The sequence below is a fragment of the Paenibacillus catalpae genome, from assembly GCF_900112695.1.
Classification (GTDB): Bacteria; Bacillota; Bacilli; order Paenibacillales; family Paenibacillaceae; genus Pristimantibacillus; species Pristimantibacillus catalpae.
This window is the reverse complement of sequence record NZ_FOMT01000006.1, coordinates 1-57,671: the sequence shown is the minus strand read 5'-3', so window position 1 is coordinate 57,671 and position 57,671 is coordinate 1. Positions and strand designations below refer to the sequence as shown.

Genomic DNA, 57,671 nt, shown 5'->3' with positions numbered 1-57,671 from the left:
TTGTCTAAGATGGGAGATATGCCAAATATGTCAGCCACCTCTTCAACTCTTCGTTCCAATTCCTTAATTTTCGTCTTGGCAAGTGCTAAAGGAAGCAGGATGTTTTCCCTCACGGTTAATGTATCTAATAAGTTATAATCCTGAAAAATAAACCCCAGCTTCTCGCGGCGAAAGACGGAAAGCTGTTCTTCGTTCATATGGACAATGCTTGTTCCGTCAATTACAACATCTCCGGATGTGGGCTGATCAATGGTAGCCAGAATATTCAGCAACGTCGACTTTCCTGCCCCTGAAGGCCCCATAATACCTATATACTGTCCTTCCTGAACGGTAAGGTCTATACCCTCAATTGCTGTATAAACATTTCCCTTTGTACCATATACTTTTTTTATATTTTTAGCATCGACGATTACTTTCATTGCTCCCATTCCTCCCATTCACATATTTACTCTTTGTTAGGTTCAATTGTATACGAAGAAAACCGAATTCAAACTTACGGTTTATGCTAACATCCTTACAGTTTTGTCACAATTTGATCCTGCTAGTTAGATTAAAATAATACTAATGAATTACATCGGGAGGAAATATCATGAAAATTATGATTATTGAAGATGAGCCAACCATTCGAGAATTGCTGGGAAAAACCGTGGAGAGATGGGGCTATACTGTATCAAAACCAGATCATTTTAACCAGCTTGTGGAGGATTTTTTGAAAGAAGAACCACACCTGATACTATTGGATATTAATTTGCCTACCTTCGACGGCTTTTACTGGTGTCAAAAGATCAGGGAAATTTCCCAAGTGCCTATCCTTTTCATATCTAGCCGCGATACCCCTATGGATATGATTATGGCCATGAATATGGGCGGGGACGACTTTATTCAGAAGCCCTTCGATTCAGACGTGCTGATGGCGAAGATCAATGCGCTCTTGCGGCGGTCCTATGCATACATGGATACCCAATCCAACGTACTTGAGCATAATGGTGTACTATTGAATCTCAAGGATTGGGAAGTGCACGGAGGGGATGAGACGGTCTCGCTTACAAAGACGGAATTTGTGATTCTAAAGCTTCTCTTGCAGCAAAAAGGAACCATCATAAGCCGCCATAAGATCATGCGCAGTCTTTGGAAGGACGAAAGCTTCGTAGATGATAACACCTTAACCGTGAATATTAATCGACTTCGAAAAAAATTGACCGATATTGGCAAGGGGGACTTGATTACAACCAAAAAAGGGGAGGGTTATATTATCCAATGAGCTTATACGGGTACATCAAGGATAAACGCTTTTTTGTCATCTTTTATTTACTCATCATCACCTTTGTATCCATAATCCTGTATACGAATATCGATCAACATGCTTGGAGTGTCATATTATACACTTACATTAGCTGTCTAGTGTTTGCATGTATGTACATAGCCGTCGGCTACTATTACCGTAAAAAGTTTTATCAGTCATTAAGAGAACTTACAGAACATCCCCATGACGTCCTTGTTTCCTTACTCCCTGAGTCTCAAAATGAAAACCAAAGACTTTTTGTAAATGTCATCAAGAATATAGTCCAAGATCATACCCATCAGCTTCAAAAACTGCAAGAGGAAAAGAAGGAGCATCAAGAATATATCCTGTCATGGATTCACGAAATTAAGCTCCCTATCGCTGCAAGCAAATTGCTCCTCGAACATAGCGAAGACAAATCGAAGGAGTGGCTTGACGATCATCTTGAAGATGAACTCGGGAAGATCGAAGATTATGTAGAGCAAGCCCTCTACTATTCGCGGATAGATACCTTCAATAAGGACTATTTCATCACCGAGGTTCATGTCGGACAGATCGTCAAAAATACGGTAAAAAAATATGCCAAGCTGTTCATAAACAAAGGAATTCATTTTCATATGGAGAATTCAGAATTAACAGTCCAGAGTGATAAGAAGTGGCTGGGGTTCGTCCTCGATCAACTTATGGCGAATGCTTTGAAATATACCGACGTAGGCGGCAACATTTCTGTTTCTTTTGAAGAAGACAGCAATGAAAAGAGAGTGCGTCTCCACGATGACGGGATCGGAATCAAATCAGAGGATATCGATCGTGTTTTCGACAGAGGATTTACCGGAACAACCGGTAGGAACCATACCAAGTCCACAGGCATGGGACTTTATCTTGCCAAGAAATTAGCTAACAAGCTAGAGTATGAGCTCACGATCGAATCCGAGGAAGGCGTCTATACAACAGCAGTGATACACGTTCCAAAAGTACGTAACTACTATCGATTGTAGAACATAACGTTATATGAGAGCAGGCCTCTCTCTTCGATTCATCAAATAATTCGCCTCACTTGTGGTACGGTTCTCCGCGGTTAATCTTTACCGCGCGGTAGATCTGCTCGATCAGCACCAGCCGCATCAGCTGGTGCGGGAGCGTCATGCGCCCGAAGCTGAGCTTCTGCTGGGCGCGCTGCAAGACCGAAGGAGCTAGACCCGTGCTCCCTCCAATGACAAACGCCACGTGGCTCTTTCCATACGTGGCGAGCTTATCGAGCTGGTCCGCGAGATCCTCGCTGGACCAGAGCTCGCCGCCGATCGCGAGCGCCACCACATGGGCGTCCGGCTTCAGCTGAGCCAGAAGCCGTTCTCCCTCCCTCTCGCGCACCTGCGCTTCCTCCGCCGGACTCATCGTCTCCGGCGCCTTCTCATCGGGCACTTCCGTGAGCGTAAGCTTCACGTACGGTCCAAGCCGCTTGGCATACTCTGCGATGCCTTGTACCAAATATTTTTCCTTAAGCTTGCCTACCGACGCAATTTGTATATGCATGAATGTTCATCCCTTATGTACGTAGAATTTTCCCTAATTCTCTTAGCATATCAAAACTCGCCCGAAACTGGAAAGTTTTCAAGCCTACCTGCTGTCGTGCGTAAGAATACGAGCCCACTCTCTCTGTGACGCCTGTTCCCTTGCATCCAGCCTACTTCGCCCCTGCCTGCATCAGAACCCTCTCTATCTCTTTAAAACCTTTTGAACGGGCATGCTTTAGCGGCGTAACGCCATCGCCGTCGGCCAGATTAACATCGGCCCCATGTTCGATCAGTAATTGCACAGTCTCAACCTGTCTCTTGTTCCCGTTATTTAGAATAATAGCCTCGAGCAAAGCCGTCCAACCCAGGTTATTAACGTGATTGACATCAATCTCCGTCCGCTCAAGCAGCTCCCGGACAACCTCCACATAACCGTGCTCCGAAGCCGGAATGAGCGCTACGCCCCCATAACGGTTGGTAATCTTCGGATCTGCACCGGCGTCGATTGTAAGCTTCAGAATATCCAAATATCCTTCCGCGCCGGCATACAGGAAAGGCGAGTTCAGCCTATTATCCCGTATATTCACGTCCGCTCCCGCTTCAATGAGCGCCTTCGCCGTCTTGAAGTCCTTGTTATAAGTCGCAATCATAACCGGTGTACGTCCCCTCGCATCCTGGACGTTGAGGCTCGCTCCATCCTTAAGCAATTGCCTGACCTTCTCGACTTGCCCACTCTCCGCAGCTTGAAGCAACTGGACATTTATCGTTTCCATGACATAAACACGCTCCTCTTGGCCTCAATCTCTCTGTTTCTTTCTTTAGTTTAGCAGACAAAGGAACAGCCCCCAACTTAATGACAAGTTGGGGGCTGTACGTTGCAGGTGCTACACCACCAGGAACTCGGCGGCTGCCTCCCCGCACAGGTCGCAGCTGCGCGGCGGATCCCAGTCCGCAAATTCCGTTTCTTTCAAATCAACAATATCCGGCGCATCCTCATACTCGTCTACAAATTTATCAATCGCGAGCTCTACATGCTGCTTGCATACACAATACATTCGAATTTCGCTTCCTCTTCATTGTTGTTATATAACGTTAGCATAGCAAACAAGCCTGCCAATGTGAAGCATTCCGTCCGATTCTCCCTATCATTTCCTTCTGCATACGATCTCGCTATAATAAAAACAACTGATTATAAAAGGAGTCCATCCCTTGTTTATCGCTATCGTCTTGTTCCTGATCGCAGGCCTTGCCGAGATCGGCGGAGGTTATTTTGTCTGGCTTTGGCTGCGCGAAGCGAAGCCGCTCTGGTACGGCATTATCGGCGGCGTTATTCTTATCGCTTACGGTATTATTCCCACCCTACAAAATTTCCCCTCTTTTGGCCGTGTCTATGCTGCTTACGGAGGAGTCTTTATTATTCTGGCCGTTCTGTGGGGTTGGCTCATCGACAAAAAAGCACCCGATTTTTACGACTGGCTAGGTGCCGCTGTCTGTCTCGCCGGCGTAGCGATCATGCTGTATGCCCCGCGGAGCGGTTAATCCCCAATAAAAAAAAGCCGTACGGGCTGCCCGTGCGGCTTCATCTTATTTACGGCTGGCTGATCCGAATACTGCCGCTGTCTGTGCGAACCTTGATCACTTCGTTCGAAGTTCCTTTTTGCTCAGGTTTATGAATCGAGCCGGAATCCGAATCCAGATCATACATGCCGCCGTACGAAGCCGGCAAATCAATCTTGACGCTGCCCGAATCACTGTTTACATCTGCACCTGCCGTATCTTCCTTCATGATGCGGATGGAGCCGGAATCCGATTTAACGACGGACTTGCCGTTCAGACGATCAATGGTGATACTGCCTGAATCGGAGGAGGCTCTCAGCTCCGCAACAACCGTCCCTGCATGGATGCTGCCGGATTCCGAACTGAGCGCCAAGCTGCTGCCTGTAAAGCTGTCCAGCTTGATGCTTCCGGAGTCTGACTTCAGTGACAGTTTGTCACCCTCGAAGCTGCCTAGCCTGATGCTGCCGGATTCTGTTGCCACCGAGCTGTTAACCGCTTTGGCTCCATTAACCCTTACCGATCCGGAATCACTGTCCAGCTTGAACGACTCCAGGGAACTCATCGCTTCGTCTGTCAGCGATACCGTTACAAGCTGCTTGTCGTTCCAGCCGGAGAAGTCGAAGAAATTCATACGCCATTTCTCCTTCATTCGAAGATCAAGCTTCCCGTTCTCGACTCTTGCGTTCTTAATCTGATCAATAACCTCTGGCTTTGCTTTGCCTTCGACATGGATCGAGTTGCTTCCGTCCGTACTTGGAACAAAGTTAACCTCAAGCCCGAGGCTGTCGGATTCGATACTCAGCTCCTGCATGTTATCATCCAGCTTCAGCGTGTGAGTGTATTCCTTGCTTTTCACGCCGCCGAATTGATATTGGAATATGGCGATTATCCCGATTGCCACAAGGATCACTCCTATCGTGTTTCTTGCCCAGCGTCTATTCATGGTTGATTTCTCTCCCTCTCCACTCTCTGCTCCCTTGCTTCTTGAATATAGTGTACGCCATTAGAAAATTGCCAAAAACCTTCCAGAGGATGGTTCAAAGGTTAGACTTTAGTCGGGGAAAACACAAAAAAAGACTGTGCCCGCAGTCTCCTGTCAGCACAGCCATTACGATCTATTCATCCTTTGTCTTCTCCGCCAGCTTGAACGACGTTGTCTTCAGCTTGCCGTCGCGGTAGAAGGTCACTTTAATCTCATCGCCAATATGCTTTTGTTCGTACAAATATTGACGGAGCTCCATCGTACTGCTGATGCTCTTCTCATCCAGCTTCACGATGACATCATTCAGCCTAATGTCTGCATCCTTGGCCGGTCCAACCGCTTCAATCACGATGACGCCATTAAACACTTCATCCGGAAGATTCAGTTCAGGCAATTCTGATTCCTCAGTGCCCGCGGCCGCACCTGAATCGGCCTTCCCGCTATCCTCCGCCGCCTGATCCTCCATCTGCTGCTGGGCGAAGTACTGCTCCAGATCGACGGTGTACACGCCAAGATAAGGGCGGGATACATATCCCTTCTCCATCAGGCTGTCAATAATCGGCATCGCATTGTCGATCGGAATAGCAAAGCCTAAGCCTTCCACGCCAACCTCAGCAATCTTCATACTGTTAATCCCAACAACCTTGCCATCCATATCAATGAGCGGTCCGCCGCTGTTGCCTTCATTAATCGATACATTTACCTGAATGACTTCCTGCTGCCAGTCATATACGCCGTCCTCATTCAAGGATACCGGTACGATTCGGTGCGTCTTGCTCACAATCCCCATGGCCAGCGAATCGCCAAGCCCTAACGGATTACCGATCGCAAGCACGAATTCAGCCGGCTGCAGCTTTGACGATTTGCCGATTTCGGCAACCGTCTTAATATCCTTGCCGTCCATCTCGAGCACCGCCAAATCGGTAATCTGGTCGCTGCCGACAATCTTCGCTTCCCGCTTCTCGCCATTGACGAGCAGCACCTTCACCGTTTCCGCATTCGCAATAACATGATGATTTGTTATAATGTATGCTTTGCCGTTCGCCAGCTTGAAGATAACACCTGAGCCGACGCCAACCTCCTGCTTCGAGCCTGGAAGCTGCTCTTCTTCTCCGCTGCCTGTGGTACCCTCGCTGCCATCCGTACCCGGCATAAGTCCATAAGGAACCGTCTGCTCGTTAATGACGCTGACAACCGCCGGACGAACCTTCGCCGAAGCCTGAATTGTTCTTTGCTCAAGCGAAGTGCTGCCGGAAGCCGATACGCTGGCCGAATGCGAGCCCGGACCAAAACCTCCGCCGCCAAAGACAAGCACAAACAACAGCACTGCCGCCACCGCACTGGTGAAGGAAGCAACGAATGCGATTCGGACATTCGACCAGTTCCGCATGCCCTTGTTATTAGAGAAGGCAAAATCATCCTTCGAAGAAGTGGAACGAGCACGTCTTGACACCTTTGTCGAATAGAAATCGTCATCAAATAATCCCATCGTTACCGCTCCTTTCGATGCCTATGCTTGCCTTTGAAAATATAACAAGACTATTTTTCTTATCTAAGAATGTTTTCGGAAGATTAGACTACAATAATAATAGATTTACTTTTGCACTCCTCCATCATAGCGAAAAAGGAGCGAACCGTATCTATGAAAACAAAACCATTCTCCCCTTGGGAGCAAGTAGAGCTTGCGGCCAAATTAGCGGACCTGAAGGAAGACCACTACCGCACCGTCCTGACCCTCAGCGCCATGCTTGAACTGCTGGTGGACAAGGGTCTTATCACCCGGGAAGAACTGAATGCCAAAGCCGATGAGCTGGACAATCAGCTGGAGTCGTTTATTTCCGCCTCACTTCATCCCATGCCGTAGGCCTGTCGTGATAGGTTGCGCGCAGCGGATTCTCATCCTGCTTGAAGAAGATTCCGTTATCCTCCATAACGTTTCTCACCGTCAGCATCGCCAGATCCATCAGGTTATGATCCAGACTGAGATGGGCCAGGTACACCCTCTTCGTCCGGTCCGTCAGAAGCTCGCATAATGCCTCCCCGGCGGCAACATTCGACAAGTGACCGACATCGCTCAGGATCCGGCGCTTAATGTTCCACGGATAACGGCCCATGCGGAGCATCTCGGTATCATGATTTGACTCGAGTACCAATACGTCTGAATCAATAATCGCCTTTCTTACTTTATCGCTCATATAACCAAGGTCAGTAGCGAGGCTCAGCTTCTCCCCGTTATCGATAAACGTATAGCCGACCGGTTCGGCCGCATCATGCGAGATCGGATAAGAGCATACCTCCATTGAGCCCAGCCGCAGCATCTCGCCTGTCTCCATTACAACCCGCTTCTCGGGATCAATCGTACCGACATGACGCTCCATGCCGCCCCATGTTCCCTCATTCGCAAAGATTGGAAGCTGATACTTGCGAGCGAAGGCTCCCAGCCCTTTAATATGATCGGAATGCTCATGCGTGACGAACAGCGCATCCAGCTGATGGCCAGCTACGCCCTGCTCACGCAAAAGCTCGTCCAATCTTTTCATGCTAAGGCCGGCATCCACCAGCACCATTTTATCCCCGTTGCTTACTATCGTTGCATTGCCCGTAGATCCGCTTCCCAGCACCGTAAACGTAATTCCCATCGCATTAATTCGATCCTTTCCCCTGCTCCCATGAACAAAAGCCACTATATCTTTCCGCTCAACCGCCTGTCCCGCTAGTAGCTAACGGACGCGGTCCAGCGGCACTTCTTCCTTCACCTGTGCGACTTCCCCGTTAATCGCATGGATGTAATACTCGTTCCCGTCCTCCAGCAGAACCCGGTAATAAGGCGCCGATACTTGCGTCTCCGTATCGAACATCTGGCCGTGGTAGCCAAGCTGAATGTCGGTTATGACCGCGCCGTCCGGCAGGTTCCGCTCAATGAACGGCGCCATGGCTTTGGAGGCCGGCAGAACCGTCTGTACCTTGGCTTCGCCTGGCCCCATCAGATCTACCCTGACCTGGCGGAAGCCGGTTATTTTCTGATTGCTGTAATACAGCTCCAGCTTGACGTCGAACATCGGACGGCTATCGGCCATGCGATAGAGCACATATACCCCGTCTCTTGTCATCGCCGGGTCAAACTTATATTTATCAAGGTCAACAATCTGGCTGCCCAGCGTCTTGTCGAGGTCCTTCTCGGAGAAAATAATCCGGCTGTCGACCGGCGTCTCCAGCTTCGTCTCCGGCAGTTCCTCGAGCGTGCCGCTGCGCAGCATATACGTCAAATCCCGCAGCTTCGGAGTCTCGACCGGCAGATTGGCGGACAGCTCAATCCCCTTCTGCTTCATGAAGGCATAGGTCTCGCTTGGAAGCTCTGCTGTATTCTTATTGGCATTGAGCTGCTCGCCAACGTTCGACCATACCTGATAGCCGAGCAATACGTTAAGCAGCAGAAACGAAATAATAAGCACGCTTTTGGCCCTGCCCCAATCCACCTGATCTTTCGCCTCCGTTCCTGACGGCTTATTCCTTGCTTTCCTTATCCGGTGCTATTGCATTTTGCAGCTGATCCGAGTCTCTGAACAAGCTGTTGCTATCCTTGGATGTTTCATCTGTATCTGTACCCGCGTCTGTACCCGCGTCTGTGCCCGCTTCCGGATTATGTTCAAAGTTCGAAGCATCCTTCACTTCCTGCGGCACAAAGCCAGCCGGGTATGCTTCGGTCAGAGACTCCTGCGTCCCATCCTCAAGCTGTACCGCCCAGACCGGAATAAATCTTAATTCATTGTTTGCGAGCGGCGCCGCTTTCAGGGCCGGGAACAGCCGAACAACCTCGGAACGGCGGTCATAATGATCCAGCGCGCTTCGCAGCTGGGTCCCGCCCGGCAGCCATCTTGCTTCCCTTGTCTTCGACCTGTCCGCAAGCGTAATCAAGGAACGGCTGTATTCCGTCACCACACCTTGCTGCAGCGTCAGCCGCATACTGCCATATTCGAAATTTTTCGTTTCAATAATGGGATAGTTATCTACGTACTGCTGGAACTCTGCATACTTGCCTGCCTTGCTTTCCACGTTTATCCCCGGATTGATGAAACGGTATACCCCGTCCCATCCGCCGTGCTGATTAATGAACTCAATGGATGCAAACACATTCTCGCTGAGCGGATTTTCCTCGCTCTGCGAGGCGGCCGGGTTCGTATAAATCATCCACATGCCCTTCTGCTCGATCTGCAGACCCCGCTTGCCGTCTGTATAAATCTGCGAGCCGCTCCGGTCGTAGAGCGCCTTCGTAGTGGCCGGATCAAAGAACAGGTTCTGCTGCATCAGCTCCGAAGAGTAGGTTTCATAAGGGAAGACCATCTCTACCGATTGAATCGGCTGCTTCGGCAAATAGATGCCGTCCGAGGTCATCTGGTACTTCGGCTGATATTCGCCAAAGCCCACATAATCCTGTACGTCTCGAACCGTCAGATCGGCCTGCGTAGACTCGTACACCTTTTGCCCGTCGGCGCTGAAGAAGAACGTCCGGACTTCCTCAGAATCGGTCGCCTTGAAGATCCAGATCCGGTCAATCATCTCGCCCAGGAACAGCAGGTCCCCCTGCACCTTGAGCAGCTTCTTGAGCAGCTCTACGGGAACGCCGTTCTGGAAGCGCAGCTCCACGCCGATATCATTCTTCCTTACTTCGTCCCAGTTAAGCACATTGGCCGGATTGCGCTGGAAGCCCTTGAACTCGCGTCCCTGAATCCGGTCCTTCAAGATCATATTGTAGAACGTTGTTCCCGGGTACAGCACCGTATGCTCATTGCCGCCGAAGTGGAGGACGATCTCCGCCGGGAAGATCACATTCTCCACGCTCGATTCCTTGCCGAGCGGATCGGCGTTAAATAAGTCCTGCTCTGTCTTGACCGTTGCGCCAAGACCGGGCATGCTGTACGCGAGGATATACGATTGTATCAAGCTTAGTGCAACAAGCATAACGAGCAGGAGCGTCTTCGCTTTCTCCATCATGCCGTTTCACCTTCCTCTTGCAGCGCGGGCAGCGTAAACGTCACGGTCGTGCCCTCATTCAGCTCCGACTTGAGAGAGACCGTACCGCCGTGCGCTTTAACGATTTCCCGGGCAATGGATAAGCCAAGGCCGGTTCCGCCCATGTTGCGGGAGCGAGCCTTGTCCACCCGGTAGAACCGGTCAAAAATACGGGATAAATCCTTCTTCGGAATACCGATGCCCGTATCCATTACGCTAATCGCGATCGTAGCAGCATCCGGCTTGCGGGCGCTGAGCTCAATCGAACCGCCTTCAAGCGTATATTTGATGGCATTGGATATTAAATTATCCAGCACCTGGTCAATCTGGTCACGGTCCAGCCATGCTGACTTGAGATCGCGGTCGACGATAATAGAAGCCCGAATCGACTTCTGCCGCAGCTGGAAGGAGAAGCGGTCGGTCACTTCATCCAGCATTTCATGGATATTGGTCTCCCGCCGCCGCAGCGGCGCCTGATTCGAATCCAGGCGTGACAGATGCAGCAGATCGGTAACAAGCCGGATCATCCGCTCCGTCTCATTGCGGATAACGCCTACGAAGCGCTCCGACAGCTCCCGCTCATCCAATGCGCCGTCATTGAGCGCTTCCGCATAACTCTTGATCGTGGTGAGCGGCGTGCGCAGCTCATGCGAGACATTCGCAACGAACTGGCGGCGCGACTGCTCGAGCTTCTCCTGCTCCGTGACGTCCTGAAGCACCGCAATGGTTCCCGTAATCCCCTTGTCACGGCGGTGAATCGGCGTAAACGTCACGCGGAGGATACCCTCCGCGTCATCGGCGCCGTCCTCTTCATCGTCACGCGACAAAATAACGGTCTGCTCCCGCCCCTTCTGCAGCTCCTGGTATTTCTGCTCCGGCATGCCAAGCAGCTCAGGCAGACTGCAGCCCTCACAGGTACGCACATCAAGCATCTCCTGCGAGCGCCGGTTCCAGACGATCACCTTGCCGTTCTCGTCGGCTGCGATCACGCCGTCACTCATATTCGACAGAATGGAGGCCAGCTTCTCGTTCTCCTCTTCGTTGACCGAGAGCGCCTCCTTCAGCCGGATCGTCATATCATTAAAGGCCGAGCTTAGCCGCCCGATCTCATCATCTCCAAGAACCGGCACCTGCAGATCGAACTTTCCGTCCGCTACAGCCGCTGCCTGCCGCGTCAGCCCCTGAATCGGGCTCGTAATCGTATGGGCAAGCAGGATGCCAAGAATACCGGTAAGGCTAAGTGCAATAAGCGTTCCAGAGAAAAAGATCTGGTTCACCCGGTTAACCGTATCGTACAAGCTGTCCATGGAAGCTACCATGTAGACCGCGCCAACAACCTTGTCGTTATCGTTATACGTAACGGGAAGGGCGATAATTTTTTTCCGGATGCCGTTCTCGTCAATAATCTCTTCTTCGTTATCTGAAATACCCGTTAACGCGCGGCTTACCGCAAGAGAGGTATTCTTCTTCCCGATATACGACTCCGGCACCTGCAGAGATGTCGCAACGACCCTGCCATTGCCGTCAAGCACCTGCACCTCGGTGCCGCTAATGCTGAATAGATTACGGACAACAAGACTTAAGTTCTCCGTATTTTCGGCATTTGCCTCGCTGTCGCTGTTGGGCTTAATCGATAGATTAGGCGCCGCCAGCTTCGAGAGAATATCGGCCTGCTCTTTCATGTTTGTCGTAAAGTTATCGGTCAGCGACGCCTTCACCGTACTGATGAAGTAAACGCCAATCAGCTGCATCGCGACAAGAATGAGCAGGAGATAAATAATAACCAGCTTGACTTGAATGGTGCGAAAAAACCGCCTCCCGCTCATGCGTAGCCAAGCCCTCCCGACTTCGAATTGCGCATCATATAGCCAAGACCGCGACGAGTCATAATATATTCCGGACGGCTGGGATCATCTTCAATCTTCTCGCGAAGCCGGCGAATCGTTACATCTACCGTACGTACATCGCCGAAATATTCAAAGCCCCATACCGCCTGCAGCAAATGCTCGCGTGTCATCACTTTGCCGCTGTTGCGCGCCATGTAGTATACAAGCTCGTATTCGCGGTGAGTCAGGTCAAGCGGTTCGCCGTCCTTATAGACAACATACATATCGGTATCGATAAACAGGTTGAATAATTTCAGACCCTGCTTCTCGTCCGCTGCCCCTTGGCCGCCTTCACCACCGGCATTCGAATTGTCTGCCGAAGAAGCCGTTGTTTTCTGCTGCCGGCGTAAATGCGCTTTCACCCGGGCTAGCAATTCACGCGTGCTGAACGGCTTCGTTACATAATCATCGGCGCCAAGCTCGAGGCCTAGTACCTTATCGATCTCCGTATCCTTTGCCGTCAGCATAATGATCGGCATATGCAGGCGCGTCCGCACCTCGCGGCATACGTCCATGCCGTCTTTTACGGGCAGCATCAAATCAAGCAAAATCAAATCCGGCTGTTCTTCGAATGCGAGGCGAACCGCCTCACCGCCGTCGAACGCACAAATGACCTGATGCCCTTCCTTCTCCAGGTTGAATTTCAATATATCTGCAATGGGCTGTTCGTCATCGACCACTAATATTTTTCCGTGCATCGTTACACCCGCCTGTCGCTCGTCCTATTTTCACTCTTCTATTTTAACATAGTGAGTCGTCAAGTTCCCAATTAAAGTTCGTTCAGTCCCATTCCAATAAAACTCATAAATGGGCAGGCCCACTAGCTAAGAAACTAAAAAAGGAGGCTGTCCGTTAACGGACAGTCTCCCTGGAGAAAAGTTATATTATAAGTACTTTAACGGATTTTGCAAAACACCGCTTTTCGTAATTTCAAAATGCAGATGCACGCCGGTCGATTCGCCGGTGCTGCCCATAATGCCCAGCTTGTCTCCTTTTTCGAGAATCTGGCCATTCTTCACGCTGAAGGATCTCAGATGCCCATATAACGTCTTGTAGCCGTTCTTGTGATTGATAATAACGACATTGCCGTAACCTGTCTTCTGACCGACAAATTCAACTACACCGTTATCGGCAGCCATAATGGTCTTGCCGCCTGTCATATCAATCCCTTTATGCATCCGGCCCCAACGCTTACCAAACTTGCTCGACAGCGACCAGCCGGACACCGGTGATGCAAAGTGGCCTGTGCCCTCGCCCAGAATAACCTTCGTTCCTCTAAGAACAACCTCAGCTACAGGCTTCACAACAACCTGGCTGTCTACGAGCTCTTCCGTAACCACTTTACCGTTCTGCTTCACAATCCGGTATGTAAGAGTCTTCTTGCCGCTCTTGCCTTCCGTAAGCACCCTCGATTCGCCAAGCTTCATTGCATCACTCTTGCGGATTTCTACAGGAGCCTCATAGGAGATCGTCTCTGTTGCACGCTCTTCCGTCTTTACTGTCAGCTCGGGCTGAAGTACGGTCAGATCAAGAACATCGCCCTCTTTGATCATATCCTGCTCAATCCAGCCGTTGTTATCGTAGATCACCTGTTCGGAAATGTTGAACTTGTCGGCAATGCAGCCGACGCAATCACCTTTCTGAACGGTGTACTTGGTTGGTTTGACGCTGCCTTTCACAAGCTTCAAATACAGCTCGTTGGCATCCATGATTTTAGCCGGGTCAGTCGCGACTGCGTCTGTCTTGACTTCTTCAACAAACTTGACGCCGGTCAGCTTCTTGCCGTTTGACGCTTCTGTCTTCTTCTTCTCGGCGGCTGCCTTGGAGTAGGACAAGGTTGTTACTTCCGCGGACTTCTTATTAGCTGCCAGCTGCGGAGCGTATTTGCTCTGCACCCGGTTCAGAATCGCATCGGCCGTCTCCTGATCCTTCACAATGCCGGCTACCTTGCCATCGATAACAAGTTCCACGCCTTCCGCATGTGAGGTGAGAAGCCCCTTCAGCTTGCTTAATGTTTCTTCCGTAGCCGGTTCCGCTTTAAAGCCGCTTTCACCGCTGTACGTAATCTCGCCGGCATCCAGTACCATATTCAGGTTCGGATTCGACTTCTTCACTTCTTCGGTCTGTTGCTTAATCAGCTGGTCAACTTCCGTAGGGTCGCTGACCGAGCCCACCATATTGCCATCTTTATATACGTTGTAATAATCGACTGTATTCGCTTGTACGTATCCGGTACCGCCGATACCGGCTGCTGCTAGGACTACCAGCACCCCTGCTGTAAGAATGACAGGTTTTCTCTTCCACATAGGTGTATGCGGCTTCTCTCCTGTCGATGGAGGCTGCTTCTTGCCTTTCGAGTCTTGCGGATCAGTAGGCCGAAAGTACTGGTTTACGAGGTTCCAAGTCTTCCGGAAACGATCCTTGGGGCTGAAAACGGTCATGATGGTCTCCTTTTCGCACTTTTATTGCAATAAAATACGAGTTCCGACATGAAAAAAGACGAATGTCCTGTCGGATCACTCGCCTAATACTTTAACATATGGTTAATAAACGCGGCAACCATTCCTGTCAAGAGTCGAAATTAATATTTTTTCAGAATTGCCATCATTTGTTCATATTGGTCGCGGTCCAAATACTGCGCCATCAGCTGCTGAACCTGCGTAAGCTCCTCGTCTGTCAGTCCGTTCTCCATATATCCGGAGATCGTTTGCAACGCTTCCTGCGGCAGTTTGCTCATTAATAATCCGAACAATTGATCCTTATCGGCATCACTCAACTGGCCCTTCATTTCGTTCAAATCGTCAGTCGTAATGGCTGTTTCGGACCCGTCAATCGAAGGCGCTTCATCATCATCCGTTTGGGCACTGCCTTCCGTTGTACCTTCCGTCGTCCCCGTACTCGTGCCTGATTCCCCCGACTGTCCGCTTGTGCCGCCTTCCGCCTTCGTACCTCCGCCAACGCCAATATCCGTAAGCGGCGGGTTAGACGGCTGGTCGCCAAAGGCATCCACCGCAACCTTATCATCGTCCCCGGCTTCGTCCGTTCCTGTTTTCTCGGTATCATCCTTCTGGACCGGCTCAACGCCCCACAGCTTGCCCCATACGCCGGACATGGCCATCGGCTGTACCTCCAGCGGCATATTATACTGCTTCAGCAGCGTCTCCACATAACTACTAACAATATAGCCGGTTGTCCATATGGAGAGAAAGCTGACGATGAGTCCCGCCGCTATGATTTTCGCGATCCATACGGCTGCTTTTAACCACATTTACGCTCATCCCTTTCCTTCTGCTATCTACCATTATGGTCAAAGAATAGGGAGAGCATTCCTATGAAAACGAGAAAAGAGGATAGCCCGGGCACTTCTGCCTTGGACTATCCTCATTTAAGATCATATTCTATTCGTAGATTGCGCGAACCGGATTCGTTTGCTCGCGGTTACGTCCTACCGAGAAGATCGCAATTGGAATGCCAGTCAGCTCGGATACACGGTTCAGGTAGTTCAGCGTGTTCACCGGCAGATCTTCCAGCTTCTTCGCTCCTGTAATATCTTCGCTCCAGCCCGGCATTTCTTCATAAACCGCTTCGCATTCTGCCAGCATCTTAAGGCTTGCAGGATAATGCTCGATTACTTCGCCGCGGTATTTGTAAGCTGTACAGATCTTTACCGTCTCAAGACCGCTGAGTACGTCCAGCGAGTTAAGGGACAGACCCGTAATACCGCTGACACGGCGTGCATGGCGGACAACGACGCTGTCAAACCAGCCAACGCGGCGCGGACGGCCGGTAACCGTTCCATACTCGTGGCCTTTATCACGGATCAGATCGCCGATTTCGTTAATTTGCTCAGTTGGGAACGGACCGTCGCCTACGCGGGTTGTGTAAGCCTTCGCTACACCGATAACCTGCTGGATTTTCGACGGACCTACGCCGGAACCGATACATACGCCGCCAGCCGATGGGTTGGAAGAAGTAACGAAAGGATAAGTACCTTGGTCAATATCAAGCATAACGCCTTGAGCGCCCTCGAACAGAACTTTCTTGTTCGCATCAATCGCATCGTTCAGAACAACGGAAGTATCCGTCACGTAAGGACGAAGCGTCTCGGCGTAGCCTAAGTATTCCGCGATAATGGACTCCGCATCGAGCGGCTCTCCGCCGTATACTTGCTGAATCACTTGGTTTTTCTCCACGACAAGGCGGCGGGTTTTCTCTGTGAACTCTTCTGCATCCAGAAGGTCCGCGATACGGATCCCGTTACGGGCAGCTTTGTCCATGTAGCACGGGCCAATGCCTTTACGCGTTGTACCGATTTTGTTATCGCCTTTGCGGTCCTCTTCCAGGCCGTCCAGCACGAGATGGTAAGGCATAATGACATGGGCGCGGTCACTGATTTTCAGATTGTCGCTCGAGAACCCGTTGTCATGAATATAGTTAATTTCGTCAATCAGCGCTTGCGGGTTAATAACCATCCCGTTACCGATGACGCAAGTTTTATTTTGGTTAAAAATACCCGATGGAATCATCGTCAATTTGTACTTTTTGTTGTCAATGAGAATAGTGTGTCCGGCATTGTTACCACCTTGATAGCGAGCGACGACGTCGGCTCCGTCCGCCAAGTAATCGGTAATTTTGCCTTTCCCTTCGTCTCCCCACTGCGTACCGACAACAACAACCGTAGACATAATCATACCCCCGTCCGGTGATTTTGCACACCGAAAATTACCGTCTTAGCATTAACCGGATCCGCGCTTCTTACTCAGAAATGCTACCGATTGCATAAAAGACAGCAATAACAGTGTATCAGTCCCGTATAGAGAAGTCAAACAAAAAACGAACAATTGCACAGTCGCCCATACAATCGTTCGGATATTATACAAAAGTTATGATGCCTGTGATGGGTCCTCATGGGTTCTGTCTAAACTTACGAATTTATTGAAATTTTTCAGGAAGACCAGCTCGACCGTACCGACCGGGCCGTTCCGCTGTTTGGCAAGAATGATCTCGATAATGTTCTTCTTCTCGGATTCCTTGTCGTAGTAATCATCCCGGTACAGGAAGCCTACGATGTCGGCATCCTGCTCGATCGAACCCGATTCCCGAAGGTCGGACATCATCGGACGCTTGTCCTGACGCTGCTCGACACCACGGCTAAGCTGCGACAGGGCGATAACCGGCACTTCGAGCTCACGGGCGATTTGTTTCAGAGTACGTGAAATTTCCGATACTTCCTGCTGACGGTTCTCGCCAGCTTTACCGCGGCCTTGAATAAGCTGCAAGTAATCGATCAGAATCATGCCAAGGCCTTTTTCCTTCTTCAGACGGCGGCATTTCGCCCGGATATCGGCAACTGTAATACCTGGCGTATCATCGATAAAAATGTTGGCCTCCGACAAGGCGCCAATCGCCATCGTCAGCTTCTCCCAGTCATCGCCTTCCAGCTGACCAGTACGCATCCGCGTCGCATCTACGTTCGACTCGGCGCAGACCATACGCTGAACCAGCTGTGCCGCGGACATCTCTAGCGAGAAGATCGCGACGGTCTCGCGGGCGCGGACGCCAACGTTCTGAGCAATGTTCAGCGCGAATGCCGTCTTGCCTACGGAAGGACGGGCCGCGATAATGATCAAGTCGCTTCGCTGGAAGCCTGCCGTCATTTTGTCCAGATCGACGAATCCCGATGGAATGCCGGTTGTTCCTGCACCCTTTGTGTTGTAGAGCGTCTCCACCTTCTCGAAGACTTCCATTAACACATCGCGGATGGAGATAAAGCCGCTGCTGGAACGGCGGTTCGAGATTTCAAGAATTTTTCGTTCCGCATCGCTTAGAAGGATACTAACCTCATCCGTATTGGCATAGCCGTCGGATACGATATTCGTTGCCGTCCGAATCAACCGGCGGAGCATCGACTTTTCTTCCACGATCTGTGCGTAATAATCGACGTTCGCCGCGGTTGGCACCGCACTTGCCAGCTTGGCCAAATACGATACGCCGCCGATTTCTTCAATCAGCTGCCTGTCCTGCAGGAAGGCTGTCAGCGTAATCAGATCGACGGGCTGCCCGCTCTCGCCAAGCTCAACCATCGCTTCATATATATGTTGATGAGGAACGCTATAAAAGTCTTCGCTGCGCAGCCGCTCCATCGCGGTGATCAGCGCCTCCGACTGAAGCAGAATCGCGCCAATAACGGCTTGCTCCGCCTCCAGGTTCTGCGGCGGCACCCGATCAAACATCAGCTCCGTACTACTCATGCTCATGCTTGTATGCTCCCTCCCAAGCGTAAACGGCTGCGCCTTCCTATGGAGGGCAGCATTCGTATACTTTCCTATTTTATAAAAAATTGCTAAGCCGCTAAATACCATCCGGTTCCATTACAAGCTACAACGATCAGTGTAGCAGTTGCAAGCCGCCTAAAGCTATGGTAAGTTCCAACATCGGCTTATCTGCCGACACAACAATAGCGATGCTCTCACATCGCCATTGCCTGTTTCCCTATTACGCTTGATGAGGACTCTTATTCTTCCGTTACATGTACGCTAAGCTTCGATTTTACATCAACATGCAGCTTGACCAATACTTGTGTAACCCCAAGAGTACGGATAGCATCTTCCAGCTCGATTTTTCGTTTGTCAATCTTGACGCCTGCCTGCGAAGCCAGAGCTTCTGCAATTTGCTTGCTTGTAATGGCGCCGAACAACCGGCCGCCTTCGCCTGCTTTCGCCTTAATGACAATCTTCAGCTCTTCCAGCCGCTTGCCAAGCTCAACCGCGTCCGCTTTTTCCTTTGCTTTACGTTTCTCTTCCGAAGCGTTCTGTACTTCCAGTGTCTTCAGATTGCCGTCTGATGCCGGCTTCGCAAGTCCCTGCGGCAGCAGGAAATTACGTACATAACCTTCCGACAGATCCTTTACATCGCCTTTTTTGCCTTGGCCTTTAACGTCCTTCAAGAAAATAACCTTCATTCGAATAACCCCTCTTCCGCTTCAATTTGTTCTAATACTGCCTTCAGCTTGGCCGCCACTTCCTGGACGGTGCCCTCCAGCTGAGCCGCCGCGTTCGTCAAGTGACCGCCGCCGCCCATTCGTTCCATTACAACCTGTACATTCATATGCCCGAGCGAGCGGGCGCTTATGCCGATAAGCCCGTCAGGCCTTTCCCCGATAACAAAGGAAGCATATATATCGGTCATGTTCAGCAGCGTATCGGCTGACTGCGCGATGAGGAGCTGCGCAACCTTCCGGCCCGGCTCCGTCACCGCAATCGCCACATGATCGTAGAACACTTCGGCATGCTTGATAATTTCCGCCTTGCGGACGTACTCCTCGAGATCTTCCTTCAGCATCCGCTGAATCATCGTTGAATCCGCGCCGTTGCGCCGCAGGAACGATGCCGCGTCAAACGTGCGGGCTCCGGTTCGGAGCGAGAAGTTCTTCGTATCCACCGTAATGCCTGCAAGAAGTGCCGTTGCTTCACGGACATCCAGCAGAACGCGGTCGTGAATATATTGCAGCAGCTCGGTGACAAGCTCGCAGGTCGAGGAAGCATACGGCTCCATATAGACCAGAATCGCGGTTGAGATAAACTCTTCGCCGCGGCGGTGGTGGTCAACCACTACAATTTTATTCGTTTGCGCCAAGATGCGCGGTTCCTTCACCATCGACGCTTTATGCGTATCAACTACTACAGCCAGCGTTCGGCTGTCCGTTATGCCAAGCGCCTGCTCCGGCGTAATGAACCGCTTCGCGAATTTCTCGTCCTCCCGCAGCATCTCCATCATCTTCTGAATCGCAGGATTAATGCCCTCGAGTACGATATAAGCTTCCTTGCCGAACAGCAGCGCTGCCTTCATAATACCGATCGCTGCGCCTATTGCATCCATGTCCGGCATCTTATGGCCCATAATGACCACATTGCCGCTCTCTTTAATCAAATCGCGAAGCGCATGTGCAACCACACGTGCACGGACACGGGTACGTTTCTCTACTGCGTTGCTCTTGCCGCCATAGAACGACTGACGTCCGCCTACCTTCACCGATGCCTGGTCGCCGCCGCGCCCTAGGGCGATATCCAGACTGGACTGTGCCCATTGTCCAAGCTCAACGATACTTTCCGCTCCGGCCGCGAAGCCGATGCTGAGCGTTATCGGAATTTTCTGATCGGCGGTCATCTCACGCACTTCATCCAGAATGACAAAGCGGGATTGCTCCAGCTGCCTCAGCGTCTTCTGATCGGTAATCAGAAGGAACCTGTCCGAAGTAACCCGCTTCAGATACAGCTGATACCGTTGCGCCCATTCTGTAATCTCGGTCGTAACCTTGGACTGGAGCGAGCTTCGCTGATGGTCGTCCATCCCTTGCGTAACTTCTTCCAGGCTGTCGATCATAACCACACCCATTGCAAGCTTTTCTTCATCGTAGCGCTTGCTGACCTGCCATAGCAGGGTAATGTCCTGAACGTACAGAATCCGTTCCTTCTGCTTGAAGATCAGCTGGTAGACATGTCCGTCAACCATCGCTTCAACGGTTCCTTCCTTGTCCTTCACCTGCTGCAACGCCGGGAACAGCTCCGTGAGCGGCAAGCCGATCACCGATTCCTGACCCGCAATTTGTGCAATGTATGGATTATGCCATTCGATGGTCCGATCTTCATTGTACAAAATAACGCCAAACGGAAGCTCGCCAATAACGTCATTACCGACCTTTTTGACCCGGTAGGATAACGTCCCGAGATACGACTTTAGATCTTTGCGGAAAGCCCGCTCCGCGAGCACCGTATAGACCGCTGCGGCTATTGTGAGAAGAAGCGCAATTGCTCCAAGCACCCACCAGTACCAAGTGAGCACAACGGTCATGAGAACCATTAATGCGATAGACCAGACCTGATGCATGCCATGCCATCGCGTGACAAGAAACTTCGGCATTTCCTATTCGCTCCTATAGCTTATGATGATTTCGAAAACGACTTACGGATCGGAAAAGCAGCATCAAGTACGCCAATCAGACTAAGCGGCGGGAAGATGAGAAGCGGAATGGCGATAATAACCGGAACCGTCTTGTTCCATTTTCGTTGATGCGCAATGTAGAAGAAAAATCCGATTGCCTGAATCGTGAACGCATACCGCATGAGCGGCACCAAATTCATAAGCGCTACGGAGTAGAAGGAGCTGCTGCTCGTGTCTGCGAATATCTCCAGAATATACACCACCAAATAGAAGAAGACCATGATACGCGGAAGCATCCAGTCCTTTGCTTTTGGCATGGTGGGAATATCCTCGATTGAAGATGCCAGAATTTTGCGCGCAAAATATTGCGTAATGACCGCATACACGAAAGAAATCAGAATAATCGCCTGCGGGATCGAATGGATCATAACCCGGATGAGGGATTCCGTATAGTCGCTGTCCCATTCCTTCGGAAGCACATGCTCCGTTTCAAGGTCACTCACGAGTGCGCGGACAAATTCACCAATTTGATCAATAAACGATTGGTTCAGAACTCCTTCGAATAAAAGCAGCTCCGCCAGCAGACAAAACAGGATCGTCAACGTTGTGCGCCTTAGTATATACGGAGCTGACGCCCGCTTCCGATACATCTGCCCCATCACCATGGCGGGGATCAAGAAAAATAACGCGATAATGAGAACCGAAGGTCCCAGTATAACAGCCGCTATGATCCATACCGGTACAAGATGCAGTAAAAAGGACCGCGTTGACAGCGTCGTAAACAATATGACGTAAGGCACCATCAGCAGCATAATCGTCAGCATATTAAATACCGGGACTGCTAATGACAAAATAAGAAGCAAAGACGCACCGCTCCATAAAACTGCTTTCATACTGGGCTTACCTTTCAAGCCGTTCACCTCTTGCATACATAATCAGTAAACAAACATTCACACTCCATTATATCATAAAAGAAAAATAGATCACGCACATCCTTTAGCGCTTGCCGCCCGCCTCTTCCTGTAGCATGTGTCAAAGCTGCTGTACGCCACGCCATTGCTGATTGGGCGCCGGTTTTTCAGCCTGCTCTCCAACGTGCGTCGCCGGCTGCTGTCACTTCATAACGGCTGAACGGTCGCATCTATCATTTGCTTACCCTTAATTGGGTTTGGTGTAACAATAGCACCTGTCCGCCGTATATGCCGACGTTCCAGATTAAAACAAAAAGACGGTACCGTTTGCGGGCTCCGTCTTTTTGGCGCTCATTCCTATTCATGAAGCCCCTCCTGAAGTTAAGTCCGTATATGGAAATATATTCTCCTAGAACATATGGCCGTATACGAAAACCCGAGGAGATGCTGAGTTGTCATATTCTTGTGATGCCGGGTGCTTATGCTTCCAGAGCAATCGTGGGTGATCCTGGAATAAAGGACTGGCAATAATCAATAATTTCGCTTCTGCGGACAATACCGATGAAATGACCCCGGTCATCCACGACAGGAACAAAGTTCTGCACCTTCGAAAGGTCAATTAAATCCTTCATATCTGCATCAATCCGAACCGAACGGTTCATCATGCGAAGCGGCACATCCTGCAGCTTCACCTTATGGGCGTTCTCAAAATTCACACCCGGCGTGTTCTTCATGTACCAGAGCAAATCACCTTCGGTTACGGTTCCCGCATAACCGCCTTCTTCATTAATGATCGGGACCGCGGAATAGCGGTGATGCTCCATCTTCTCGAGGGTTTGCCTGAGCGTTGCATCCTGCGTTACCGTTACAACCTCCTGCTTAGGCAGCAGAAAAAACGCAATATTCATCCGTCATTCAACTCCAATCGTTCCTTTAGATTCACTATAAATTTCGTTATGACATATAACTTTTCGGACATGAATACAATCTTCTCGAGAGAGTCGATTATAGAAAGGATGATTTCCGTTCATGTCCAGTGCTTCCTTCGAACCTGATCGTTCCTCAACAGGTATAGACCCTAAAGTGGCAGGACTGCTTGCTTATTTCCTAGGCTTTATTACCGGTATTATATTCCTGATCGTGGAAAAACAGAGCCGGTTTGTGAAATTCCACGCTCTTCAGTCCATCGCCATATCCGTCATATTCATCGTCCTCAATATCGTCCTGGGCTTTATTCCCGTCATTGGCTGGCTCCTCGGCCTGATTCTGACACCTCTTGGCTTTATTCTATGGATTGCCCTGATGCTGCTTGCCCTCCAGGGCAAGCGCTTCAAGCTGCCGTATATCGGCGACTGGGCAGAACAGCAATCATATAAGTTCTGATTACCTGGGCAGTACCGGGATGGAAGCTTCCGTTGCTGCCTTTTTATGCTACCTATGTTTAGGATCCGGTTACGGGTTCAGGAACAGGGTGGCATGGCAATACCTTTTGGCCAGCGAATGAAAGTATGACGTACGGATCGAGATAACGGCAATGAACAATATATGGCGGAGTGCCTCCGTCTGTTCTTCACTTAATTTAGGCAGGATCTGCAGAAACGGCTCTGAAGCGCTATGAAGCATCTGCTCCATTATCGCCTCTCTATCCCGTGCATCAGAGTGAGGACGGGCCATATCAAGCAGACGGTAGCCGCTGGCGGCAAGCTCTTCGTACATTGCCGTATAAGAAGCATACAGCTCGAGCGGGCCGATCAGGTCATCCGTCTCATCCTCGGGTGTGTTAAACAGCCGGTCAAACAGCTTCCGGATTGAACCGAAATCAAGACTGGATTTGAGATCATCAATAATAAACAATAAAGCCGTTTGATTCAATGAATATTTTTTGCCGATCTTCGGACTGTCGAAAAAAGCCTTGAAATCTCTTTTTACCCAGTTTTGCATCGATGTAATCGACATTTGCGAAAATTGTATCAATCCGCCTAAAGCGGATATTTCCTGCAAAGAGAATCCTTTCACAACACGTCCCTTAATCAGCTTCACGAGGACCGGCGGCAGCTCGGTCGACAGAAACGCCGGGAGGGAAGACCCGGATTCGTATGCGTCACGGTGCGACTTTTTCCAAGCCTGCTGGAGAACCTGAAGGGGTTCACAGCAGCTGTGTCCATGCAGCGCGAGCAGCAAATCCGCCATCTCTTTGCGGGTAAGCGTAAAGGCTTCCACGGCGCTTACCTCCTTACGTAAACGGATTGGCTTGGTTTACAAGCTCATCTGAACTTATCATACGCCCCTGTACAGAGCCTTGTAAAGACGAGGTATTTGCCAATATCGCAGTGATAACTCCGTATTTTTCGTCATAATGGGGGGTATCGCCCCCGTAGAGTAAAATAGCAAGTTTGCATCTGCTAGCCGAAGTTCGTTATAGTAGATCATAGGAACTTATAATATTTTATAAAGGATTGTGAAGAACCGAAATGGACAGTAGTATAGGATTTAATCTGTTTATGATTGCTGTATTAATTGTATTGACCGCCTTCTTCGTTGCTACGGAGTTTGCGATTATCCGCCTTCGTGCGAGCCGTGTGGATCAACTGGTGCTCGAGGGCAAGAAGAACGCACTTGCCGTACAACGCGTGACAAGCAATCTTGATGCTTATCTGTCGGCTTGTCAGCTCGGTATTACGATTACCGCCCTCGGACTTGGTTGGTTAGGTGAGCCAACCGTCGAACGAATTATTCATCCGTTATTCGAGAAACTGGGCGTACACAGCGATTTGAATCATATTATTTCCTTTGTTATAGCATTCGTTGCCGTTACATTCCTGCATGTAGTCATGGGTGAACTTGCTCCGAAGACATGGGCAATCCAGAAAGCCGAATTTATCAGCTTTGCCGTTGCCAAACCAATTATCTACTTCCACAGGATTATGTACCCGTTCATTTGGGTGCTGAATGGCTCTGCCACTTTCCTAATCCGGTTGTTCGGACTGAAGGCAGTGAACGAGCATGAAGAAGCGCATAGTGAAGAAGAAATTCAGATTATCCTGAATGACAGCTTCCAAAGCGGCAAAATCAATAACACCGAATACGGTTACGTGAGCCGGATCTTCGCCTTTGATGAAATGCTGGCCAAAGAAATCATGGTTCCGCGTACCGATATGATTTGCTTATATACGAATAATTCATTAATTGACAATATGGATATTATCCGCAAAGAACAATATACCCGCTTCCCTGTTGCAACCGGCAGCAAGGATAACATTGTGGGCATGATCAATACCAAGCAGCTGTTCCTGGAATTCCAGGAGAACAAAGAATTCAACTTCCAGTCGCTTGTTCATCCGGTTCTGGCTGTATCCGAGGTACTGCCGGTGAAGACATTGCTCAAGCGTATGCAGCAGGAACGCGTTCATATCGCCATTCTGATGGATGAATACGGCGGTACTTCCGGTATGATTACAATCGAGGATATTCTGGAAGAGATCGTTGGCGAGATCCGTGACGAATTTGATGAGGACGAACGGAAGGAAATCGAGAAGCTTGCTGATAATTGCTACCTGCTCGATGGTAAAGTCTCGCTTGATCATGTAGCCGAATTAACGGGGGTAACGATCGATCAAGAAGATGTCGACACCGTTGGCGGTTGGTTGTTCACTGAATTTACGGAGCCGAAGCCGGGCAAAGAACTCCAATACGAGAATCTGCGCTTTATTGTCCGCGAGGTTGGCAAGCACCGCATCAAGAAGGTTGAACTTATTATCCAGAATGAAATGGATGACAGCACTCATGAAGCCGAGGTTGAAACGGCTTAATCTTATAACCAGCAAAGGGCAGCCGCGATGGCTGCCCTTTCTTTTTACCCTATTGTCCCGTCTGTCGCTCTTTAAGTAACTGCTTTAACAATGGCGGCGTAATCAGAGTGGTTAGAATAACAACCAGCACGACCGATGTAAAATACTTCTCGAGTAACAACCCGGATTCCAACCCCGTTGCCGCAATAATAAGGGCAACTTCGCCCCGCGACACCATACCGGCTCCGATTGCGACCGATGACCGATTGTTAAAGCCGGTCAGTCTTGCCCCAACTCCCCCGCCAAGCAGCTTCGTAACCGCTGCAACAAGCGTAACAAGCACAATGAAGAGCAGTTGCTCCCCCACGCCTTCAAATGTAATATGCAATCCGATACTAACAAAAAAGACCGGGACAAATAACGTATAGGCAATTGGCTCAATCTTGGCTTCCACCTCGTGCTTGAACGGTGTTTGCGATACAGCAATACCTGCAGCAAAAGCTCCGATGATCCCCGCAATGCCCATCTCGTCTGCAAAATACGAAAAAGCAAAGCATATAATCAGACCTGCGCTCATGACCGTCTCCGTTACCCGAAGAGGCGCAAACCACTTCAGGAAACGCGGAACAAGCAACCAGCCGGCTAGACCAATGACAAGGAAGAATAACAGCTTCTTTCCGATCAAGAGACCGATGGAAATATCACTTGCCGGCACCAGGAAGCTCATCATTACTGCCAGCAGGATAACAACAAGAACATCATCGACTACGGCAGCGCCCAGGATAGTCGTCCCTTCCCTCGACTGCAGCTTATTCATTTCCTTTAACGTCTGTACGGATATGCTAACCGATGTTGCACATAGCAGCAGTCCGAGGAATAGCGCTTCATTATTGGAGAGACCAAATGCCCCCGCAATCCCATATCCCCCGATAAATGGCAGAAGGATACCTCCAAATGCTACAGCAAATGACGGCTTCCAGTTCTTCCGCAGCTGCTCCAGATCGGTCTCAAGCCCCGCTATAAACATCAGCAACAAAACGCCTATCTCGGAGAAGTGGCCGATGAAATCATCGGGCTTAACCCACCCGAGCACGGCCGGCCCTATTACAATACCGGCCAGCAGCTTGCCAAGTACTGCCGGTTGTCCCAGCCTGACCGATAATGCACCAGCCGCTTTTGTAGATACTATAATAATAGCCAGGTACAAAATGAATTCCATATTTACTCCTTCCTCCTTCTATTCAGCATAACAAAAGGAGCCCGCATCTATGCAGGCTCCTTAAAAAAGACAGAAGGAGCCCATAGTGACAGGCTCCTCCAGTTAAAACATATTTATTCCTGATACGTACAGAACAGTTGCAGGTTCCGTTTTCTTGAAAAAAAACTATTTCAAGAACGAGAACAGACCGTTCACATGAGTCAGGTAACGAACGTTACTTGCTTCTTTCATCAATGTAGCCGCTGTACCTTTCAGCTTCAGCTGGCTTGCACCGATTGTTCCGATTGCATCTTTACGGCCAAGGCTCGCGAGTACGCCGGAGTTCACGAATTCGAACGATTTAAGCGGCAGACCTTTCAACGATGCAAACAGGTTGTAACCGATGCACTCGCCCATTTGCCATGCGATTTGCGCGCTTGGCGGGTAAGGACGGCCTTCTGGACCCATTACAAACGCGTTGTCGCCAGCAAGGAAAACATCAGAGTGGGAAGTCGATTGCAGGAATTCCGTTACCGATGCACGGCCGCGGTTAACTTCGATACCACAGTTTGCTACAACAGGATTGCCTGTAACGCCGCCTGTCCAAACGAACGTATTCGTTTCGATTGAGCTGCCGTCTTTCAGCATAACTTTGTTGCCTTGAACTTCAGTAACCGCAACACCCATGATCAGGTTAACGCCGCGGTTTGTCAGGCTGGTTTTCGCACGCTCAAGAAGATCAGCCGGGAAGCCCATCAGGATTGTTGGGCCAGCTTCAATGTTGTACAGGGAGATTTCGTTACGGTCTACGCCGTGCTCCGCACACCATTTTGGAAGCATATCCACGATCTCGCCGATCAGCTCGATACCTGTCAGGCCGCCGCCGCCAACAACGATTGTTGCGTCTGCTTTGTTTTTCGATTGTGCGTATGCCGCAATGCGGTTTTGGATATGTGCGCTAACTTGCTTCGCTTCTTCAACCGATTTCAGCGTCAAGCTGTTTTCTTCCAGGCCAGGAATACCGAAGAATGCCGTTTCGCCGCCCAGAGCAACTACCAGCTGGTCATATTTCACTGTGCCGTTGCCAGCCAGCTTCACATGTTTTTTCTCTGGATCGATGTTCTCAACGGTATCGATAACCAGGTTAACCGATTTGCCTTTCAGCAGTTTCTCCAAAGGAAGCGCTACGTTTCCTTCGTTTACGCCGCTTACAGCCAGACGGTGAAGTTCAGTAATGATTTGGTGGTAAGGCGTTTTGTTGATTACTGTAATTTCCGCTTCTTCAGGCGAAATATATTTACGAGCTGTCAGTGCGCTCAGAAGACCGCCGTAACCGCCGCCCAGGATTAAAATTTGCTTAGCCATATTTACCCTCCGCTCTTGTGTGATTAAACGTTTTTACGCTCAGCCAATACGTTCAGGAACGATTGTGCAAAACGAAGCGTTGCTTGTACTTGCGGATCCTTCAGCATTTTCAGAATGCCAAAGAGACCAATTGTCGACGTATCAGCTTGTGCGCGGTCGCCAGCTTCTACAGCTGCGTTAGCGATGCCTTTAGTTGTGTCAACGATTGGTTTAACGAATTCGCCAAAGCCATGAACCATATCGTTCACAAGAACTTTGTCGTTAGCTACAGTAGTAGCAACATCATAAGCTTTGGTCATCAGAGTCACCAATTCTGCCAGTTTAGGCAGGTGGTTCACCAGTTGAGTCAGCGATTGCTGAATTTCTGGTTGCAGCAGTTGCTCAAGCACGTCCAGTTCACGTACGGAACCGGATTCCTCAGGTAATTTCGTTACGGTTTCAGACATACGAATGCATCCCTCTTTCCATCTGTAATCGATCAAATGATTTACTTGCATAAGCCGTTATTCCACAACTGTAATTTAAAGTGAAATTATTCACAATGAAGCTCTAACATCATCGCCGACTTATATGCACGAACTACATCTTATTGTATTCCTCTTCCGCCAAATGATCAATTCCTATTTTTATGAATTTGCAAGGTAAAATCGCTTAAAATTCGAAAAAAGCCCACCGAGAGGTTAGTCTCGATGGGCTTTTAACTACTTACTACTCAGTAGTGTACGGCAGCAATGCTACTGTACGAGCACGTTTAATCGCAACCGTCAGCAGACGTTGGTATTTCGCACTAGTTCCAGTTACACGACGTGGCAAGATTTTGCCGCGCTCGCTGATAAACTTTTTGAGCAGATCAGTATCTTTATAGTCAATGTGAGAAATTTTGTTCACAGTGAAGAAACATACTTTACGGCGTTTGTTGCGTCCGCCTTTGCGGCCGCCGAATTTGCGCTCTGGACGCTCTCCGTCTCCGCCTTCTCTTTGCTTGAAGCTCATTCGAACCCATCCTTTCGATTAAAATGGCAAGTCATCTTCTGATATATCGATCGGTCGACCGTCATCCGAGAACGGATCACGGCTGTTGTTGTTGCGTGGAGTACTAGGCCGGCTTCCGCCGCCGCCGTTACCGCCGCCATTAGGAGCGTTACCGCCGCCGCCGCCAAAAGATCCTCCGCCGCTGTTGTTGCTTCCGGCATAACTGCCACTCTCTTGCGGTGCTCCGCCTTCACGGTTAGATTCCAAGAAGCGAACGTTATCGGCAATAACTTCCGTCACATAGACGCGTTTACCTTCGTTGTTCTCGTAGTTACGCACCTGAATGCGTCCTTCTACCGCGGTTAAGCGACCTTTACGCAAGTAATTAGCGCATGTCTCAGCCAGCTGCCGCCAAGTTACGACCGGAATAAAATCCGCTTCGCGCTCGCCCTGACCGCTCGTAAACGGCCGGTCTACTGCTATCGTAAATTGCGTAACTGCTACACCCGCAGGTGTATAACGCAATTCGGGGTCTCTTGTTAATCTGCCAATCAGTATTACACGATTCAACATCGCCTCTGGACCTCCCAATCGAACATCTAGCGTGGATTAAGCAACGTCTCTGACGATCAAGAAACGGATAACTTCATCCGTAATTTTCATGATGCGGTCAAGCTCATTAACAACTTCGTTGTTCGCGTTGAAATGAACCAGAACGTAGTAACCATCACGAATCTTATTGATCTCATACGCAAGACGGCGTTTACCGATCACATCTTGCTTCGTGACTTCCCCGCCATTGTTAATGATGCCACTGAATTTGTCGACGATGGCTTGAACGTTTTCTTGTTCAACGTCCGGACGAATGATGTACATCACTTCATATTTGCGCATTGTGTTTCACCTCCTTTTGGACTAAGCGGCCCCCGAAAGGGCAAGGAGCGAGATTATTACTCGCATCTACACAGTATAGCAAATCGCCTACCCATTGACAAGTCATCCGCCGCTCCCGATTTCTGCCTTTCATGTCCCCGTCCTATCCGGTCAATACTAACAATCGGACAAGGAGGTGATCAAGTATGGGTGAATGGACAGTGTTTTCCCCCGGCGACCATGCGCCAAACGACGGCACCTATATTGAAACGGGCGATAATTCTTACCATATGGGCATTAACAATCCGAAGAAAGTTCAGTTGAAACGGGGAGAGAGATTCCCGGAAACATCAAACCATGAACGCAGATGGAAACGGATGGGGCACAACTAATTTTTTTTAACCGTTCCGAATAAGATCTTTAGGTCTCGGACATTATAAGTATCGACGGTGAAGAGAGGTGTGGTTCCATTGGACCTGTATAGGGGCAAGGACTACTAGAGAATTTAACTACTCATCACTTAAGAAGCGAGGCGTTGTGCTAAATACACGTTGCTGTAACACACGAGCAGTCACGATCGGATAAGCGATGAAGCATTAGTGGAATTGTGTACCGATCTGTGGGAGTTGCACCTGGTTTTCTGTTGTATGATCATGTAAAATTCATCGAAACTTACAACACCGTCGGAAGAGGGACTCGCAAGAGTCCCTCTTTTTATGTTCCCGCTATCCTTCACTGCCTTTGACCTGCAAGCAGCCTTCCGACATAGAGCCCGCTTGCCGCAGCTTGTGATAAAGAATGGGTTGTCCCCGAGCAATCACCTATTACATACAAGCCGCCCACCTTCGTCTCGAATGACCTGCTTGTCTCAATAGCGGCAGAATACAGCTTGCCGTCGATCGCATAGAGAATGGTATCCTCATCAACCCTCTCCCCCAACAGCTTTTCTAGAGCGTCCAGGAAGGCCAAGGTTGCCTCTATATAACGTTCCGGCACCTCTTCCCGCAGATCTGTAAATTCAGCCTCAAGAGTTGGCATTACGCTTCTTGTCCCTGTCCCGCTGTCTGTCCCCTTGCATTGCCCCTTTCGAAGTGCGCCAAACCTCTGGGCAGCAATCCGGTGACGATTCCGGTTAATTCGGCTAACGATATCCCGGAAGTAGGCATCGGCCTCCTCCAGTGTCGGGAAATGGTTCGCAATGAATAAAGTAAAATTAAGATTGGGACTGCCCTCTTCCTTCTCCCGGTAATTTTGCCCGTCTGGCATCGCCAGTCCTTCCTGAAGCTTCAGAACAACCCTGCCCTGCGGATTCATACAGTAGGTCGTAGCGGTATAATCCTGTCCCTTGAAGCTAAGTTTGGTTTCAAAAGACCTCTTTAATAAGGAATCCAGTTGATTCCCCCTCATCTCTATCCGAAGACCAAGATCCACTCTGGCCTCCCCCTGGTTGATTCCAAGCAATTGGCATTGTTTAGTGAGCCAATCGTTTCCGCTTCTGCCTGTTGCCATAATAACCCGGCCAGAATCAACGACCGTCCCGTCAGGCAGCTCTATCGTGAATCGGCTGTCCATTTTCTTCTCTATTCGCACCGGCTCCGCTTCGAACCGCATTGTTATTTTGGATTGTAAGTAATCGTACAACCGCTGAAGGACAACCTTTGATAATTTCGTTCCCAAATGCCGGGTTTTCGTCGTCAGCACTCCGAATCCGGCTTCTTTCGCCCGGGACGACAGCTCAGGATCATAGGTGTGATACATTTCTGCTGCGCTTCCCCCGTATTTGCATAATAGGGCATCTACGTCCTCCATCAGCTGCAATGCCGTATCATAGCCCGTTTTCCGCTCCAGTTCACCGCCAAAATCATTCGTAAAGTTGTATTTGCCTTCTGACATACCCAGACCGCCAAAACCTATGTAACTGTCGCTCCGCTCCTCCAGCTTCCTGCCTTTATCGAGCAGCAATATTTTCATTCCGCTTTCGGCTAACTCATAGGCGGCAAAGATCCCGCTGACTCCTGCTCCCACAATCGTAATATCATATCGATTCAATCCAATCACCTGCTTCCCATGGACATAAAAAAAGCCCCTACGTTTCCGTAGGAGCTTCTATTGTTATGTAACCGCCTAAGCGTTATTTACGAAAATGGCGGAGAGGGTGGGATTCGAACCCACGCACGCTTTGACACGCCTAGCTGATTTCGAGTCAGCCCCCTTGGGCCTCTTGGGTACCTCTCCGTTTGTGTCAAGCAAAAACTATAATATCACACGCCTTGTCCTAATGCAACAGTTTTCTAAAAAATAATTAGGCCTGTCCGCTTTCCCCGGAATCAGCAGCGGAGCGCAGTACTTTCTTCATATTTTTCTCGAACTTCGCTCTCGGAATCAGTACGCTATGCTTGCAGCCCACACATTTGATGCGGATATCCATTCCCATCCGGATAATCTCCATCTCATTGGAGCCGCAGGGATGCTGCTTCTTCATTTGAACGATATCGCCAAGCTCGAACTGTTTACGCTCCATTCGGATCGCCGCCCCTTTCATTGCGATGATACGTTACCATTCGCGGATACGGAATGTCAATTCCGTGACCGTCCAGCACTTTCTTGATATAAGCATTTAAAGCTCTTGCTACGATGGGCTGCGTATTCGGAAGACATTCGGCCGTTACGCGTACCTTCACCTCGGTCGAAAGCATGGTCTGAATGCCTAGCACTTCCGGAGGCTTGACCAGATTGTCATTTTCGAAACGCTCCAGTTCCCGTCGGATAATCGAGATTGCTTTTTCAGCATCCTCTTCATACCCAATCGAAACGTCAATAAAAGCAATCGAATTATGCATCGAGAAATTCGTCACTTCATTAATCATGCCGTTCGGAATAATATGAACCTCTCCCGTCCAGCTGTGGATCCGGGTTGCCCGAAGCCCGATCACCTCGACCGTCCCTTTGAAAGTACCGGTCTGAATCACATCGCCAACGGCAAATTGATCTTCAAATATAATAAAGAAGCCTGTAATGATATCTTTCACCAGACTTTGGGCTCCAAAGCCGATAGCTAGTCCGATAACGCCTGCCCCAGCAAGCAGCGGCGCAAGCTGAACACCAAATTCGCCAAGTACCAGCATGCCAATAATGAAATAGCCGGCGTAAGAGATTATATTTTTGACCAGCTTGCCTACCGTTGTCATTCTTCTTGTCTGAAGAACCAGCCGATTGGACGTCTGATTAATGACAACCCGGTCGATGGTTTTGTTCGCGATCCAAATAATAACCTGTCCGATAATAATAATAACTGCAATGCGCAAGACTGATTGTCCAAAACCTTCCCATGTTGTCTGGCTTGTAATCCATGCTGCAAAATCTTTATAGTAGGCCTGAATATCCATTCTACCGCACCATCCTTACTTCACTACAAGTTCACTTGTTCATACCCGGCTTGCACCGGTTTGAATACCCCTCTTATTTCTACGTTCTCTGTTTCAATAACATGCTTGACCGTTTCCAGTTCTTCTTCCGGAAAATGAATCGATAACGCGCAGCCAGCCGTAATCTCCTTCGGCGTAGGGCAAATATCGATTTCAACCTCTGCATATTCCAGCAGCATCTCTGCCCGCAGCGCCTGCTGCGTCGAATCAAAGGCGATTAACATTGCAATTTTCTCCTCTCCCTCACCCTATAGAGCGAAACTATTGGCTTCGCGACGTATAAAATGGTTGTCTCATCCATATACTAGTATCATATTGGCATTTACGGAGGGGATTCTATGAAACTATCATTTATGAAGGATGTACCATTGAAGGTTCCTTACACGGAAGCAAATGCTGTTGGTCAAATCGTCAGCCGGCTTTCTCTTATGATTGATGAGCTGTCTGCCGGGCGGCCGATCGTCATCGTCTGCGTTGGAACGGACCGTTCAACTGGCGACTCCCTTGGCCCATTGATCGGCACGACACTTTCCAAATATCAGAGTCCCCACTTCTCCCTTTACGGCACCTTGGAAGAGCCTGTACATGCCATGAACCTCGAAGATACCCTTCATCAAATTAACCGCACTTATCATAAACCGTTTGTCATCGGCATTGACGCCTGCCTTGGACAAGTGGCCAGTATCGGTTCCATTCAATTAGGCACAGGACCTGTAAGGCCGGGTGCAGGCGTAAACAAGGAGCTTCCTCCCGTTGGCGACATCCATATTACCGGCATTGTGAATGTTGGCGGATTCATGGAATATTTTGTCCTCCAGAACACCCGTCTACACCTGGTTATGAAAATGGCCGACATCATTGCTTCAAGCGTATTCTCCTCCATCATGAACAGCATCCACGTCTCTGCCCGTTCCAGAGAACAGGCAGCGGCCCTGGAACACCCTCATTCCAACTAATCTATTTCGCTTCGGCAATCGCCTTGCGCTCTTCTGGAGTAAGCGTATAGTTCGACTCACCTTTGTTAACTGGCTTGGCATACACATAAGTATTCTCCCGGCTATGCAGCCCAGAGATTACAAACCCGTCCTGGGATGCATTTACTACAGCAATCGAGAAGCTCAGATCACTTCCCTGATCAGCAAATGCATTGTACCGCAGAATGCCAACACGTCCTTTTTCCTGTTGTTGCACGTCCTTTACCTGCTCCAACTGCTTTTGCATCTTTTCGCTTTGCAGCTCTTGTGCTGTTATGGACTGCTTCAAATCAATAATGACTTCCTCCAGGTTCGTGATGCCGGTGTTGCCCATGACTTCCACATACTGTTTTCTAAGTTTTTTCAGTCTTCTTCCAACTACTGAAACTCTAATCAATAACACGATGACCAACAATGCCAGTACAACCGTAACCCCATTCATCGGGTTATTCGTCCACTCATCCATTTCGAACTTCCGCCCCCAGAAAATTATGCTAAGAATATTGCTTCCGTATTTCTTTCACTGCTGAAACAAGGGCATCCGCTTCTTGCTCTGTTGTGAAACAACCTACACTTGCTCGTACTGCGCCTGTTCCTGTCGTACCTGCACAGGCATGGGCTAGCGGTGTGCAATGGAAACCTGCTCTAACCGCAATCTGATAATGCTGATCTAGAATAAAGGACATTTCTGAAGGGTCAATCCCTTCCGCTACAAATGCGACGATCCCCGTTCTTTCTTCACCAAGCTTTGGCCCAAGAACTTTCACCCCGTCTACAGACAACAGCCCCTCCATAATCCGCTGGGTTAACACCCATTCCTTAGTATGGATGTTATGAACCGTCTCATGCAGGACATGCTCAACGCCCGCCTTCAGACCTGCCAGGCCGGGTGTATTTTGCGTCCCCGCCTCATACCGATCTGGACGTACGCTAGGCTGCTCAGGCGCCTCAGATTGGCTCCCTGTTCCGCCGTGCAGTTGAGGTACGAGATCGACGTTAGGATGGATATACAAGCCTCCTGTGCCCTGTGGACCAAGCAGTCCCTTATGCCCCGGGAACGCCATCATATCGATCCCCATTGCCTCGACATCAATGTCCAGAATGCCAGCACTTTGAGCCGCGTCAACAAGCAGTTTAATCCCTTTGCTTCTGGCAAGTTCGCCAATCTGAGCAACAGGTGCTATGGTTCCAAGCAGATTAGAACTATGATTAACGATTATTAATGAAGTTTGTGCAGTTATTGCTGAAGCAATCCGGTCAACGTGAACACGGCCGGCCTCATCCGCTTCTACATAGGTAACCTGAATACCAAGCGCATGTTTCAAATACTCGAGCGGCCTTCTAACGGAATTGTGCTCCACCGATGTTGCGATCACATGATCCCCGCTTTTAACCCAGCCTTTGATCGCCATGTTTAAAGCAGCCGTCGTATTAGATGCAAATGCTATATCATTCGGATTTTTAATCCGAAACAGCTTACTTAATTGCTTCCTCGTATCAAACAAAACACGGCTTGCTTTTACCGCCATCCGATGGCTTCCGCGTCCCGGATTAGCCGCTTCATGAAGCATCGCATACTGCATCGCTTCCAGCACGGCAGGCGGCTTTGGCCACGAAGTCGCTGCATGATCCAAATAGATAATCTTTTCCACCTTTATATTCTTCCTCCTTTCTCTTCTTCCCTCTCAAAACACTCTCTCAAAAATCAAAGAGTTTACAAGCTTCTTGTTTTAAATAAATTTAGATTTCTCCGGAATGAAACGTGATTTACCGCAAAAAACAACGTTAGCTACTTCACCTTGAAACAAAAGAATAGCATACCTTAGTTTAATCTTTCGAATCAAAGATTACAACTTTGGTATGCTAGAATCCAGCCTATATTATGCCATATTTTGGAGCAGCTCGAGCAGTCGCTCCAGATCCTGCTTGTTGAAGTATTGCAGCTCGATTTTCCCTTTATCTTTTTGCTGTTTGATTTTAACTGTCGTTTTGAATCGGTCTCTTAACGACTCTTCCAAACTCTCAATGTAAGGATCACGTTTCTTCGACTTCGCTTTCGCCTTGGCCGCTTCCGCCGTCTCCTTCACCTCAAGCTTCTGAATCGCTTCCTCCAAATCACGTACGCTCCATCCAAGACTAACAGTACGATTAGCCATATCCTTCTGGATCGCCGCATCCTTGATCCCGACTAAAGCTCTCGCATGCCCCATCGATATTGTTCCACGTGAAACATTATCTTTGATTTCTGCAGGCAATGCCAGAAGCCGCAGGAAGTTGGCAATATGAGAACGGGACTTGCCCACCTTCATCGACAACTCTTCCTGAGTCAGCTTGAACTTATCCATCAGCCCTTGATAGGCCATTGCTGTTTCTATCGCATTCAGGTCCTCACGTTGAAGGTTTTCGATTAGCGCAATTTCCATGACCTGTTGGTCAGAAAAAGCACGAACTACTGCTGGTACCGTTGCATTGCCGCACAACTGAGAAGCGCGGAAACGTCTTTCCCCTGCAATAATCTCATAACCTTTGAGAACCGTACGAACGATAATCGGTTGAATGACACCATGCTGTTTGATGGACTCTGCCAATTCTTTAATGGAATCGTCATCAAATGTTTTGCGTGGTTGATATGGATTCGGACGCAATTGCCCCAATTGAATTTCTATGACTTTATCGTCTTCGCTTACCGAAAGCGATGGAATAAGCGCATCAAGTCCTCTACCTAGCCGCTTGCTCATACATAATCACTTCCTTAGCAAGTTCAAGATATACTTCAGCACCTTTGGATCTTGGATCATACGTAATAATCGCTTCACCATGTGATGGAGCTTCGCTCAAGCGGACATTACGCGGAATAATCGTTTGATACACTTTTTGCTGAAAATACTTTTTCACTTCTTCAATGACCTGAATACCCAGGTTTGTCCGTGCATCGAGCATCGTTAACAATACACCTTCGATCTGAAGGGATGTGTTCAGATGTTTTTGAACAAGCCTTACTGTATTTAAGAGCTGGCTTAACCCTTCCAGCGCGTAATATTCGCATTGAATTGGAATGATAACCGAATCAGATGCTGTCAAGGAATTGATCGTCAGAAGACCAAGCGACGGCGGACAATCAATTAAAATATAGTCAAATTGATCCTTCACGAGATGGAGTGCCTTCTTTAAGCGAAGCTCTCGTGAAATTGTTGGAACCATCTCAATCTCGGCACCTGCGAGTTGGATGGTGGCCGGAATGATTTTAAGTCCTTCAATCTTCGTTTCGAACATGGCATCCTTCGGATGTACATCGTTAATAAGAACATCATAAATGCAATTATTGACGTCTGCTTTGTTGATGCCAATACCGCTTGTTGTATTACCTTGCGGGTCTATGTCAACGAGCAACACCCGTTTACCGAGTGTTGCCATGCAAGCCCCTAAGTTAACAGACGTTGTCGTTTTACCAACACCGCCCTTTTGATTGGCTATTGCTATAATTTTAGACAAACTTGTTCACCTCTGTGTCCAAACTTTTAATCCCATGATGACAATTGCACTAACGGTGAAACGTATCGGTATAAACGGTTTTGCCGCCCTCATAGAGGACGGCCCGGATTAGTACTATTACGTTCATCATCGACGACTTACGCAAAGCTAACTTTTCGGTATATGAATAGTAATCTCATAAAAATCGCCAAGGTCTTTTTCATCAGCCTTGATTTCCATTCCCGTGCTGGACACCATCTGTACAGCTTGGCGAATGGTATTAAAAGCAAGACGAGTATTCTTCGGCATAGCAAAACGTTTCGTCTGCTTCGCTTTTGGTTCTTCTTTCATGGAAGCAATACGGTTCTCCGTCTGCTTGACGTTTAATTCCTTTGTAATGATCTCTTCCAGCACCTGGTTCTGAAGCTCTTCCGTGTCCAGAGAAAGTAAAGCTCTCGCATGTCTCTCCGATATTTTACGACCAGCAAGGGCTTCTTTAACAGTGTCATTTAATCCCAGCAAACGTAATTTGTTTGCAATCGTGGATTGGCTTTTACCTAACCGTTGAGCCAGGCTTTCCTGCGTCAACTCATGGAGTTCAATCAGCTTCTGGTAAGCAACCGCTTCCTCAATAGCTGTCAAATTCTCGCGTTGAAGGTTCTCGATTAAAGCAATAGATGCCGTCTGTGAATCGTTAAATTCGCGGATAATGGCCGGAATGGTGTCATATCCAAGCTTTGTTACCGCACGCCAACGGCGTTCGCCAGCAATAATCTCGTATCTGCCATTTCTTGCGCGAACAACAATCGGTTGAATAACGCCATGCGTTTTGATCGTTTGGCACAATTCATCAATACGTTCATCATCGAAGATTGTCCGAGGCTGGAATGGACTTGTATCAATATCTTGAATAGGAATTTGCCGAACTTCTTCTTGACCACTCCGCTGATCACTTAGACCAAACAAACGGGAAAATGATTCCTTCATATTATCTTCTCTACCACCCGACCAAGAAACCATTTACCGGTGTAACGGCTGGTTTCCAAGATGTGCTGCTATGCATTAACGGTATGCTTCCCGTTACTACCATTTTATCTATATTCCTCTGTACAGACAACCTCGTTTAAGAGACTAGTGAAATCGACGGAACCATACGAATTTCGCGCTCTTCAATCGGGTCATCTTTTCTATTCCTATTATTTCGACTTCTATTTGCTTTTTTCCTGCTTGATCTTTTTAATATTTCAAATCGATCTTAAACAGTTGCGCCGTACTTTCTGGGCAGCAGCATGCGCTTCGTAAATGAGCATATTTTAGAAGTTATCTCTTTTTCTATTTGGACAAAAATAAACCTCCCTTATGTTCCACGTGAAACATAGGGAGGTTTATTTAATGTTTAGACAAGCGGCTGCTTAAGCGGTGTGCCCGCTTTACGCGGATACTTTTTCGGGGTAGAGTCAGTCTTCTCAATTAATACAATATAGCGCTCCGATTGTTCGAAAGGCAGCTTGAGTGCATGCTCTGCACGAACCTTCCCTTTCAGTTCCCGCAAACTGACGCCTGCTTCCTTCACCTCTTCTACACTTTGCGAACCTTTCATTGCTGCGAAGGATCCGTTCTTACGGGTAAACGGAAGACAAAATTCGTTCAACACATTAAGTCGGGCAACTGCTCTTGCCGTAACAAGGTCAAAGGAATCGCGGTACTCCGGCAATCTAGCAATATCCTCAGCCCGGCCATGGACGCAGCTCACATTGTCAAGCCCAAGCTCCTGAACCAGATGGTTTAGAAATTGAATCCGTTTGTTAAGCGAATCTACAATGACTACCTTCAGATGCGGGAAGCAGATTTTCAGAGGTATACTCGGAAACCCCGCTCCCGAACCAATATCGGCTATACTTTTGATCTCCTTAATATTAACGAAGAACGAGAGCGAAATCGAATCGTAGAAATGCTTCTCGAATACCGCATCGCGTTCCGTAATTCCCGTTAAGTTCATCCGCTCATTCCAGTCTACAAGCAAGCGGTGATAAGAATCAAATTGTTCAAGCTGCTTGGCATTTAACGATATTCCGTTCTCCCCCAGCAGCTTTTCAAACCATACATGCGTCTCTGTCATCATTACCCTCTCGCTGCCGTCACCCGGTTATAGTGTTCCAAATAAACAAGCAGAATGGAGATGTCTGCCGGGGTAACGCCCGCGATCCGAGAAGCCTGGCCAATCGACAAAGGACGAATGTCGGCTAACTTCTGTTTTGCTTCGGAAGCAAGACCATGCACTTCGCTATACACGATATCATCCGGAATTTTCTTCTTCTCCATTTTGCTCAGCCGCTCTACTTGATGCAATTGCTTCTCGATGTATCCGGTATATTTGATTTGAATTTCAACTTGCTCCTTCATCTCTTCCGTCAATGGAAGATCAGATGGTACAAACGGCTCAATCAACGAATAAGTAAGTTCCGGACGGCGAAGCAGCGACAACGCATCCATTGTAAAAGCGATCGGTGCTGAATTGGCAGCCTCCAGCATAGGCAGGGCCACTTCCGGTTTAATTTTCACTGTACCGAGTCGTTCAATTTCTTGAGCTACAAGCTCCTTTTTATTAAGGAAATTCTGATAACGTTCTTCCGAAATCAGACCTATCTCATACCCCGTTGGCGTCATACGGATATCTGCATTATCATGGCGGAGCAGCAGACGGTATTCCGCGCGAGACGTCAGAAGTCGGTACGGGTCATTCGTTCCTTTTGTCACCAGGTCATCGATCATAACGCCGATATAACCTTGTGAGCGGTCAATAATAACCGGCTCTTTCCCTTGTACTTTACGCGCCGCATTAATGCCGGCGATAATGCCTTGACCAGCGGCCTCTTCATAACCGGAGGTACCGTTAATTTGTCCAGCTGTGAATAACCCGTCAACCAGCTTTGTCTCCAGGGAAGGCCAAAGCTGCGTTGGTACGACTGCGTCGTACTCGATTGCATAACCGTTACGCATCATCTCAACTTTTTCCAAACCTGGAATTGATCGCAAAATTCCGAGTTGCACATCTTCCGGCATACTTGTCGAGAGTCCTTGAACATAATACTCGGAAGTATGCTTGCCCTCCGGCTCGAGGAAGATTTGGTGCTTTGGTTTATCCGCGAAGCGGACGATTTTATCTTCAATAGACGGACAGTAACGTGGCCCTGTACCTTCAATCGCTCCAGAGAACATTGGCGCACGATGCAGATTGTCGTTAATGATCTTATGAGTATCTTCCGACGTATACGTCAGCCAGCATGGCAGCTGTTCATTATCAGAGGATTGGGTTTCATACGAGAAAAACTTCGGATTATCATCACCCGGTTGAATTTCCGTTTTGCTGAAATCAATGGTGTCCTTATGCACACGCGGCGGCGTTCCCGTTTTAAAGCGAGCGAGCTTAAAGCCGAGCTCTTTCAGGCTTGCTGACAGCTTCACCGATGGCTGCTGATTATTTGGACCACTCTCATACATCAGCTCGCCCATGATGATTTTACCGCGAAGGTAAGTACCTGTCGTGATAACAACGGCCTTCGCCCGGTAGATAGCACCTGTTTTTGTTACAATACCGTTTATCTTGCCCTCTTCCACAATGAGATCTTCCGCCATACCTTGGCGAAGGGTCAGATGATCGGTCTCTTCAATCGTTTTCTTCATCGTATGCTGATAAGAGAATTTGTCAGCCTGTGCACGCAAGGCATGAACCGCTGGCCCTTTCCCTGTATTAAGCATCCTCATTTGAATAAACGTTTTATCGATATTACGGCCCATTTCCCCGCCTAATGCATCAATTTCACGCACGACATGCCCTTTCGCCGGTCCGCCGATCGACGGGTTACAAGGCATAAAGGCCACCATATCCAGGTTTATGGTCAGCAGCAGCGTTTCACAGCCCATCCGTGCAGAAGCAAGCGCCGCTTCACAGCCGGCATGACCCGCTCCAATAACGATCACGTCATATTGCCCAGCTTCATATGTCATTTGATATCCCTCCAATTCATCAACCGCAATTCCTTACGGTCGGTCGTAATAAACACGTATTTATTTACCCAAACAGAATTGCGAGAAAATCTGGTCGATCAAAGAATCGCCAACCTCATCGCCTAATATTTCGCCAAGTGATTCCCATGCGGAACGTACATCAATCTGAATCAGATCGATTGGTATGCCAATATTCGACGCTTCAATCGCATCAATAAGCGACTGCTGAGCCCGCTTCAGCAAAGAAATATGCCGAACATTGCTGACATATGTCAAATCCCCGGAATCCAGCTGCCCTTCGAAAAAGAGCTTGCTGATCGCCTTTTCCAGCCGGTCGAGTCCATCCTCTTCGAGTACTGACATACGTACAATTCGCTCTTCATCAATATGCTCTTCAATCTCGTCCATATCCAGCTTGGATTCCAAATCGGATTTATTAATAATAAGAATAAGCTGACGGTCCTTCATCTTCTCAAGGAGCGTGCGGTCATCCTCATGCATAGGCTCATTATTGTTAAGCACGAACAGGATCAAATCCGCTTCTTCCAGCGCATTATGAGACCGCTCTACGCCAATCCGCTCGACCACATCGCTCGTTTCGCGGATGCCTGCCGTATCCAGCAGTCTTAGCGGAATGTTATTAAGCGTTACATATTCCTCAATAACATCACGAGTCGTACCGGGAATATCCGTTACAATCGCTTTATTTTCCTGTGCCAGCATATTAAGCAGCGAAGACTTGCCCACATTCGGGCGCCCTACTATTGCTGTCATTATGCCCTCACGCAATATTTTACCTTCATTCGCCGTTTTTAACAGCTTGCCGATCTCCTCCAGCGCGGATCCGCTTTGTTCGCGAATATAAGCACTGGTCAAATCCTCAACATCATGCTCGGGATAGTCGATATTAACTTCAATATGCGCGAGCAGCTCGATTACCGTCTGCCGCAGCGCTTTAATACGCTTCGATAACGTTCCCTCCGCCTGCTTGCGTGCAACGGAGAACGCTCGATCAGACTTCGAACGGATAAGATCGATAACCGCCTCCGCCTGCATCAGATCGATCCGTCCGTTGAGGAATGCTCTCTTCGTGAACTCTCCTGGCTCTGCGATCCGCATCCCTTCCTGCAGGAGCACCTGGTCGAGTACCTTCTTCACGGCAACTACGCCGCCATGGGCATTAATCTCAACGACATCCTCTGCCGTAAACGAACGGGGACCACGCATGACGGTCACAATAACCTCTTCAACCTGTTCCCCGCTCTTTGGATCTATAATATGACCGTAATGAACGGTATGCGTTGCCGCATCCCGAAGATCGGTTCTTGAACGAAAAATTCGGGCAGTCCCTTCAATTGCATCGGGACCGCTGACACGAATAATCGCTATGCCGCCTTCTCCGACTGCAGTCGAAATGGCTGCTATAGTATCGTGTACCATCAGCTTTCAGCACCTCTCAAATGGAAAAACAGCAATGACCACGGGAGCCATTGCTGCGAATTGATAAACGTATGGATCTAACTTTACATCTGCTTTTCCTTTAAAGCAATAACAACTCGCCGATTTGGCTCATCGCCCTTACTGTAAGTTTTTACCCTAGGGTGATTCTGAAGCTGGGAATGAATCACTTTACGCTCATGCGACGACATCGGCTCGAGCACGACCTCTTTCTTCGTGCGGATAACTCTGCCGGCAAGCCGTTCCGATAATTCTTCCAGCGTCTTGCGGCGACGCTCGCGAAAATCTTCTGCATCAAGCACGATCCGAAGATGGCTGTCCGAATATCGATTTGCCACAATGTTAACCAAATACTGCAGCGCGTCAAGCGTTTGACCGCGCCGGCCAATCAGCATGCCAATGTCCCCTCCGCCCGAAACGGACAGATAAGTCGCTTCTTTCGTTTGTTTCCGTTCGATAGCGATTGTAAGTCCCATCGCTTCTGCCACATCACGAAGAAATTGCTCTGCTTCAATTGTTGGATCCGGTATAAGCTCAAGCTCAACCTTTGCTTCTCTTACGCCAATGAGTCCGAACAGTCCTTTGGAGGGCTGTTCCGTCACGAGCACTTTGACGCGATCCATGGTTACATTTAATTGTGTCAAACCGCTCCGTACAGCATCATCAACCGTTTTTCCTGATGCTACGATTTTCTTCATTTCGCGAGGGCCTCCTTACCCTTGTTGGATGAACGAACGTACAGGAAGTAGTTTTGAACAATAGTATAGATGTTACTGAAAATCCAGTACAGCGGAAGTGCCGACGGGAAGTTTAGCGCCATTACGAAGATTAGGACTGGGAAAATCATAAGCATAGCTCCCATCCCCGGCATCGCTTGGGTCTGCTGTTTTTGCATCATTTTCGACTGGACAAACGTCGTGGCTGCTGCTATAAGCGGCAGGAAGTACCATGGCCCTGGTTCGCCAAGCTGCAAACCTAAGAATTCATGCGTGCGAACCTCAGGATTTCCATAAATCGAATTATAAAGCGCCATAAAAACAGGCATTTGAACAAGAAGCGGCAAACAGCCAGCCATCGGGTTTACTTTGTTGGCCTGGAACAACTTCATTGTTTCTTCCTGCTGCTTCTGCGGATTATCTTTATGTTTCTTCTTAATCTCGGCCATTTGCGGCTGAATCGCCTGCATCGCCTTTGAGCTGCGATACTGCTTCAGCGTTAACGGTAGAATTGCAGTTCTTACAATAATCGTGATGAGCAAGATAGCTAGTCCATATGAGCCACCTAACCACTCTGCAAATTTATCAAGGGTCAATGCAAAGTAGTAAACAACATTGCTCTCCCAGATATTTCCGCTCTTTAGATCCTCTGTGCTCGTTGTATGGTTCGGCGAAGTGCATCCGGAGAGCATTGCGATCAACAGCACCATACCCAGTACGAGCAGCCACTTGCGGTTTCCTCTTAAAACCAACGTGAAATCTCCTCTCTGAACACTCCAAACTAAGCATTATTGACTAAACTATACCATAAATAATAGGACAAAGAAACAACCTGGCAATGCTGGCCGATTCTGCTAAAAACGGGCATCCTTTTTCAGCAGTCCCGCCTTTCTCAATACGTGCATAATGCTCTTCTCCAGCTGCTTCGTTTCCATCTCAACCGCAGGTTTTCTTACTATTAATATAAAATCGGTATTTGGCACGATTTTGGCTCCGTTCAAACGGACAATTTCCTTAATCACTCGCCTCATCCGGTTTCGGACAACCGCATTGCCGATTTTTTTGCTGGCTGAGACGCCTAACCGGAAAGGTTCCGCTACCTGCTGCCTCGACCAATAAACAACAAACTGGCCATTGGCAAACGATTTACCGTAGCGATAGATCCGATTGAAGTCAGCGCGGTTACGCAGACGCAATTTTCTTTGCACGACCAGGCTCACCGTTCTTTCTTCATATTAATAACACTTATGTATGACTGCCCGCGGACCTACTATTCAGTATCGCCCGCAGGGCAAAAAAAAAGACCACCCGACGTGGTCTTTTGCTTATGCGCTAAGAACTTTTCTGCCTTTTTGACGACGCGCTGCCAAAACTTTACGTCCGTTTTTCGAGCTCATCCGTTTGCGGAAGCCATGTACTTTGCTGCGTTTGCTTACATTTGGTTTAAATGTAGGTCTCATCTGAACTGCACCTCCCGTATATCAAATACTCAAACAGTACGGTTTGAAACCGATCTGCTCATTCTTTGTAAACAACTGATTTTTGAAACACGCTTTTTTTATTAAACCACGACAGGCCCAAAAAGTCAATTAAAACAGCGGTCATCCAAATATTGTGGATAAATGTATGGAATACAGAGCTTTGTCGGAAAACTAATAACATGTGCATAATTTTTCGGGACTTTAGACGAACTTTGTCGAAATGGTAACAAGATATTAACAATATGTAGTGGTGTCGATAACTTTTATGCACAAGCTATTGAATTTGTGGATAAAATCTCACAATTCGTTGAAATACAAGGGATCTTTTGCTATGATTATTATGTTTTCGGTGTGAATACCTCATCGATTCATCAAATCTTATCAACAACCTGTGGATAACATTGTGAACAAACTCATCCCCTATTTATAACTCATGTTCCTATTATTCTTCATATTGTGGGTATTTCGTAATAATCACCATTCATTCGACATGTTTTGGCTTAACTGCGCCGATTCGGCGATTTTTGATAAGGAGTGACGTCTGTGGACAGCCATACCTATGATTTATGGCAGCAAGTGTTGTCAATCATTCAGACGAAACTAAGCAAACCCAGTTTCGATACCTGGTTTAAAGCGACCAAAGCTTCCTTCGTGAATGATTCTTTACTGGAAGTGACGGCGCCGACAACATTTGCGGCAGAATGGCTGGAAGGCCGATATACCAAATTAATTCGTAACACCTTGTTTGAGTTTCTCGGCAGACAGGTCGATGTCCGATTTTCAATTGAAGAAGCCAAAACAGCTGAGCCCGCGCCCGCTGTGCAGCCCAAATCAGTCGAAACGCCTATCGTTCATGAAGAGACATTCAATCATATGCTTAACCCGAAATACACGTTTGATACGTTTGTCATCGGGGCTAATAACCGGTTCGCGCATGCCGCTTCGCTTGCTGTAGCGGAAGCACCGGCAAAGGCATACAATCCGCTCTTTTTATACGGCGGTGTAGGACTTGGCAAGACGCACTTGATGCATGCCATCGGTCACTACATCATGGATCACAATCCTAGCACGAAGATTATGTACATCTCGTCTGAGAAGTTCACGAATGAATTCATTAATGCGATCCGGGATAACCGCGGGGAAAGCTTCCGCAACAAATATCGCAATATTGACGTGCTTTTGATTGACGATATTCAATTTTTGGCTGGTAAAGACGGGACGCAAGAGGAGTTCTTCCATACTTTTAATGCGCTGCATGAAGAGCGGAAACAAATCGTTATTTCGAGTGACCGTACGCCAAAGGAAATCCCGACTTTGGAGGAAAGGCTGCGTTCGCGGTTCGAGTGGGGACTGATAACGGATATCCAGGCACCGGATTTGGAGACTAGGATCGCTATCTTGCGTAAGAAAGCGAAAGCCGAGAACCTAGATATTCCGAATGAAGCCATGGTTTACATTGCGAATCAGATTGATACGAATATTCGTGAGCTGGAGGGCGCCCTCATCCGAGTGGTTGCTTACTCCTCGCTTATTAATCAGGATATTACATCTCACCTGGCTGCTGAAGCGTTAAAGGATATTATTCCGTCCAGCCGTCCGAAGATGATCACGATAAACGATATTCAGACAAAGGTTGGCGAGTTCTACGGTCTGCGTCTTGAGGAATTTAAAGCCCGGAAACGAACCAAAGCTGTCGCCTATCCGCGTCAAATTGCGATGTACCTCTCGCGTGAGCTTACTGATTATTCACTGCCGAAGATTGGCGAAGCGTTTGGCGGACGCGACCATACGACCGTCATCCATGCGCATGAGAAAATCTCGCAGCAATTGAAGATCGATCAGGACTTATACAAGATCTTGCAAAACCTGACCGAAAAGATCAAAAATCACACGTAAAAGTTATACACTTCTATATGAACAACCAAGCAAGCCTATGCACAAGCTATACACATGTGGATAGGCTTGCTTTATCCGTGTTTTAGACGGTTATCCACATATTAACGCCGCCTACTACTACGACTACTAATATTTTTTAAAAAAACATCATCAAAATAGGGCGAAATCGCCCCTTACGGCTTCGCCTATTTTTAAAACCAACAACCATCGATCCGAAACGGACTTAGGAGTGAAACCATGAAACTTTCAATTTCCAAACATGAACTGAACGAAGCCATTCAACAGGTTGCCAAAGCGGCTTCTTCCCGTCCGACAATTCCTATTCTCGGCGGCATCAAGATTGAAGTTACCCATCAAGGAGTTACCTTAACGGCGAGCGATACCGATATATCTATTCAAAGCTTTATCCCTGTAGAACGAGATAATCTCGTTATTGCACATGTGGATAAACCGGGTAACGTTGTACTTCCCGCTAAATTCTTCGTGGAGATCGTTAAGAAGCTTCCGTCCGAAAATGTAGAAATTGAAGTAGGTGCCCATTTCCAAACCTTGATCCGTTCCGGTTCGACAGATATTCAGATGGTTGGCCTGGATCCGGAGGAATTCCCGGTTCTTCCATCGATCGAGCATAATGAACTGTTCCAGATGCCAGGTGATTTGCTGAAGGCGATGATTCGCCAGACCGTTCTGGCCGCATCCGTTAACGAGCAAACGCCTATTCTGACAGGTGTGCTTTGGAGCCTTCAGGATAAGCAGCTGAAATTTGTGGCGACTGACCGCCACCGTCTGGCAAGCCGTATCGCTCAAGCGGAGACCGCTGCAGATTACCGGTTTAACAATGTCGTTATTGCTGCCAAAACGTTAGTCGAGCTGTCGAAGCTGGTTCCGGATCAGCACGGCCTTGTCGATATTGTCGTAGCCGATAACCAAGTACTGTTCAAAATCGGCAATGTTCTTTTCTACACCCGCGTGCTGGACGGGACATACCCGGATACTTCTAAAATTATTCCGAGCATGTTCAAAACAGAACTCGTTCTTGATACAAAAAATTTGACGGATGCTATCGACCGCGCGTACCTCATGTCGAGAGAAGAGAAAACGAACATCGTTCGTCTGACGACGCTTGAAGACGGCGCTATCGAGATTTCCTCCAGTTCGACAGAGCTTGGCCGTGTAACCGAGCAGCTTGAAGCGAAGCAATTCGATGGGGAAGCTCTTAAGATTGCCTTCAACTCCAAATATATGCTGGATGTGCTTAAAGTCATCGACAGCGAGCAGATCTTTATCGGCTTTACCGGGGCGATGAGCCCGATTGTTATACGCCCGACAGACCATAATTACAACACGTATGTTATCCTGCCTTATCGGACAACAAACTAAGGCTATCCAGGCAAAGGTGAAAGGCAGGTGAGCATGTGATGAAAGAAATCGCCATTCGGACCGAATATATTACGCTGGGGCAGTTTTTAAAGCTGGCTGATTGTATATCCACAGGTGGACACGCGAAATTTTTCTTGCAGGAGAACGAGGTTCAGATAAACGGGGTTGTGGATAACCGCCGCGGCAGAAAATTGTATGCCGGTGACCGCGTCGAAGTAGAAGGCTGCGGCGTCTTTACGGTGACCGGGGCTTAAGCGCCTAAGAAGAGGCCAGGGCCGGGGGGACTACGAACGTGTTTTTAAACAGCATCCAATTGCACAACTATCGCAACTACAAAGAGCTTGAACTGAAGACTGACAATCAAGTTAATTTGTTTGTTGGACCGAATGCGCAGGGCAAGACGAATTTGCTTGAGGCGATATTCGCTCTTGCCCTCACCAAGTCGCACCGCACGTCCAAGGATAAGGAGCTGATCGGCTGGGAAGCGGATACGGCCCGGATCCACGGCGAGGTGGAGAAGCGTTACGGTACTGTTAAACTTGATTTGATGTACTCGACGCAAGGCAAGAAAGCAAAGATCAACGGACTCGAGCAGCGGAAGCTCAGTGATTTTATCGGATCGCTGAATGTTGTCATGTTCGCTCCTGAGGATCTTGAGATTGTCAAAGGAACGCCGGGCATACGAAGACGGTTTCTCGATATGGAAATCGGCCAAGTACAGCCCGGTTATTTGCATACGCTGACGCAATATACCAAGGTGCTGGCACAACGGAACAATTACCTGAAGACAGCATCTCCAGGCAGCACGCAGCAGGCAATGCTGGATATCTGGAATATGCAGCTTGCTGAGCATGGTGTTAAAATTATGAAAAAAAGGAAACACTTTATTCATAAATTACAGCGGTGGGCGGAACAGATTCATTCCGGCATTACGGCGGGCGCCGAGCACCTCACCATTGAGTACCGCCCGTCCTTTGACGGCGGCCCCTCCGAAGATGAAACTGTTTTATTTGAGCAATTTATGTTAAAGTTATCACAGGTGAAAGATCAGGAGATTCGCAGAGGAATGTCGCTCGTTGGACCGCATCGGGACGACATGGCGTTCTTTATTAACGGCAAGGAAGCGGCTGTTTACGGTTCGCAGGGACAGCAGCGCACAACCGCATTGTCGCTTAAGCTTGCCGAGATAGAATTGATCTGCGAGGAAATTGGGGAATACCCGCTGCTATTGCTTGATGATGTGCTGTCTGAGCTGGACCAGAACCGGCAGACGCAGCTCATCGAGACATTTCAGAGCAAAGTTCAGACGTTTATTACAACGACCGGACTCGAGAGCGTAAATGTGAGCAAGCTCCGTGACGCCGGTATCTACGATGTGCGGGAAGGCCGAGTGACGCGCTGATAACGGGCGTATATACGGGAGGCGGAGGACATGTATATTCATTTGGGCGGAGAGAAAATTATCCGGGCTGCCGAGTTGGTAGCCATTTTTGATATATCGATAGAGCAATCCTCCAAGCTGTCCAAGCAATTTGTAGCAGGAGCCCGCAAACGCAAAGATGTCGAGACGATTGGTGAGGAAGAGCCGAAATCGATTGTTGTGACCAAGCAGAAAATCTATTATTCGCCGATTTCATCCTCTACTTTGAAAAAACGGGCACATCATTTTGCAGCGAATGGCTAGAAGCAGCCAAGGTGAACAGGTATGAGAGGAGTAGTGAGCAGTTGAATCAGCAGAATACGTACGATGAGAGTCAGATACAGGTCCTCGAGGGGTTAGAAGCTGTACGGAAACGTCCAGGGATGTATATCGGTTCTACTAGCGGAAAGGGCCTTCACCATCTCGTATGGGAGGTTGTCGATAATAGTATCGATGAGGCACTGGCCGGTTACTGTACGAAGATTCAAGTCTTTGTCCACGAGGACAACAGTATTACCGTAATTGATAACGGTCGTGGTATCCCGGTCGGGGAGAACGCAAAGCTTAAGAAATCAACCCTTGAAGTCGTAATGACTGTCCTGCATGCAGGCGGCAAGTTTGGCGGCGAGGGCTATAAAGTATCGGGCGGATTGCACGGGGTAGGTGTATCCGTCGTTAATGCGTTGTCAGAGCATGTGACGGTTACGGTTAAGCTTCATGGGAAGGTCTACCAACAAGAATACCGCCGTGGTGTACCGCAATATGATGTCAAGATTATTGGTGAATCGGAAGAGACTGGCACAACGGTTAAGTTTAAGCCGGACCCTGAGATTTTTACGGATACTACCGTTTACGAATATGAGACGCTCCAATCGCGGATTCGCGAGCTGGCGTTCCTGAACAAAGGCCTTGAGATTGAACTGACTGATGAACGCACGGGTGCTTCGAATTCGTTTAAATACGAAGGCGGTATTATCGAGTTTGTAAAGCACTTGAACCGCAACAAAGAAGTCATGCATGAAGAACCGATTTACGTTGAAGGCTCGAAGGACCATATCCAGGTTGAAGTGTCGTTGCAGTACAATGACGGCTACACCGAGAATATTCATTCCTTCGCCAATAATATTAATACGCATGAAGGCGGTACGCATGAATCGGGCTTTAAGAGCGCGTTGACGCGTATTATTAACGATTATGCCCGCAAGACGAACTTGATTAAGGACAATGACTCCAACTTCTCCGGCGACGATGTCCGTGAGGGCCTAACGGCGATTATTTCGGTGAAAATTCCGGAGCCGCAGTTTGAAGGACAGACAAAGACGAAGCTCGGCAACAGTGAGGTTCGTGGTATTGTCGAATCGTTCTTTGCAGAGAAGCTGCAGGAGTTCCTGGATGAGAATCCATCGGTTTCCCGCAAAATCGTTGAAAAAGGTCTGCAAGCGGCAAGAGCCCGCGAAGCGGCACGGAAAGCACGTGAGTTAACACGCCGTAAAAGTGCGCTGGAAGTAAGCTCTTTGCCGGGCAAGCTGGCGGATTGCTCCTCCAAGGATGCGTCGATCAGTGAGCTTTATATTGTCGAAGGTGACTCCGCCGGCGGGTCTGCGAAGCAGGGCCGCGACCGTCACTTCCAGGCAATCTTGCCGCTGCGCGGTAAAATCCTGAACGTTGAACGTGCGAGGCTTGACCGTATTCTTGGTAACGCCGAGATCCGTGCGATCATTACAGCGCTTGGTACAGGCATTGGCGATGACTTCGATCTGGCAAAGGCACGTTATCACAAAGTCATTATTATGACCGATGCCGACGTCGACGGGGCCCACATCCGGACTTTGATGCTGACCTTCTTCTTCCGTTACATGCGGAAGATTATCGAGGCAGGATATATTTATATCGCGCAGCCGCCGCTCTTCAAGATTGAACGGAACAAGGTTATCCGTTATGCGCAGTCAGAGAGGGAACGCGATGATATTATCGCGGAATTCGGAGAAGGTGTAAAAGTAAACGTACAGCGTTATAAAGGTCTCGGCGAGATGAATGCTACGCAGCTCTGGGAGACAACGATGGATCCGGAGAGCCGGACCATGCTTCAGGTATCCATTGAAGACGCGATCGAAGCCGATGTTATTTTTGACACCTTAATGGGTGATAACGTTGAGCCGCGCCGTGACTTCATTCAGCAGTTTGCGAAGGACGTTAAGAACTTGGATATTTAGCGTTTAACAAAGTTAGCCGTCCTGATGGACGGCTATTTCTTTTTGTAACGGCCGTAGGAGACCGCATATTTATAAATTTTACGGAAGATTGTTTTATCTTCAAGCTTGCGGAAAATAAAAGCATCGGGTTTTGTATTAACCTCAAGGATCCAGGGACGGAATTGCTGGTCAATGGCAATATCGATGCCCAGCTCTTTTAAACCCGGATAATGCTTTTCCAGTTCCTTTGCGATATCCAGGCTGATTTGTTTGAGACGCATGGCATAGATCATTTTTTGAGTCGGCGATTGATGGGTGGACATTAAGCGTTCGAAGGACATTGGGGTTCCGCCGTTATGGTAGTTGGTGACCACTTTAGCCGGATGAGCCAGGCGGCCGATGATCCCGGTAGCCTCCCAGTTGTTGTGATCATTGCGCTGCACCATTACCCGGATATCGAAGCGCCGCTTTTTATGACGGAGCAGATCAATTCCCTTTTGAACCAGATAACGTCTGCCGTTAATCTTCTTAACCAGGCTTTGGTACAGCAGCTCGAAGGTAGGAAAAGTCCGAATGGTCGTGTTCAATTGATATTTAAAGCCTTTGTTAGCCGGCTTGAGTCTTTCTACGCGCATAACGCCTTTGCCAAAGGTTCCGTTAACCGGTTTGACATAGACCATCCCATATTCAGTTAACATCAGCAGAAGGTGCTCCTGACTGAAGAGTTTCGTTACAGGAATATATTCACGGAGAGCTGCCGAGTGAAGAAGGACGTTTGTTTTCTCCCATTTGCTGTATACATACTGGATGGACAAAGTTGATGCTCCTTTCCCATTGGACCCTTTCAAACCATGTCAAGAATGCGAATCAAGAAGAAGACAGACTTTGTAATGAGTGGTATAATGTAATTTGGGTCTGTTTATTTTATGGCGGATCGGGAACGAAAGAATACGGATATTTGCCTATTTTTTCGTTATTTTGCAGTTAATTTGTCGGTTTCATAGATGAAACGGATGCAGGGCGTTTAGCCGTGCCTTTTTTGTGAAAGTAATATAATGGTTATCATGTTTAATAAGATTTGCAGATTGATGACGTCAGGGAGGTAAAACATGGCGGAAGAACAACAGCATTCGCAAATTAAAGACCGTGACATCGGTACAGAAATGCGCGATTCATTCATGGATTATGCGATGAGTATTATCGTAAGCCGCGCATTGCCGGATGTAAGGGATGGTCTTAAACCGGTGCATCGTCGTATTTTATACGCAATGTCGGAGCTAGGAATGTCTTCGGACAAGCCGTATAAGAAGTCTGCGAGGATCGTAGGGGAAGTAATCGGTAAGTACCATCCGCACGGCGATTCGTCGGTTTATGAAGCGATGGTACGGATGGCGCAGGATTTCTCCATGCGGTACATGCTCGTGGACGGGCATGGCAACTTCGGCTCGATTGACGGAGATATGGCGGCGGCGATGCGGTATACCGAGGCGCGTCTGTCGAAAATCGCCATGGAGATGCTCCGCGATTTAAATAAAGAAACGGTTGATTTTGTACCGAACTATGACGGCGAGGAGAAAGAGCCGGCAGTTCTGCCGTCGCGTTTTCCGAACCTGCTCGTAAACGGGGTAACAGGTATTGCGGTAGGCATGGCCACCAATATTCCGCCACATAACCTGACTGAGGTTATTGACGGCATTCAGGCCCTGATCCGTAATCCGGATATTACGCCGGTTGAGCTGATTGATTATGTAAAAGGCCCGGATTTCCCTACAGCCGGTATTGTGATGGGACTGAGCGGCATCCGTCAGGCTTATCTGACTGGCCGCGGTACTGTAACGATGCGTGCGCGTGCAACCATCGAAGAGAACGGCAATAAAGCCCGCATTATTGTGTATGAGCTGCCGTATCAGGTAAACAAAGCACGCCTGGTCGAGAAGATCGCTGAACTCGTTCGTGAGAAAAGAGTAGAGGGCATCACTGACCTCCGCGATGAATCGGACCGTAATGGCATGAGGGTCGTTATTGAGCTTCGTCGCGACGTAACGCCGAGTGTTGTGCTGAACAATCTGTACAAGCAGACGCAAATGCAATCGAACTTTGGCATTAACATGCTTGCGCTTGTTAATGGCGAACCAAAGACGCTGAATATTCGTGAAATGTTGTATTACTATTTGCAGCATCAAATCGAAGTTATACGCCGCCGTACAGAATATGACCTGAAAAAGGCAGAAGCAAGAGCTCATATTCTCGAAGGCCTGCGTATTGCGCTTGATCATCTCGATGAAGTTATTGCGCTTATCCGTGCTTCGCAAACGGCGGATATCGCCCGCGACGGCTTGATCGAGCGCTTCGCGCTCAGCTACGAGCAGGCACAGGCCATTCTTGATATGCGCCTCCAAAGGCTGACAGGCCTGGAGCGCGACAAGATTGAAGCCGAGTACACGGAACTGATGAAGAAAATTGCCGAGTACAAGGCGATTTTGGCTGATGAGCAGCTAGTGCTCAACATCATCAGCGAAGAGCTGAATGAGATCAAGGAGCGTTTCGGCGACGAGCGTCGTACTGAAATTACCGTAAGTGATGAAGAGATTCTTGACGAGGATCTGATCCCGCGTGAAGATGTCATCATCTCCATTACGCATACGGGATATATCAAGCGATTGCCGGTAACGACTTACCGCAGCCAGAAACGCGGGGGCAAGGGCGTTGTGGGCATGGATACGAAGGAGCATGATTTCGTCGAGCATCTGTTTGTATCCAATACCCATCATTACCTCCTGTTCTTTACGAACAAGGGCAAGGTATACCGCCTGAAAGCTTATGAGATTCCAGATCTCAGCCGGACTGCTCGAGGAACACCGATCATTAACCTGATTCAGATCGAGCAAGGCGAGACGATCAATGCGGTTATTCCTGTAGAGAGCTTTGATTCGGAAAGCTACCTGTTCTTTGCGACTCGCCAAGGTATAGTCAAAAAGACACCGCTTGACGATTACATGAATATACGGAAGGTCGGCCTGATTGCGATTTCGATTCGTGAGGATGACGAGCTGATCGGCGTCAAGCTGACAGACGGAAATCAGGAAATCGTAATGGGTACCGCACAAGGGATGTCGATTCGCTTCTCTGAACAGGATGTCCGCTCTATGGGACGTTCGGCGACAGGGGTAAAAGGCATTCAATTGGATGATGACGATACCGTAATCGATATGGACGTTGTTGTTCCGGATAACGATGTGCTTATTGTAACGGCAAAAGGCTACGGTAAACGCACGCCAATGGCTGAATACCGGATCCAGAACCGTGGCGGTAAAGGGATCAAGACGCTTAACGTCACCGATAAGAACGGACCTATTGTCAGCTTGAAGGTTGTACTGAATGATGAGGACCTCATGATTATGACCGCTCTTGGCACGCTTATTCGGACGAGCATGGAAGGCATCTCGACGATGGGCCGTAATACTCAAGGGGTTAAGCTGATCAATACGCGTGATGACGATACCGTATCAACGGTTACCCGTGTAGCACGCAGCGAAGAAGCCGATGATTCGTTTGAAGAAGGCGAAGAATTCGAAGAAAATGCATCGGATGCAGGCTCAGAGCCGGCAGAAGAGTAATCATAGCAGTGCAGGATTGGTATACCTCGGGAGGGGACCGTTGTGGCAACAGTGGCTTTATCACAAGTGAAGTTAGGCGACAAAATCAGCGAAGATGTCCTCACCCCGCTTGGCGGAGTGCTATTTCAGAAGGGGCGCATCGTCACACCTAGAGAATTAGATATTATGCAGGCTTTTTTGGTTCCGAAAGTACAGATCGAGCAGCCGGCTAACCAGGCAGATAGTGCACAGGAGAATGCGAAGCAAGAGAAAGCGACTGCTCCTGTACAGTCTTCCACGCCGCTGCACGATGAGTACGATCAAATGCTGGTGCTGCTGAGACGGGTAATCAACGAAATCAGATCAGGCCTGTCCATCCCGGTTATGGATATACGGAATCAACTAGAGAAGATGATGCAATATGAGAACAGTTACCAGGTTCTCACCTTTATGCCAAGACAGTTCGCTGAACGTGATTACTTACTGCACAACAGCGTGCTGGTGGCCTTAACCTCCTATCGTATTGCCCAGTGGTGCGGACTGCCGCGCAAAGATTGGATGCCGGTAGCACTTGCTGGTTTGCTTCACGACATCGGGAACGTCAAGATTGATCCGGCTATTTTGTCTAAGCCGACAGCTTTGACAGCTGATGAGAATGAAGAAATGAAACGTCATACGGTATTAGGTTACCAGCTGCTCAAGAATGTTGCCTCTTTAAACGAGGGAGTTAAGCTGGCTGCTCTTCAGCATCATGAACGTATTGACGGCAGCGGTTATCCGCTTGCCATCGATACGTCAAAGATCCATCCTTATGCAAAGATTGTAGCCATTGCAGATATCTATCATGCTATGACGCTAAACAGGTTCTACCGCAAGGCAGCCTCGCCATATTTCGTCCTGGAACAGATTCAGAGCGATGCCTTCGGAAAGCTTGAGCCTGTATACGTCAGAATGTTTGTAGAGAAAGTTACACAATTCCATAACGGCAATATCGTCAAACTAAGCGATGACCGCGTAGGGGAAATTGTGTTTACAGATGCTGTACATCCGACAAGACCTTGGGTTTCTGTTGGAGGGTCGATTATTAATCTCACAATCGATAGACATCTGCATATTAAAGAAGTAATGGGTTAACCTAAAGATATCGCCCTCCATAAGGGCGATATCTTTATTGTTTTATAAGGATTATTCGCATTATTATAAGATGTAAAAGATAATAATGATGTTTTATAAAAATACTTTTAAAAAGTACTTGCATTCCAATAGGCGGACATGGTATATTATCTAAGTCGCCGCTGAAACACATGGACGACAAACGCAAAACAAATTGTTCTTTGAAAACTGAACAACGAGCAAAACTGCCCCGTTAGAAATAA

The 57,671-nt window shown here is 48.6% G+C and carries 59 protein-coding genes and 1 tRNA gene (1 of these 60 running past the window's edge); 16 read left to right on the top strand and 44 right to left on the bottom strand.

What is annotated here, in order from left to right:
- Positions 1–419 carry the 5' portion of an ABC transporter ATP-binding protein gene (locus tag BM200_RS24820; RefSeq protein WP_091189363.1) on the bottom strand. 349 nt of this gene lie to the left of the window's left edge, so 419 of the gene's 768 nt are visible here — the first part of the coding sequence; the start codon lies at positions 417–419; its stop codon lies off the left edge, out of view.
- A 170-nt stretch (positions 420–589) separates the two neighbouring features.
- Here BM200_RS24820 and BM200_RS24815 point away from each other — a divergent pair, with 170 nt between their 5' ends.
- On the top strand, positions 590–1,261 hold the full coding sequence (locus BM200_RS24815) for a response regulator transcription factor (protein WP_091189362.1): 672 nt from the start codon (positions 590–592) through the stop codon (positions 1,259–1,261).
- The gene (locus tag BM200_RS24810; RefSeq protein ID WP_091189361.1) at positions 1,258–2,280 is read left to right on the top strand and encodes a sensor histidine kinase; all 1,023 of its coding nucleotides are present in this window, start codon (positions 1,258–1,260) and stop codon (positions 2,278–2,280) included. Before BM200_RS24815 ends, BM200_RS24810 begins: the two co-directional genes overlap by 4 nt.
- 55 nt (positions 2,281–2,335) lie before the next feature.
- Here BM200_RS24810 and rlmH read toward each other — a convergent pair whose 3' ends face one another.
- The 3 genes from rlmH to BM200_RS24795 all read right to left on the bottom strand — a co-directional run bounded on the left by rlmH (position 2,336) and on the right by BM200_RS24795 (position 3,851).
- Positions 2,336–2,815, bottom strand: coding sequence for a 23S rRNA (pseudouridine(1915)-N(3))-methyltransferase RlmH (gene rlmH / locus BM200_RS24805; RefSeq protein ID WP_091189359.1), 480 nt, complete (start codon positions 2,813–2,815; stop codon positions 2,336–2,338).
- 151 nt (positions 2,816–2,966) lie between these two features.
- Positions 2,967–3,569: an ankyrin repeat domain-containing protein gene (locus tag BM200_RS24800; RefSeq protein WP_091189358.1), complete on the bottom strand. Its 603-nt coding sequence runs from the start codon at positions 3,567–3,569 to the stop codon at positions 2,967–2,969.
- A gap of 111 nt (positions 3,570–3,680) precedes the next feature.
- On the bottom strand, positions 3,681–3,851 hold the full coding sequence (locus BM200_RS24795; RefSeq protein WP_015847785.1) for a CxxH/CxxC protein: 171 nt from the start codon (positions 3,849–3,851) through the stop codon (positions 3,681–3,683).
- Positions 3,852–4,005: 154 nt separating this feature from the next.
- Here BM200_RS24795 and BM200_RS24790 point away from each other — a divergent pair, with 154 nt between their 5' ends.
- The gene (locus tag BM200_RS24790; RefSeq protein ID WP_091189357.1) at positions 4,006–4,335 is read left to right on the top strand and encodes a YnfA family protein; all 330 of its coding nucleotides are present in this window, start codon (positions 4,006–4,008) and stop codon (positions 4,333–4,335) included.
- Positions 4,336–4,384: 49 nt separating this feature from the next.
- Here the strand turns inward: BM200_RS24790 and BM200_RS24785 are convergent, their stop codons facing one another.
- Both BM200_RS24785 and BM200_RS24780 read right to left on the bottom strand, forming a co-directional pair.
- Positions 4,385–5,296, bottom strand: coding sequence for a DUF4097 family beta strand repeat-containing protein (locus BM200_RS24785; protein WP_245773145.1), 912 nt, complete (start codon positions 5,294–5,296; stop codon positions 4,385–4,387).
- Between the two features lie 172 nt (positions 5,297–5,468).
- Positions 5,469–6,824: a S1C family serine protease gene (locus tag BM200_RS24780; protein WP_091189355.1), complete on the bottom strand. Its 1,356-nt coding sequence runs from the start codon at positions 6,822–6,824 to the stop codon at positions 5,469–5,471.
- A gap of 153 nt (positions 6,825–6,977) precedes the next feature.
- Between BM200_RS24780 and BM200_RS24775 the strand changes: the two genes are divergently transcribed.
- Positions 6,978–7,199, top strand: coding sequence for a hypothetical protein (locus BM200_RS24775; protein WP_091189354.1), 222 nt, complete (start codon positions 6,978–6,980; stop codon positions 7,197–7,199).
- Here BM200_RS24775 and BM200_RS24770 read toward each other — a convergent pair.
- From BM200_RS24770 to BM200_RS24710, 13 genes are all read right to left on the bottom strand, one after another.
- Positions 7,168–7,974, bottom strand: a complete 807-nt coding sequence (locus BM200_RS24770) for an MBL fold metallo-hydrolase (protein ID WP_091189353.1) — start codon at positions 7,972–7,974, stop codon at positions 7,168–7,170. The genes BM200_RS24775 and BM200_RS24770 overlap by 32 nt on opposite strands.
- Positions 7,975–8,055: 81 nt before the next feature.
- Complete coding sequence (gene yycI, locus BM200_RS24765) at positions 8,056–8,811, bottom strand: two-component system regulatory protein YycI (RefSeq protein WP_091189352.1); 756 nt, start codon at positions 8,809–8,811, stop codon at positions 8,056–8,058.
- A gap of 28 nt (positions 8,812–8,839) precedes the next feature.
- Positions 8,840–10,327 (bottom strand): YycH family regulatory protein, encoded by a 1,488-nt coding sequence (locus BM200_RS24760; RefSeq protein ID WP_091189351.1) that lies wholly within the window; start codon positions 10,325–10,327, stop codon positions 8,840–8,842.
- Positions 10,324–12,171 (bottom strand): cell wall metabolism sensor histidine kinase WalK, encoded by a 1,848-nt coding sequence (gene walK / locus BM200_RS24755; protein ID WP_091189350.1) that lies wholly within the window; start codon positions 12,169–12,171, stop codon positions 10,324–10,326. The genes BM200_RS24760 and walK overlap by 4 nt, the downstream gene beginning before the upstream one ends.
- On the bottom strand, positions 12,168–12,929 hold the full coding sequence (gene yycF, locus BM200_RS24750; RefSeq protein ID WP_091189349.1) for a response regulator YycF: 762 nt from the start codon (positions 12,927–12,929) through the stop codon (positions 12,168–12,170). Before yycF ends, walK begins: the two co-directional genes overlap by 4 nt.
- A gap of 186 nt (positions 12,930–13,115) precedes the next feature.
- Complete coding sequence (locus BM200_RS24745; RefSeq protein ID WP_091189348.1) at positions 13,116–14,672, bottom strand: M23 family metallopeptidase; 1,557 nt, start codon at positions 14,670–14,672, stop codon at positions 13,116–13,118.
- A 140-nt stretch (positions 14,673–14,812) separates the two neighbouring features.
- Positions 14,813–15,499, bottom strand: coding sequence for a hypothetical protein (locus tag BM200_RS24740; RefSeq protein ID WP_091189347.1), 687 nt, complete (start codon positions 15,497–15,499; stop codon positions 14,813–14,815).
- Between the two features lie 130 nt (positions 15,500–15,629).
- A complete protein-coding gene (locus tag BM200_RS24735) occupies positions 15,630–16,916 on the bottom strand; it encodes an adenylosuccinate synthase (protein ID WP_091189346.1) in 1,287 nt (428 codons plus the stop codon).
- 198 nt (positions 16,917–17,114) lie between these two features.
- A complete protein-coding gene (gene dnaB / locus BM200_RS24730; protein ID WP_091189345.1) occupies positions 17,115–18,488 on the bottom strand; it encodes a replicative DNA helicase in 1,374 nt (457 codons plus the stop codon).
- Positions 18,489–18,745: 257 nt separating this feature from the next.
- Positions 18,746–19,192: a 50S ribosomal protein L9 gene (gene rplI / locus BM200_RS24725; protein WP_091189344.1), complete on the bottom strand. Its 447-nt coding sequence runs from the start codon at positions 19,190–19,192 to the stop codon at positions 18,746–18,748.
- Positions 19,189–21,150, bottom strand: a complete 1,962-nt coding sequence (locus tag BM200_RS24720) for a DHH family phosphoesterase (RefSeq protein ID WP_091189343.1) — start codon at positions 21,148–21,150, stop codon at positions 19,189–19,191. Before BM200_RS24720 ends, rplI begins: the two co-directional genes overlap by 4 nt.
- Before the next feature lie 20 nt (positions 21,151–21,170).
- Positions 21,171–22,064, bottom strand: a complete 894-nt coding sequence (locus tag BM200_RS24715) for a DUF2232 domain-containing protein (RefSeq protein ID WP_245773144.1) — start codon at positions 22,062–22,064, stop codon at positions 21,171–21,173.
- 497 nt (positions 22,065–22,561) lie between these two features.
- Positions 22,562–22,990, bottom strand: coding sequence for a CBS domain-containing protein (locus BM200_RS24710; RefSeq protein ID WP_091189341.1), 429 nt, complete (start codon positions 22,988–22,990; stop codon positions 22,562–22,564).
- A 121-nt stretch (positions 22,991–23,111) separates the two neighbouring features.
- Between BM200_RS24710 and BM200_RS24705 the strand changes: the two genes are divergently transcribed.
- Complete coding sequence (locus BM200_RS24705; RefSeq protein WP_091189340.1) at positions 23,112–23,465, top strand: DUF4870 domain-containing protein; 354 nt, start codon at positions 23,112–23,114, stop codon at positions 23,463–23,465.
- A gap of 69 nt (positions 23,466–23,534) precedes the next feature.
- On the opposite strand, the gene BM200_RS24700 is transcribed toward BM200_RS24705, so the two are convergent.
- On the bottom strand, positions 23,535–24,302 hold the full coding sequence (locus tag BM200_RS24700; RefSeq protein WP_091189339.1) for a DUF1836 domain-containing protein: 768 nt from the start codon (positions 24,300–24,302) through the stop codon (positions 23,535–23,537).
- Between the two features lie 251 nt (positions 24,303–24,553).
- Between BM200_RS24700 and BM200_RS24695 the strand changes: the two genes are divergently transcribed.
- Entirely contained in the window at positions 24,554–25,891 is a 1,338-nt protein-coding gene (locus BM200_RS24695) for a hemolysin family protein (protein ID WP_091189338.1), read from the top strand.
- Positions 25,892–25,940: 49 nt separating this feature from the next.
- On the opposite strand, the gene BM200_RS24690 is transcribed toward BM200_RS24695, so the two are convergent.
- The 6 genes from BM200_RS24690 to rpsF form a co-directional block, all read right to left on the bottom strand.
- Complete coding sequence (locus tag BM200_RS24690) at positions 25,941–27,089, bottom strand: cation:proton antiporter (RefSeq protein WP_091189337.1); 1,149 nt, start codon at positions 27,087–27,089, stop codon at positions 25,941–25,943.
- 165 nt (positions 27,090–27,254) lie between these two features.
- A complete protein-coding gene (locus tag BM200_RS24685; RefSeq protein ID WP_091189336.1) occupies positions 27,255–28,433 on the bottom strand; it encodes an NAD(P)/FAD-dependent oxidoreductase in 1,179 nt (392 codons plus the stop codon).
- Positions 28,434–28,456: 23 nt separating this feature from the next.
- A complete protein-coding gene (locus tag BM200_RS24680) occupies positions 28,457–28,879 on the bottom strand; it encodes a DUF1641 domain-containing protein (RefSeq protein ID WP_091189335.1) in 423 nt (140 codons plus the stop codon).
- Between the two features lie 262 nt (positions 28,880–29,141).
- Positions 29,142–29,426, bottom strand: coding sequence for a 30S ribosomal protein S18 (rpsR, locus tag BM200_RS24675; RefSeq protein ID WP_091189334.1), 285 nt, complete (start codon positions 29,424–29,426; stop codon positions 29,142–29,144).
- Between the two features lie 18 nt (positions 29,427–29,444).
- Entirely contained in the window at positions 29,445–29,978 is a 534-nt protein-coding gene (gene ssb, locus BM200_RS24670; RefSeq protein ID WP_091189333.1) for a single-stranded DNA-binding protein, read from the bottom strand.
- Between the two features lie 36 nt (positions 29,979–30,014).
- Positions 30,015–30,299 carry a 30S ribosomal protein S6 gene (gene rpsF / locus BM200_RS24665; RefSeq protein ID WP_091189332.1) on the bottom strand — a complete coding sequence of 95 codons (285 nt, stop codon included), beginning with the start codon at positions 30,297–30,299 and terminating at the stop codon, positions 30,015–30,017.
- A gap of 185 nt (positions 30,300–30,484) precedes the next feature.
- Here rpsF and BM200_RS24660 point away from each other — a divergent pair, with 185 nt between their 5' ends.
- Positions 30,485–30,670 carry a YjzC family protein gene (locus tag BM200_RS24660; RefSeq protein WP_091189331.1) on the top strand — a complete coding sequence of 62 codons (186 nt, stop codon included), beginning with the start codon at positions 30,485–30,487 and terminating at the stop codon, positions 30,668–30,670.
- 340 nt (positions 30,671–31,010) lie between these two features.
- Here BM200_RS24660 and BM200_RS24655 read toward each other — a convergent pair whose 3' ends face one another.
- The 5 genes from BM200_RS24655 to BM200_RS24635 all read right to left on the bottom strand — a co-directional run bounded on the left by BM200_RS24655 (position 31,011) and on the right by BM200_RS24635 (position 33,927).
- Complete coding sequence (locus BM200_RS24655) at positions 31,011–32,327, bottom strand: NAD(P)/FAD-dependent oxidoreductase (protein WP_091189330.1); 1,317 nt, start codon at positions 32,325–32,327, stop codon at positions 31,011–31,013.
- A gap of 95 nt (positions 32,328–32,422) precedes the next feature.
- Positions 32,423–32,513: transfer RNA gene (locus BM200_RS24650), tRNA-Ser, on the bottom strand.
- 67 nt (positions 32,514–32,580) lie between these two features.
- Positions 32,581–32,799, bottom strand: coding sequence for a DUF951 domain-containing protein (locus BM200_RS24645; protein WP_091189329.1), 219 nt, complete (start codon positions 32,797–32,799; stop codon positions 32,581–32,583).
- Positions 32,789–33,664: a mechanosensitive ion channel family protein gene (locus BM200_RS24640; protein WP_245773143.1), complete on the bottom strand. Its 876-nt coding sequence runs from the start codon at positions 33,662–33,664 to the stop codon at positions 32,789–32,791. Before BM200_RS24640 ends, BM200_RS24645 begins: the two co-directional genes overlap by 11 nt.
- A gap of 23 nt (positions 33,665–33,687) precedes the next feature.
- The gene (locus BM200_RS24635; RefSeq protein WP_091189328.1) at positions 33,688–33,927 is read right to left on the bottom strand and encodes a putative Se/S carrier protein; all 240 of its coding nucleotides are present in this window, start codon (positions 33,925–33,927) and stop codon (positions 33,688–33,690) included.
- 114 nt (positions 33,928–34,041) lie between these two features.
- On the opposite strand from BM200_RS24635, the gene yyaC reads away from it, so the two are divergent.
- Positions 34,042–34,659, top strand: coding sequence for a spore protease YyaC (gene yyaC, locus BM200_RS24630; RefSeq protein ID WP_091189327.1), 618 nt, complete (start codon positions 34,042–34,044; stop codon positions 34,657–34,659).
- A 1-nt stretch (position 34,660) separates the two neighbouring features.
- On the opposite strand, the gene BM200_RS24625 is transcribed toward yyaC, so the two are convergent.
- The 12 genes from BM200_RS24625 to rpmH all read right to left on the bottom strand — a co-directional run bounded on the left by BM200_RS24625 (position 34,661) and on the right by rpmH (position 45,790).
- Positions 34,661–35,143 carry a DUF4446 family protein gene (locus BM200_RS24625; RefSeq protein ID WP_091189326.1) on the bottom strand — a complete coding sequence of 161 codons (483 nt, stop codon included), beginning with the start codon at positions 35,141–35,143 and terminating at the stop codon, positions 34,661–34,663.
- Positions 35,144–35,171: 28 nt separating this feature from the next.
- On the bottom strand, positions 35,172–36,329 hold the full coding sequence (locus tag BM200_RS24620; RefSeq protein WP_091189325.1) for an aminotransferase class V-fold PLP-dependent enzyme: 1,158 nt from the start codon (positions 36,327–36,329) through the stop codon (positions 35,172–35,174).
- A gap of 228 nt (positions 36,330–36,557) precedes the next feature.
- The gene (locus BM200_RS24615) at positions 36,558–37,415 is read right to left on the bottom strand and encodes a ParB/RepB/Spo0J family partition protein (protein WP_091189324.1); all 858 of its coding nucleotides are present in this window, start codon (positions 37,413–37,415) and stop codon (positions 36,558–36,560) included.
- Positions 37,396–38,169, bottom strand: coding sequence for a ParA family protein (locus tag BM200_RS24610; RefSeq protein WP_091189323.1), 774 nt, complete (start codon positions 38,167–38,169; stop codon positions 37,396–37,398). Before BM200_RS24610 ends, BM200_RS24615 begins: the two co-directional genes overlap by 20 nt.
- Positions 38,170–38,316: 147 nt before the next feature.
- Complete coding sequence (gene noc, locus BM200_RS24605) at positions 38,317–39,135, bottom strand: nucleoid occlusion protein (protein WP_091189322.1); 819 nt, start codon at positions 39,133–39,135, stop codon at positions 38,317–38,319.
- Between the two features lie 409 nt (positions 39,136–39,544).
- Positions 39,545–40,267 carry a 16S rRNA (guanine(527)-N(7))-methyltransferase RsmG gene (gene rsmG / locus BM200_RS24600; protein ID WP_091189321.1) on the bottom strand — a complete coding sequence of 241 codons (723 nt, stop codon included), beginning with the start codon at positions 40,265–40,267 and terminating at the stop codon, positions 39,545–39,547.
- A gap of 2 nt (positions 40,268–40,269) precedes the next feature.
- Positions 40,270–42,156 (bottom strand): tRNA uridine-5-carboxymethylaminomethyl(34) synthesis enzyme MnmG, encoded by a 1,887-nt coding sequence (gene mnmG, locus BM200_RS24595; protein WP_091189320.1) that lies wholly within the window; start codon positions 42,154–42,156, stop codon positions 40,270–40,272.
- A 60-nt stretch (positions 42,157–42,216) separates the two neighbouring features.
- Entirely contained in the window at positions 42,217–43,596 is a 1,380-nt protein-coding gene (gene mnmE / locus BM200_RS24590) for a tRNA uridine-5-carboxymethylaminomethyl(34) synthesis GTPase MnmE (protein ID WP_091189319.1), read from the bottom strand.
- Positions 43,597–43,679: 83 nt separating this feature from the next.
- Positions 43,680–44,312: an RNA-binding cell elongation regulator Jag/EloR gene (jag, locus tag BM200_RS24585; RefSeq protein ID WP_091189318.1), complete on the bottom strand. Its 633-nt coding sequence runs from the start codon at positions 44,310–44,312 to the stop codon at positions 43,680–43,682.
- A complete protein-coding gene (locus tag BM200_RS24580) occupies positions 44,309–45,040 on the bottom strand; it encodes a YidC/Oxa1 family membrane protein insertase (protein ID WP_091190071.1) in 732 nt (243 codons plus the stop codon). The genes jag and BM200_RS24580 overlap by 4 nt, the downstream gene beginning before the upstream one ends.
- Before the next feature lie 144 nt (positions 45,041–45,184).
- Complete coding sequence (rnpA, locus tag BM200_RS24575; RefSeq protein ID WP_091190069.1) at positions 45,185–45,538, bottom strand: ribonuclease P protein component; 354 nt, start codon at positions 45,536–45,538, stop codon at positions 45,185–45,187.
- A gap of 117 nt (positions 45,539–45,655) precedes the next feature.
- On the bottom strand, positions 45,656–45,790 hold the full coding sequence (gene rpmH / locus BM200_RS24570) for a 50S ribosomal protein L34 (RefSeq protein WP_015847830.1): 135 nt from the start codon (positions 45,788–45,790) through the stop codon (positions 45,656–45,658).
- A 564-nt stretch (positions 45,791–46,354) separates the two neighbouring features.
- On the opposite strand from rpmH, the gene dnaA reads away from it, so the two are divergent.
- The 6 genes from dnaA to gyrB all read left to right on the top strand — a co-directional run bounded on the left by dnaA (position 46,355) and on the right by gyrB (position 52,720).
- Complete coding sequence (gene dnaA / locus BM200_RS24565) at positions 46,355–47,707, top strand: chromosomal replication initiator protein DnaA (protein ID WP_091189317.1); 1,353 nt, start codon at positions 46,355–46,357, stop codon at positions 47,705–47,707.
- Between the two features lie 237 nt (positions 47,708–47,944).
- Positions 47,945–49,087, top strand: a complete 1,143-nt coding sequence (gene dnaN, locus BM200_RS24560; protein WP_091189316.1) for a DNA polymerase III subunit beta — start codon at positions 47,945–47,947, stop codon at positions 49,085–49,087.
- Between the two features lie 38 nt (positions 49,088–49,125).
- Complete coding sequence (gene yaaA / locus BM200_RS24555; RefSeq protein ID WP_091189315.1) at positions 49,126–49,341, top strand: S4 domain-containing protein YaaA; 216 nt, start codon at positions 49,126–49,128, stop codon at positions 49,339–49,341.
- A 38-nt stretch (positions 49,342–49,379) separates the two neighbouring features.
- Positions 49,380–50,489, top strand: coding sequence for a DNA replication/repair protein RecF (gene recF, locus BM200_RS24550; protein WP_091189314.1), 1,110 nt, complete (start codon positions 49,380–49,382; stop codon positions 50,487–50,489).
- Positions 50,490–50,519: 30 nt separating this feature from the next.
- Complete coding sequence (remB, locus tag BM200_RS24545) at positions 50,520–50,771, top strand: extracellular matrix regulator RemB (RefSeq protein WP_012772007.1); 252 nt, start codon at positions 50,520–50,522, stop codon at positions 50,769–50,771.
- A gap of 41 nt (positions 50,772–50,812) precedes the next feature.
- Positions 50,813–52,720, top strand: coding sequence for a DNA topoisomerase (ATP-hydrolyzing) subunit B (gene gyrB, locus BM200_RS24540; protein ID WP_091189313.1), 1,908 nt, complete (start codon positions 50,813–50,815; stop codon positions 52,718–52,720).
- A gap of 32 nt (positions 52,721–52,752) precedes the next feature.
- Here gyrB and BM200_RS24535 read toward each other — a convergent pair whose 3' ends face one another.
- Positions 52,753–53,514 (bottom strand): YheC/YheD family protein, encoded by a 762-nt coding sequence (locus BM200_RS24535; protein ID WP_091189312.1) that lies wholly within the window; start codon positions 53,512–53,514, stop codon positions 52,753–52,755.
- Between the two features lie 294 nt (positions 53,515–53,808).
- Here BM200_RS24535 and gyrA point away from each other — a divergent pair, with 294 nt between their 5' ends.
- Positions 53,809–56,316, top strand: a complete 2,508-nt coding sequence (gene gyrA / locus BM200_RS24530; RefSeq protein WP_091189311.1) for a DNA gyrase subunit A — start codon at positions 53,809–53,811, stop codon at positions 56,314–56,316.
- 42 nt (positions 56,317–56,358) lie between these two features.
- Positions 56,359–57,429, top strand: a complete 1,071-nt coding sequence (locus tag BM200_RS24525; RefSeq protein ID WP_091189310.1) for an HD-GYP domain-containing protein — start codon at positions 56,359–56,361, stop codon at positions 57,427–57,429.
- Positions 57,430–57,671: the final 242 nt, after the last annotated feature.

What these genes read in the sequence shown, in the direction of transcription:
- BM200_RS24815 (WP_091189362.1), top strand. Translation starts at nt 590, where the DNA reads ATGAAAATTATGATTATTGAAGATGAGCCAACCATTCGAGAATTGCTG.
- BM200_RS24810 (WP_091189361.1), top strand. Translation starts at nt 1,258, where the DNA reads ATGAGCTTATACGGGTACATCAAGGATAAACGCTTTTTTGTCATCTTT.
- rlmH (WP_091189359.1), bottom strand. Translation starts at nt 2,815, where the DNA reads ATGCATATACAAATTGCGTCGGTAGGCAAGCTTAAGGAAAAATATTTG.
- BM200_RS24800 (WP_091189358.1), bottom strand. Translation starts at nt 3,569, where the DNA reads ATGGAAACGATAAATGTCCAGTTGCTTCAAGCTGCGGAGAGTGGGCAA.
- BM200_RS24795 (WP_015847785.1), bottom strand. Translation starts at nt 3,851, where the DNA reads ATGTATTGTGTATGCAAGCAGCATGTAGAGCTCGCGATTGATAAATTT.
- BM200_RS24785 (WP_245773145.1), bottom strand. Translation starts at nt 5,296, where the DNA reads ATGAATAGACGCTGGGCAAGAAACACGATAGGAGTGATCCTTGTGGCA.
- BM200_RS24780 (WP_091189355.1), bottom strand. Translation starts at nt 6,824, where the DNA reads ATGGGATTATTTGATGACGATTTCTATTCGACAAAGGTGTCAAGACGT.
- BM200_RS24775 (WP_091189354.1), top strand. Translation starts at nt 6,978, where the DNA reads ATGAAAACAAAACCATTCTCCCCTTGGGAGCAAGTAGAGCTTGCGGCC.
- BM200_RS24770 (WP_091189353.1), bottom strand. Translation starts at nt 7,974, where the DNA reads ATGGGAATTACGTTTACGGTGCTGGGAAGCGGATCTACGGGCAATGCA.
- BM200_RS24760 (WP_091189351.1), bottom strand. Translation starts at nt 10,327, where the DNA reads ATGATGGAGAAAGCGAAGACGCTCCTGCTCGTTATGCTTGTTGCACTA.
- walK (WP_091189350.1), bottom strand. Translation starts at nt 12,171, where the DNA reads ATGAGCGGGAGGCGGTTTTTTCGCACCATTCAAGTCAAGCTGGTTATT.
- yycF (WP_091189349.1), bottom strand. Translation starts at nt 12,929, where the DNA reads ATGCACGGAAAAATATTAGTGGTCGATGACGAACAGCCCATTGCAGAT.
- BM200_RS24745 (WP_091189348.1), bottom strand. Translation starts at nt 14,672, where the DNA reads ATGACCGTTTTCAGCCCCAAGGATCGTTTCCGGAAGACTTGGAACCTC.
- BM200_RS24740 (WP_091189347.1), bottom strand. Translation starts at nt 15,499, where the DNA reads ATGTGGTTAAAAGCAGCCGTATGGATCGCGAAAATCATAGCGGCGGGA.
- BM200_RS24735 (WP_091189346.1), bottom strand. Translation starts at nt 16,916, where the DNA reads ATGTCTACGGTTGTTGTTGTCGGTACGCAGTGGGGAGACGAAGGGAAA.
- dnaB (WP_091189345.1), bottom strand. Translation starts at nt 18,488, where the DNA reads ATGAGCATGAGTAGTACGGAGCTGATGTTTGATCGGGTGCCGCCGCAG.
- rplI (WP_091189344.1), bottom strand. Translation starts at nt 19,192, where the DNA reads ATGAAGGTTATTTTCTTGAAGGACGTTAAAGGCCAAGGCAAAAAAGGC.
- BM200_RS24720 (WP_091189343.1), bottom strand. Translation starts at nt 21,150, where the DNA reads ATGCCGAAGTTTCTTGTCACGCGATGGCATGGCATGCATCAGGTCTGG.
- BM200_RS24715 (WP_245773144.1), bottom strand. Translation starts at nt 22,064, where the DNA reads ATGAAAGCAGTTTTATGGAGCGGTGCGTCTTTGCTTCTTATTTTGTCA.
- BM200_RS24710 (WP_091189341.1), bottom strand. Translation starts at nt 22,990, where the DNA reads ATGAATATTGCGTTTTTTCTGCTGCCTAAGCAGGAGGTTGTAACGGTA.
- BM200_RS24705 (WP_091189340.1), top strand. Translation starts at nt 23,112, where the DNA reads ATGTCCAGTGCTTCCTTCGAACCTGATCGTTCCTCAACAGGTATAGAC.
- BM200_RS24695 (WP_091189338.1), top strand. Translation starts at nt 24,554, where the DNA reads ATGGACAGTAGTATAGGATTTAATCTGTTTATGATTGCTGTATTAATT.
- BM200_RS24690 (WP_091189337.1), bottom strand. Translation starts at nt 27,089, where the DNA reads ATGGAATTCATTTTGTACCTGGCTATTATTATAGTATCTACAAAAGCG.
- BM200_RS24685 (WP_091189336.1), bottom strand. Translation starts at nt 28,433, where the DNA reads ATGGCTAAGCAAATTTTAATCCTGGGCGGCGGTTACGGCGGTCTTCTG.
- BM200_RS24680 (WP_091189335.1), bottom strand. Translation starts at nt 28,879, where the DNA reads ATGTCTGAAACCGTAACGAAATTACCTGAGGAATCCGGTTCCGTACGT.
- rpsR (WP_091189334.1), bottom strand. Translation starts at nt 29,426, where the DNA reads ATGAGCTTCAAGCAAAGAGAAGGCGGAGACGGAGAGCGTCCAGAGCGC.
- ssb (WP_091189333.1), bottom strand. Translation starts at nt 29,978, where the DNA reads ATGTTGAATCGTGTAATACTGATTGGCAGATTAACAAGAGACCCCGAA.
- rpsF (WP_091189332.1), bottom strand. Translation starts at nt 30,299, where the DNA reads ATGCGCAAATATGAAGTGATGTACATCATTCGTCCGGACGTTGAACAA.
- BM200_RS24660 (WP_091189331.1), top strand. Translation starts at nt 30,485, where the DNA reads ATGGGTGAATGGACAGTGTTTTCCCCCGGCGACCATGCGCCAAACGAC.
- BM200_RS24645 (WP_091189329.1), bottom strand. Translation starts at nt 32,799, where the DNA reads ATGGAGCGTAAACAGTTCGAGCTTGGCGATATCGTTCAAATGAAGAAG.
- BM200_RS24640 (WP_245773143.1), bottom strand. Translation starts at nt 33,664, where the DNA reads ATGGATATTCAGGCCTACTATAAAGATTTTGCAGCATGGATTACAAGC.
- BM200_RS24635 (WP_091189328.1), bottom strand. Translation starts at nt 33,927, where the DNA reads ATGTTAATCGCCTTTGATTCGACGCAGCAGGCGCTGCGGGCAGAGATG.
- yyaC (WP_091189327.1), top strand. Translation starts at nt 34,042, where the DNA reads ATGAAACTATCATTTATGAAGGATGTACCATTGAAGGTTCCTTACACG.
- BM200_RS24625 (WP_091189326.1), bottom strand. Translation starts at nt 35,143, where the DNA reads ATGGATGAGTGGACGAATAACCCGATGAATGGGGTTACGGTTGTACTG.
- BM200_RS24615 (WP_091189324.1), bottom strand. Translation starts at nt 37,415, where the DNA reads ATGAGCAAGCGGCTAGGTAGAGGACTTGATGCGCTTATTCCATCGCTT.
- noc (WP_091189322.1), bottom strand. Translation starts at nt 39,135, where the DNA reads ATGAAGGAATCATTTTCCCGTTTGTTTGGTCTAAGTGATCAGCGGAGT.
- rsmG (WP_091189321.1), bottom strand. Translation starts at nt 40,267, where the DNA reads ATGACAGAGACGCATGTATGGTTTGAAAAGCTGCTGGGGGAGAACGGA.
- mnmG (WP_091189320.1), bottom strand. Translation starts at nt 42,156, where the DNA reads ATGACATATGAAGCTGGGCAATATGACGTGATCGTTATTGGAGCGGGT.
- mnmE (WP_091189319.1), bottom strand. Translation starts at nt 43,596, where the DNA reads ATGGTACACGATACTATAGCAGCCATTTCGACTGCAGTCGGAGAAGGC.
- jag (WP_091189318.1), bottom strand. Translation starts at nt 44,312, where the DNA reads ATGAAGAAAATCGTAGCATCAGGAAAAACGGTTGATGATGCTGTACGG.
- BM200_RS24580 (WP_091190071.1), bottom strand. Translation starts at nt 45,040, where the DNA reads ATGGTGCTGTTGATCGCAATGCTCTCCGGATGCACTTCGCCGAACCAT.
- rpmH (WP_015847830.1), bottom strand. Translation starts at nt 45,790, where the DNA reads ATGAGACCTACATTTAAACCAAATGTAAGCAAACGCAGCAAAGTACAT.
- dnaN (WP_091189316.1), top strand. Translation starts at nt 47,945, where the DNA reads ATGAAACTTTCAATTTCCAAACATGAACTGAACGAAGCCATTCAACAG.
- yaaA (WP_091189315.1), top strand. Translation starts at nt 49,126, where the DNA reads ATGAAAGAAATCGCCATTCGGACCGAATATATTACGCTGGGGCAGTTT.
- remB (WP_012772007.1), top strand. Translation starts at nt 50,520, where the DNA reads ATGTATATTCATTTGGGCGGAGAGAAAATTATCCGGGCTGCCGAGTTG.
- gyrA (WP_091189311.1), top strand. Translation starts at nt 53,809, where the DNA reads ATGGCGGAAGAACAACAGCATTCGCAAATTAAAGACCGTGACATCGGT.